Raw genomic sequence first — 53,713 nt, 5'->3', positions numbered from 1 at the left:
AGATGGTGCACCGTGGCCAGGCCGGCATCCTGATCGCCATCGCGCTGCTGGCGGTGGTGCTGGGCGGCTTATACTGGCGCCACAAGCGGCGCGAGTCGAAAGCCCGGCGCAACGCCGAAGACCTGATCGCCAAATGAATAATGCCCCGCAGCGCGGGGCATTATTCATTGCCGGGTAAGGCGGGGTCAGCCGACCTGCAGCAGCTCGACCTCGAATACCAGGGTGGCGTGCGGCGGGATCACGCCGCCGGCACCGCGGGCGCCGTAGCCCAGCTCGGCCGGGATGGTCAGCTTGCGCTTGCCGCCGACCTTCATGCCCTGTACGCCCTGATCCCAGCCCTTGATCACGTAGCCTTCGCCCAGCACGAAGCTGAACGGCTGGTAGCGATCCTTGCTGGAATCGAATTTGGTGCCATCGGTCAGCCAGCCGGTGTAGTGCACGGTCACTTCCTGAGCGGCCACGGCTTCCGCGCCGTCGCCTACCAGCAGGTCTTCGATGATCAGTTCTGCCATGAGATGTCCTTGTTTTGCTGCATTAGCGAAAGCGGCATTTTAACAGTCCGCTACCGCGCCGTCGAAATCTTGATATTGTCTTTGCCCTTCAATTGCTTATAAAGAGAAAGCGGAGAAGTTTTCGCCTGTGATTTTATCTGACATAGGGGAATGGCAATGGACATTACTCATCTACCGTCTCATGAGCATATAGTGGTCAGGCATGTGACGCCCGATCAGCCGCTGCAGTGGCTGCGCCTAGGCTGGCAGGATTTGCGGCGCGCACCGGCGGATTCGCTGTTCTACGGCGCCGTGTTTGTGGTGATGGGCTTCTTGCTGAACATGTATTTCGACTTCGCACCACAGCACGTGATTACGCTGGCAACGCTGTTCCTGCTGGGCGGTCCGTTCCTCGCCATCGGCCTGTACGATATCGCGCGCCAACTGGAGGCACCGGGTAGCGGGAAGGTGACGCTGATGCACAGCATGACCGCGTGGCGCGTCAACATGCCGGGCTTTACCCTGTTTGCCGCCTTGCTCGCGGTGCTGGTGTTCGGCTGGTTCCGCGTCTCGCTGCTGATGTTCGCGTTGTTCTTCCAGGGTAGCGTGCCGTCGCTGGAGCAGCTGGTGGTCTCCGCCTTCACCGCCGAGAACCTGCCGTTCCTGATTGCCTACTTCGGCACCGGCTTCTTCTTTGCCGTGGCAGTGTTCGCGCTCAGCGTCTGCGCCATTCCGATGATGCTGGACAAGGAAGTCGATACCGTCACCGCGATGGTGATGAGCGTGCAGGCGGTGTATCGCAATTTGCTGACGATGCTGGTATGGGCGGCTATGATCGTGGTCCTGACCGCGATCGGTTTTGCTACCCAGTTCATCGGCCTGTTGCTCATCATGCCCCTGATCGGGCTGTCCAGCTGGCATGCCTATCGCGCCCTGATCAACTTCGAGCGCTAGCACCTGTCCATTCCATGAATCCTCACATCGTGTTTGTCGACCGGGACAGCTTGCCTGTCCCGGTGCCGTCTTGTGCCTTCCCTCACCGCTTCACCGCCTATCCGTCCACCAGCCGCGAGCAACTGCTGGCCCACTGTGCCGATGCCGACATCGTGATCAGCAACAAGGTCGCGTTCGACGCGGCCACGTTGGCCGCATTGCCGCGGCTGAAACTGCTGGCCATCGCCGCCACCGGTTACAACCACATCGATGTCGCCGCCTGTCGTGAGCGCGACATCGCGGTGTGCAACATCCGCCACTACGGCGACGACACCGTGGCAGAGCATGCCTTCATGTTGATGATGGCGCTGATGCGCAACCTGCCGGCCTACCAGCGCGATGTCGCCGCCGGGGTGTGGCAGCAGGCGGCGCAGTTCTGCCACTTCGGCGCGCCGATCCGCGACCTGCAGGGCGCGACGCTGGGCATCGTCGGCAGCGGCGGCATCGGCCAGGCGATGGCGCAGCGCGCGCGGGCCTTCGGCATGCGCGTGCAGTTTGCCGAACGCAAAGGCGCGGCCACGGTGCGCGACGGCTACGTGGCGTTTGACGCGCTGCTGGCCAGCTCCGACGTGATCTCGCTGCACTGCCCGCTGAACGACGACACCCGCAACCTGATCGCGCAGCCGGAGCTGATGGCGATGAAGCCGGGTGCGGTGCTGATCAACACCGCGCGCGGCGGGCTAGTGGACGAGGAAGCGCTGGTGGCGGCGCTGAAATTCGGCCAACTCGGCGGCGCCGGCTTCGACGTGCTGTCGGTGGAGCCGCCGCGCGACGGCAATCCGCTGCTGAAGGCGCGCCTGCCGCACCTGATCGTGACACCGCACGTCGGCTGGGCCAGCGGCGAGGCGATGGCCAGGCTGGCGGCGCAGCTGGTCAGCAATATCGAGGCCTGGCAGCGCGGCGAACGGCAGCATCGGCTGGACTGAGCCGGCGCTCATGTGGTGGACAAAGCTTGACGATGTCAGGCTTTTTTGTTGAATTTTCTATTTTTGTACAGGACAAACATTTGACAATCAGTTGTGATTGACCGATAACGCACTATCGATAAAGGACTGACATCATGAAAATTGCGGTGGTGGGTGCCGGCATTGCCGGCTTGTCCTCGGCCTGGCTCTTGAGCCGGGCCGGACACCAGGTGGTGCTGTTCGAGGCTGCGGCCTATGCCGGCGGCCACAGCAACACCGTCGATGTCGAGCTGGAAGGCCTCCGTGCGCCGGTGGACACCGGCTTCCTGGTGCACAACGATCGCACCTATCCCAACCTGATCCGCCTGTTTGCGCTGCTGGGCGTGCCGGTGCGTGCCAGCGAGATGACTTTTTCGGTGGTGCTGGAGCAGGAGAACGTGGAGTGGGCCGGCAGCAGCCTGGCCACGTTGTTCGCGCAGAAACGCAACCTGTTGCGGCCAACCTTCTGGCGCATGGTCGGCGACATCCTGCGCCTGCACCGGCTGGCGCCGCAGCTGCAGCGGGAAAGCCGCGACAGCGGCGAGACGCTGGGCCAGATTCTTGATCGCTACCGTTTCAGCGCGGCGCTGCGCGACTGGTATCTGCTGCCGATGGGGGCCGCGATCTGGTCCAGCTCCACCCGCGACATGGCCGCGTTTCCGGCCTCGACCTTCTTCGATTTCTGTGCCAACCATGGCCTGATGCAGATACTGGACCGGCCGCAGTGGAAGACGGTGCAGGGCGGCTCGCGCGAGTACGTACGGCGCATGGTGGCCGGCATCGGCGAGGTGCGGCTGTCGTCGCCGGTGCGCCAGGTGCGCCGCGACGAACGCGGCGTGACGCTGTGCAGCCGCCACGGCGACGAGCACTTCGAGCAGCTGGTGCTGGCCTGCCACAGCGACCAGGCGCTGGCGCTGCTCGGCGACGCCAGCGACGGCGAACGGGCGCTCTTGTCGCAGCTGCGTTACCAGCCCAACCGCGCGGTGCTGCACACCGACGCCTCCTTCCTGCCGGCGCGGCGCCAGGCGTGGGCGGCATGGAACTACCGCATGGGCGAGGGCGGGCCGTCGTCGCAGCCGGTGATGGTCAGCTACCTGCTCAACCAGCTGCAGGGGCTGCCGTTCCTCAGTCCGGTGATCGTGACGCTGAACCCCTACCGCGAGCCGCAGGGCAAACTGGCGGAATTCGACTACGCCCACCCGCTGTTCGACCGCGCCGCCATCGCCGCACAGCAGTCGCTGGCGACGATCCAGGGCCGCCAGCGCACCTGGTTTGCCGGCGCGTGGGCCGGCTACGGCTTCCACGAGGACGGTCTCAAGGCCGGCATGGCGGTGGCGCAGGCGCTCGGCGCGCCGATCCCGTGGGATATCAGCGTGCCGCTGGCCGCGCACCCGCTGCAACCGCAGCCGGCGGTGGTCGCACCATGAACGCGTTTACCGTCTACCGCGGCCACGTCTGGCACGGCCGCAGCGCGCCGGCCCGCCACCAGTTCAGCTACCGCCACGCCTGGCTGGCGCTGACGCTGCTGCCGGGGCAGCCGGAGCCGGCCAGCCTCCGCCTGGCGCCGGGGGTGAGCTGGCAGCGCCGCCACCACGGCCCGCGCGACGGCTCGCCGCTGCTGCCGTGGCTGACGGCAAGGTTGGCCGCAAGCGGGGTGCATGACATCGCGCGCATCGAGCTGCACACCCTGCCCAGCCTGTTCGGCTACGTGTTCAACCCGGTCAGCTTCTACCTGGTGTTCGATGCCGCCGCCACGCTGCGTGCGGTGTGGGTCGAGGTCAGCAACACCTTCGGCCAGCATCACGACTACTGCCTGCACCACCCCGACCATCGCGCCATCGACAGCCGCGACCTGCTGACCACCGGCAAGGCGCTGCAGGTGTCGCCGTTCTTCCAGGTGGAGGGCAGCTACCGCTTCCGCTTCCTGCGCGCGGCGGACGGCCGCTTCGCGGTGCGTATCGAGTACCGCCGCGACGACGAGCACAACGACTTCGTCGCCACCCAGCAGGGTATGCCGGTGCCGTACTCGCCGGCGCGGCTGTGGCAGCTGCTGCTGGCCACCGGCCTGCTTGCCGTGGCGGTGTGGGCGCGCATCCACTGGCAGGCGCTGCGCTTGTGGCGCAAGAAAGTCCCGTTTTTCGGCAAAGATGGCCACGCGGCCAGCTCGGTTTCTCCCGGAGAGTTGTCATGAATTCATCCTCGCGTACCCTCGCTTCCCCGCTGCCCTTGCGCGTACCGCTGCTGGTGCGCCCGCTACTGCTGGCCCTGTCGCGCCTGCAGTACGGCGAGCTGACGCTGATCACCCCCGACGGCGGCAGCTACCTGTTTCGCGGCGCGCATCCCGGCCCGCAGGCACAGCTGCAGGTCTACGACTGGCGCGCGCTGCGCCGTATCGTGCTGGCCGGCGACATCGGCCTTGCCGAGGCCTGGCGCGACGGCTGGCTGACGTCGCCGGACTGGACGTCGCTGCTGCAGCTGGCGCTGGCCAACGAGGCCGCCTTCGAGCAGGCGATCCACGGCAGCTGGCTGGGCACCGCCGGCTACTGGCTGAAGCACCTGACGCGCGCCAATACCCGCCGTGGCAGCCGCCGCAACATCCACGCCCACTACGACATCGGCAACGACTTCTATCGGCTGTGGCTGGACCCGGGCATGACCTACTCCGCCGCCATCTTCAGCGGCGAGGCCGGGCAAACGTTGGCCGCAGCGCAGGAGGCCAAGTACGAACGCATCCTGGCGCGGCTCGATGCGCAGCCGGGGCAGCGCATCCTGGAGATCGGCTGCGGCTGGGGCGGCTTTGCCGAGTACGCGATCCGCAGTCGCGGCGTGCACGTCACCGGCGTGACCCTGTCGCCGTCGCAGCTGGAATGGGCGCAGCAAAGGTTGGCCGCAGCGGGGCTTACGCAGCAGGCCGATCTGCGGCTGCAGGATTACCGCGACATCGACGGCCAGTTCGACCACATCGTGTCGATCGAGATGCTGGAGGCGGTCGGCGCGCGCTGGTGGCCGCGCTACTTCCGCACCCTGCACGACCGCCTCAAGCCCGGCGGCCGGGCGATGGTGCAGGTGATCACCATCGGCGACGACTACTTCGCGCGCTACCAGCGCGGCACCGACTTCATCCAGCAGTTCATCTTCCCCGGCGGCATGCTGCCGTCGCCGGCGGCGCTGGACCGCGACATCGCCGGCGCCGGGCTGCAGCTGGCCGAGCGCTATACCTTTGGCCGCGACTACGCCGAGACACTGCGGCGCTGGTTGCATGATTTCAACGCCGCGTTGCCACAAGTGTATGGCCAGGGCTTCGATCAGGCTTTCGTGCGCCTGTGGCAGTTCTACCTGCACTACTGCATCGCCGGCTTCGACGCGGGACGCACCGATGTCTGCCAACTGGAAATCCGTCGCCGCTAGCGTGGCGCTGCTTGTCGCACAGATGGGAAATGCCATGGCACTGCCAGCAGAACTGAACGGTTTGCAACTGCGCGGCCAGGGCACGCTGCGCTGGTTCGGTTTCAAGCTGTACGACTCGGCGCTGTACACCCCGGCGGCGCAGCCCTTCCAGTGGGCGCGGCCGTTCGCGCTGGAGATCCGCTACGCGCGCAGCATTGCCGGCGCCAAGCTGGTGGAAACCAGCCTCGAGGAAATGCTGCGCTACGGGATGCCGGAGCGCGTCCGTGCGGCGTGGGCCGAGCACATGCGGCGCGCCTTTCCCGACGTAAAGGAGGGCGACGTGCTGCTCGGCGCCATGGACGGCGCGGTGGTGCGCTTCTGGCTCAACGGCCGCCTGACCCACCGCATCGACGACCCGCTGTTCGGGCAGCTGTTTTTCCGCATCTGGCTGGATCCGGCATCGCGGGCGCCGGCGGTGCGCGAGCAGCTGCTGGGTGGCCGCGGATGAACGCGCTGAGCACGCGCCAGCTGGCACTGAGCGGCCTCGGCGGCCTGCCGCTGGCGATGGTGGCGCTGCCGCTGTACGTGCACACCCCGGCGCTGTACGCCGCCGATTTCGGCGTGGCGCTGGCCAGCCTCGGCTGGGTGCTGCTGCTGGCGCGGCTGTTCGATACCGCCATCGATCCGCTGCTCGGGCTGTGGCAGGACCGCCTGTCGCCGGCCCGCGCCCGCGCGCTGTTGCTGCTGGCCGCCGGCGGCGGGCTGGCCGGTTTCGGCTGGCTGGTGATGCCGCAACGCGACTGGCCGTTGCTGCCGCAACTGGCCGCCGCGCTGCTGCTGGTGTACCTGGCGCACGGCTGGCTGAGCATCGCGCTGCTGCGCTACGGCGCGGCCTTGTGGCCCAGCGTGCACGGCCGCTCGCGGGTGGCGGCGTGGCGCGAGGGCTGGGCGCTGCTGGGCGTGCTGCTGGCGGCGGCCCTGCCGGCGACGCTGGCCGCCCGCCACGGTCAGCAGTACGCGATGCAGGTGCTGGTGCTGCTGTTGTTGCTGTGCAGCGTGCTCTGCCTGTGGCTGCTGCGCCGCGCGCCGCTAGCGTTGCCGCCGGCCGGGGAACATGTGGTGCCGCACTGGCGCCAGCTGTGGCGTGACGCCGCCTTCCGCCGCGTGCTGCTGGTGCTGCTGCTCAACGCCACCGCGATGGCGATTCCGGCGACGCTGCTCAATTTCTACATCGCCGACCTGCTACGCACGCCGGCGCTGGCCGGCCTGTTCCTGCTGCTGTACTTCCTCGCCGCGGTGCTGTCGTTGCCGCTGTGGGTGCGCCTCGCCGACCGCATCGGCCGCGTCGCCGCCTGGCGCGGCGGCATGCTGCTGGCGCTGCTGGTGTTCCTGCCGGTGCTGGCGCTGGGCGAGGGGCAGGGCGGGCTGTTCGCGCTGGTGTGCCTGCTGACGGGGGCGGCGCTGGGCGCCGATCTGGCTTTCGGCAGCGCGCTGGTGGCCGACGTGCTCGGCGAACGTGTCGCGGCGCAGGGCGGCGCCGCCTTCGGCGCGGTGTCGATGATGAACAAGCTGGCGCTGGCCTGTGCCGCCGGCCTCGCGCTGCCGCTGGCGGCGCAGCTGGGCTACCAGCCCGGTGGCGACGCCTCGGCGCTGCCGTGGCTGTATGCCGGCCTGCCGGCGCTATTCAAGCTGGCGGCCTGCCTGGCCTTGCCGCCGGCAGTGACCTTCTCGGGAGCAAGAACATGATCCGGATACTGAAAGCCGCCGTGCTGGCGGCGTTGTGCGGGCTGCTGGCGGCGTGTTCCAGCGCCAGCATCGACGACTACCGCGGCACGCGGCCAAGCTTTGACCTGAAAACGTATTTCAACGGCCCGGTGACGGCGCAGGGCATGTTCCAGGACCGCAGCGGCAAGGTGCTGCGCCGCTTCAGCGTGCAGATGAGCGGCAGCTGGCAGGGCGACCGCGGCGTGCTGGACGAGCACTTCACTTACGACGACGGCGAAAAACAGCGCCGGGTGTGGACGCTGCAAAAACTGCCCGATGGCCGCTACAGCGGCACCGCCAGCGACGTGGTGGGGCAGGCAAGCGGCCGCAGTGCAGGCTTTGCGCTGTTCTGGGACTACACGCTGCGCCTGCCGGTGGACGGCACGGTGTACGAGGTACGTTTTGACGACTGGATGTATCAGCTGGACGAGCACACGGTGCTGAACCGCTCGGTGATGAGCAAGTGGGGCGTGCGCCTCGGCGAAGTCACGCTGATGTTCCGCAAGGGGGCGCAGCCGTGAGCCTGAACCCCAAGTTGCAGGACTGGCACAACCGCCGGGTATGGCTGGTCGGCGCCGGCCACGGCATCGGCGCGGCGCTGGCGCGCGAGCTGCACCGCCTCGGTGCCTGGGTGGCGCTGTCCGGCCGCCACGAGGCGGCGCTGCGCGAGGTTGCCAGCGGCCATGAGCGGATGTGGCTGCTGCCGCTGGACGTGACCCGCCCCGAGGACTGGCAGCGCAGCCGCGACCAGTTGCTGCAGCAGTGGCAGGGCATCGACCTAGTGGTGATGCTGGCCGGCGACTACACCCCGCTGCGCGCCTGGCAGCTGACGCCGGAGCTGGCGCGGCGCATGGTCGACGTCAACCTGCTGGGGGTGATGTACGGCAGCGCGGCGCTGGTGCCGCAGCTGATGGCGCAGTCCGGCGGCGCCATCGCGCTGGTGGCCAGCGTCGCCGGCTGGGGCGGCATGCCCAACGGCCTGGTGTACGGCGCCACCAAGGCGGCGGTGAACCACTTCGCGCAGACGCTGTACCTCGATCTGCACCGCCACGGCATCGGCGTGCACGTGATCAACCCCGGCTTTGTCGCCACCCGCCTCACCGCGCAGAACGAGTTTGCGATGCCGGCACTGCTGACGCCTGAGGCGGCGGCGCAGCAGATCGTGCGCGGCTTCGCCCGCGGCGAGTTCGACATCCACTTCCCGAAGCGCTTCTCGTGGCCGCTGAAGTTGGCCGCACTGTTGCCCTACCGCCTGTATTTCTGGCTCGCCCACAAGGTTACCGGACTATGAATCCCCATCTTGCCCGCCATCTGGACTGGTTTGCCTCGCTGTCGCCAGTGACGCTGGAAGACATCGACGCCGTCTACGCCGAGTCGGCCACCTTCCGTGATCCGTTCCAGGCGCTGCACGGCCGCACCGCGATCAAGGCGCTGTACGCGCGCATGTTCCAGCGGCTGCAGGCGCCGCGCTTCGTGATCGGCACGGTGGTGGCGCAGGGCGAGCAGGCCTTCGTCAGCTGGGATTTCAGCTTCGTGCTGCTCGGCTGGACGCAGCAGATCCACGGCGGCACGCTGCTGACCCTCGCCGCCGACGGCCGCATCGCCGCGCACCGCGACTACTGGGATGCGGCGGAAGGGGTGTACGAAAAACTGCCGCTCATCGGTGCCTTGCTGCGTGTGATCAAACGGCGCATGGCATAATGCGGGCCTTGTCGATGTCTTGTCGGGACGCCAGGTTGTACAAATGATGAACGAAGACTCTGCCCTGAGCGATGGCGGCCTGCCCATCGCCGCCGTCGAACGCGAAACCGGCATCCCCAAGGACCTGTTGCGGATGTGGGAGCGCCGCTACGGCTTTCCGCAGCCGTCGCGCGATGCCGCCGGCGACCGCCTGTACAACGCGGCGCAGGTCGGCAAGCTGAAGCAGGTGCGGCGGCTGATGGATCTCGGCTTCCGCCCCGGCAAGCTGGTCGGGCAGAGCATGGCGCAGCTGGAGGCGCTGGCGCTGGCGCACACCCCGGCGCGGGTGGTGCCGGATGTCTGCGCCGGCCTGATCGACGCGCTGAGCGGTCACGATGCGCTGGCGGTGCGCGAGCTGCTGCGCCACCGCCTGTTCGAGCTCGGCCTGCGCCACTTCATATGCGATTTTCTGGCGGCGGCCAACCAGCTGGTCGGCGAGGCGTGGATGCGCGGCGAGCTGCGCGTGCACGAGGAACACCTGTACTCGGAAGAGATCAAGCGCGTGCTGCGCGAGACCCTGGCCGGCATCCCCTCCGGCCAGCAGTCGCCGCGGGTGATGCTGACCACCTGTCCCGGCGAGCTGCACCTGATCGGCCTGCTGATGGTGGAAGCGCTGCTGCGCCTGGCCGGCTGCGACGCCATCGCCTTCGGCGCGCAGATGCCGCTGTCCGACATCGCCAGCGCGGCGCAGAAACACCGCGTCGACGTGGTGGTGCTGTCCTTTTCCGCCTCCTACGAGGCCAGTCCGCAGGCGGATGTCGCGCTGCTGGACACGCTGCTGCCGGCCGGCGTCGAGCTGTGGCTCGGCGGTGCCGGCTGCCGCGGCCTGAAGCGGCTGCCGCCGCGCGCCACCCTGCTGACTCTGGACCAGCTCGACGCCAGCGTCGGCCGCTGGCGCGAACGGCAGCCGCCCGCAATTGCCGTTTGAAAAAGGCGGCGACCTTGGCCATAACAAAGAGGCCATCACGGCATGTTGCCGGATGGCCCTGGGGTGGTGGCAGCGCGGCCGGTCTCAGAACGTGTTCACGATCTCGCGAGCTAGGGCGAGACAAGGCAAAAACGGCTGAGGAAGCGGCGTTTAACTGGAATAAACAAGCATTCCGAAGCCGTTTTTAACGCGGTACGCCTGTGCGCAGCAGGTCGTGGACAGGTTCTCAGTCGTCCATGTCTTTCAGGTTCTTGCGCGGGGTGTCTTCCGGGTCCTGCCCCAGCTTGCCGCGGATACAGGACAGGTACACGTTGACATCCGGCCCGCCGCCGTAACGCTGCGCCTGCCAGATCATCTCGCCGAGGCAGTCCAGCACCTCGTGCTGCGCGTCGTGCTCGCTGCCGGTCTGCTGCAACAGCTGTTGGTACAGCGCGCGGATGCCGGGCGGCTGGTCGATCGACAGCTGCTCTTCCAGCGCCAGGTGCATGCCCATGTGCAGGAAGGGGTTGGTTTCGCCTTGCTCCGGCATCCACTCGCGCTCGGCGTACTGTTGCGGACGGTTGAGCAGGTCGTGGTATTCCGGATGCAGCATGATCACGCTGAACAGCAGCTTTTCCAGATCGGTCAGCGGCTGACCGGCCTGTTGCTTCTGCCAGGTATCGAAAAAGAAACGGCGGGCATCCTGTCGGCTGGGTGCGAACATCATGGTTGACTGATTTACTCGGAAAAGCAGCATTATACGGATGGAGACCCACCATGACCACGATTGCGGACTTTGCGGCCAACCTTGGCGATGGCCTGTTGCAACCCCTGGCGCAGTACCGCGGCCAGGTGCTGCTGATCGTCAACACCGCCAGCGAATGCGGCTACACCCGGCAGTATGCCGGCCTGCAGGAGCTGCACAGCACCTATCAGGGACAGGGCTTCAGCGTGCTGGGCTTTCCCTGCAACCAGTTCGGCGGCCAGGAGCCGGGTGACGCCGGCGCAATCCGTGATTTCTGCGTCAGCCGTTTCGGCGTCAGCTTCCCGCTGTTCGAGAAGGGCGACGTCAACGGCGGCAACGCCAGCCCGCTGTGGCTCTGGCTGACCGGCGCCGACGGCAAGCATCCGCATCCGGTGAAGTGGAACTTCACCAAGTTCCTGATCGACCGCAAGGGGCGGCTGGTGAAACGCTACGAGCCGGCGGCGGAGCCGCACGACATCGCCGGCGACATCGAGGCGCTGCTGCAGGCCGCCGCCTGAGTCGCGGCGCCACAAAACACTGCGGCCAACCTTGCGCGCAAGGTTGGCCGCAGTGTCATGCCGGCAAGATGCTTACTTGCGGGTAAAGATCACGTCCCATACGCCGTGGCCGAGGCGGATGCCGCGCGCCTCGAACTTGGTCAGCGGGCGGTAGTCCGGACGCGGCGCGTAGCCGTCGGCGCTGTTGGCCAGCTCGGCATTGGCACTGAACACTTCCATGATCTGGATGGCGTAGTCTTCCCAGTCGGTGGCGGCGTGGATGTAGCCGCCCGGCTTCAGCTTGCGTACCAGTTTCTCCACCAGCGGCGCCTGGATCAGGCGGCGCTTGTTGTGGCGCTTCTTGTGCCACGGATCGGGGAAGAAGATGTGCACGCCGTCCAGCGAGCCGTCCGGCAGCATGTTGTCCAGCACTTCCACCGCATCGTGGCGGATCAGGCGCAGGTTGCTGAGATTCTGCTCGTCGATCAGCTTGAACAGGTTGCCCACCCCCGGCGAGTGCACCTCGATGCCGAGGTAGTCCTTGTCCGGATTGCCGGCGGCGATTTCGGCGGTGGCACCACCCATGCCGAAGCCGATTTCCAGGATTTTCGGGGCCACGCGGCCGAAGGCCTGCTGCAGGTCGAGCGGCGCCGCCTGATACTCGATGCCCCATTTCGGCATGCCTTCGTCGATGGCGCGCTGCTGCGCAGGAGACAGGTGGCCCTGACGCAACACGAAGCTGCGAATGGCGCGGTTGAAGGCCGGATTTTCCATGGTCGTCACTCAAAAACTGCAAAAAGATCGCGATGTTACCGAATCTTGGCCGCCAGCGGTAGGGCTGCGCCACCGGCGCGGCACGCGCTGCGGCAGCGCCCGGCCTTGCCCCGCCTGGGTCGCTGCCGGCGGCCACTTGGTGCAGATCAACTCCGTCACCGATTCACCTTGGCAAAGCAGCAGCATGTGCCATGCTGTGTGAGGGGAAAGCGGACGTAGCAATGGACACGGGAGGTGTCTCATGAATGATGAACTGCATGACTTTGTAAAACTGCTGGAAGAGTACCGCGCCGAAGGGCAGGAACTGGGCACGTTGCTGTGTGTGGAGCCGGTGCGCCACCTGTCGCTGCCCTTGTGCCACGAGACCTGCGCCGAGTTGCGCGCCATGGCCGAGGTGTTCCAGTGTGACGAGGCACTGCTGGCCAGTGCCATCCTGCGCGGTGCGCTGCGCCATATGCAGCTGCACCTCAACGACGATCTTGACGCGCTGGCCGCGATGGCACGCGACCGGCTGTGCAGCCCGTGCGAGGACGCCAGCGAAGCGATCTGACGCAGCAGCAGCCGATAACGGAATCCCCCGCAGTGGCGCACGCCACTGCGGGCTTTTTTATGGCGGCGGCCAGGGTTGGCCGCAAGGCGGCGCTACAGCTGGCGCAGCAGCTCGTCCACCGTCGGGTAGCGCAGGCAGCCGGGCAGCTCGCGCAGCAGCCGCGCGTTGCAGAGGCGCCGCGATTCGGCCATGAACGACCACAGCCCCGGCGACACCTGCTGCTGTACCACCGCGCGCGGCAGCCGCGGTGCGCGCGGGTAGCCCAGCGTATCGGCCAGCTTGTCGTACCACTCGCCGACCGGCAGCGGCTGGCTGTCGCAGGCGTTGTAGACGCGGATGCCGCCGCGCGGCTGCTGCAGCGCGGCGACGCACAGCCGCGCCAGGTCGTCGGCGTGGATGTGGTTGCTGACGCTGTCCTCGGCGGCATCGATCAGCGGCGTGCCGTTGAGGAGGCGGGTGAGCGGCAGCCGCTCGGCGGCGTAGATGCCCGGTGCGCGCAGGATGGTCAGCGCGCTGCCGTGGGCGATGGCGAAGCTGCGCAGCGCGCGCTCGGCATCGACGCGGCGACACGCGCGCGGCGACGTTGGCCGCAGCGGCGCGCACTCGTCCAGCCACTTGCCATCGGCATTGCCGTACACGCCGCTGGTGCTGATATAGACCAGTTGCTGTGGTAAACTCGGCGTTTTTGCCAGTCGCGACAACACCTTGCGCATTCTGGGGTCGATGCGGCCGCTGTCCGGCGGCGGTGCGGTGTACAGCACCGCGTCGGCGATACCGGCGAGGCGCTCGAGACTGCGCGCATCATCCAGATCGCCCGGCACTGGCCGGGCTCCCAGCTGTCGCCATTGCGCGGCGGTTTCCGGGCGGCGCGTCAGCGCCAGTATCCGCCAGTGCGGCAGCAGCAGGGGCAGGGCACGCCGGGCGATGTCGCCGGTGCCGATGATCAACAGGGTTCGCATGACGGCCATTTTAGCGAAGTTTAAGGGAACAAGATGACGTGTCAGGTAAAGGTGCTTCCGAGCGGCCATTCTTTTGCGGTTGAAACGCATGAAACCATTCTTGAGGCAGCTTTGCGCCAGAACGTCGGCCTGCCTTACGGCTGCCGTGACGGTGCCTGTGGCGCCTGCAAGGGCAAGGTTGTCGCCGGCGAGGTAGAGCACGGTGGCGCGCAGGAAAAGGCGCTGTCCGCTGCCGACCGCGCCCAGGGCATGGCGCTGTTCTGCTGTGCCAGGCCGCAGGGCGACATCACCATCGAAGTGCGCGAGCTGGCCGGCATCGGCGACATCCAGATCAAGACCCTGCCGTGCCGCGTGGAGTCGATCGAGAAGATCCACGACGTGGCGGTGCTGAAACTGAAGCTGCCGGTCTCCGAGCGCCTGCAGTTCATGGCCGGCCAGTACATCGACATCCTGATGAAGGACGGCAAGAAGCGCAGCTTCTCCATCGCCAATGCGCCGCACGACGACGCCTTCATCGAGCTGCACATCCGCAACCAGCCGGGCGGCACTTTTTCCGAGTACGTGTTCAACAGCATGAAGGAAAAGGAAATCATGCGCTTCAAGGGGCCGCTGGGTTCCTTCTTCCTGCGCGAGGATTCCGACAAGCCGATCATCATGGTGGCCAGCGGTACCGGCTTTGCACCGATCAAGGGCATCATCGAGCACGCCATCCACCACGGCATCACCCGCCCGATCGTGTTCTACTGGGGCGCGCGCACCCCGCACGACCTGTACATGGCGGAGCAGGCTGGCCAGTGGCAGGCACAAAACGCCAACATCACCTTCATCCCGGTGGTGTCGGACGCGCTGCCTGAGCACAACTGGCTAGGCCGCAGCGGCTTCGTGCACCAGGCGGTGCTGGACGATTTCGACGACCTGTCCGGCTACCAGGTGTACGCCTGCGGTGCACCGATCATGGTCGAGGCTGCGCACAAGTCCTTCATCGCCGAGCGCAAGCTGCCGGAAGACGAGTTCTTCTCCGATGCCTTCTTCCTGTCCAAGGACATGAGTGGCAGCAAGCCGTAAGCCGGCCTCCGCCGATGACAAAGCCGCCTGCAAAGGCGGCTTTTTTGCGTGTGGGCGGCAGGCTCAGGGCGCCGGCCGCAGCAGCTGCTCGAAGATGCCCTGCGTCAGCTGCTGCTGGGCAAGACCCAGCTCCAGCAGTCGTGCCAGCGTCAGCGCGTAGTGGCTGTGCAGTAGCGGCGGCCGCGCAAACTCCTGCAGCAGTGCACTCAGCTCCGGCTGGCTGTCGTCGTGCTGCGCGCGGCGGTACTGCTGCGCCAGCGCCAGCAGCTGCTGTCCCAGCTGCAGCTGGCTGGTAAAGAACGCTGCCCAGTCCGGCTGTGTCTGGCCGTGCTGCATCGCCTCGCGCAACAGCGGGCCGTTGATGTAGAGAAAGGCGTCAAACACGCGCTGGCAGAAGCGGCCGGCACCGCGCGGGCCGCACCATAGCCAGGCGCCGGCGGCTGGAGCGAGGGCGTCCAGCAGTGGCCGTGCCTGCTCGCGCAAGGCCGGGGTGCAGCCGACGAACAGCATGAAACCGTACTGCCGCGCCGCCGGATGCGGGGTGACCGCCAGTTCGACGTCGATGTCCGCGCTGTCGCTGCCGCCCAGGCGCAAGCCCTGCCAGCACAGCGCCGTGCCGTGGCGACTGGCCGCCGGCTGCAGGCCGCAGTCGGCCAGCCGCTGTTGCAACGCGTCGAGGGTGGTGGCGGGAGAGGCGGGCAGTTCCATCCGGTGTTTACAGTAGTTGCCAGTCAAAGTCGCGCAAACGCTGCAGGAACCAGGCCATCGCCTGCCCCGGTTCCTTGGTTTGCCATGCGTAATATAGTGGCACGGGATCGCGCGCATCTTCCACTGCCTTGAGCAGCAAACGACCGTCGGCCAGCGGTTTTTGCACATGCTGCAGTGGCAAAAAACCAATACCGAGGCCGGCGCACTGCATATTGATCTTGTCGTCGAGGCTGGACACCGTCAGCCGCGCCTGGCCTTCCTGGATCGAGGCGCTGCGCGGCGTCAGCGTGCGCGAGCTGTCGGCCAGCACGATGATGCGGTGCTTGCGCAGCTCGTGCGCCGGGATCGGCTCCGCCGCCTGTGCCAGCGGATGCGACGGTGCGACGCAAAAGCCGAAGGCGGCGTGGCCCATCTCGCGGCAGTACAGATTGCCCTGTACCGGCATGTCCGGCGCCCCGATGGTGAGGTCGGCGCGGCCGTCGATCAGCGCATCCCACATGCCGCCGAAGTTCTCGCGCGTCAGGCGCAGTTCGGTCTGCGCGCCCAGCTCGTTGAATTCGCGCACCAGCTGGATCACGCGTGCGAACGGCAACAGCTCGGAGATGGCGATGCGCAGCTCGCCCTCCCAGCCGGTGGCGTGGGTCTTCACCCGTTGCTCCAGCATCGCCGCCGAATCCAGCAGCGCGCGCCCTTCCTGCAGCAGCAGCTGTCCGGCCGAGGTCAGCTTGGCCTTGTGGCCGCTGCGGTCGAACAGCATCACGCCCAGATCCTGTTCCAGCTTCTGCACGCTGTAGGTAATGGCGGACGGCACGCGGAACAGCGCTTCGGCGGCGGCGGCAAAACTGCCGCGGCGGTCGATGGCGTCCAGTACCAGCAGGGCGTCGAGGGAGAGTCGGGTCATGGTGGGGCAGCCTGAAAGCAGGATAAAAAAAGCCGGTGGCGCTTGCCACCGGCTGTGTCGGCCATCACGGGATCAACCCTGCTTGGCGCGCTCGATGCCTTCTTCCAGTTCGCGGGTGGCATCTTCCAGTGTACCCCAACCCTGGATTTTGACCCATTTGCCTTTTTCCAGGTCCTTGTAGTGCTCGAAGAAGTGCACCATCTGGTCGCGCAGCAGCTGCGGCAGGTCTTCCAGCTTCTGGATGTCCTTGTACATCGGGCACAGTTTTTCCACCGGCACCGCGATCAGCTTGGCGTCGACACCGCCGTCGTCTTCCATCTTGATCAGGCCCAGCATGCGCACGCGGATCAGTACGCCCGGCGGCAGCGGGAACGGGGTCACCACCAGCACGTCGACCGGGTCGCCGTCACCGGCGATGGTCTGGGGCACGAAACCGTAGTTGGCCGGGTAGAACATCGAGGTGCCCATGAAACGGTCCACGCACAGCGCGCCGCTTTCCTTGTCGAATTCGTACTTGATCGGGGCGCTGTTGGCGGTGATCTCGATGACGACGTTAACGTCGTTCGGCATGTTCTTGCCCGGGCTGATGAGGTCGATATTCATGCGTGAAAGTCCTTTTCCGGTTGAGTCGTCAGGAATAAACCCGGTGATTATACCAGCAGCCCAGCCGAGGTATAATCGCGTCTATTGATGAAGGCCATAACCGCACATGATGCTAGATAACCTGATTTCCGAATTCGACCGCGGCCTGCGCACCCTGTTTGCGCCAGCCAGCAGCGCGCGCCCGCACCCCGACCGCGATGTCGCCGAGGCGGAGCTGTCCGCCGCGGACAAACGCCACGCGCTGGGACTGATGCGTGTCAACCACTGCGGCGAGGTGTGCGCGCAGGCGCTGTACCAGGGCCAGGCGCTGACCGCGCGCGATCCGGCGGCGCGTGAGGCGCTGCGCCATGCCGCGTTCGAGGAGGTGGAGCATCTGGCGTGGACCGAGCGCCGCATCCGCGAACTGGGCGGCCGTCCCAGCCTGTTCAACCCGCTGTGGTACACCGGCTCGCTGGCGATCGGCGTCACCGCCGGCCTGCTCGGTGACAAGTGGAATCTCGGCTTCCTGCAGGAAACCGAGCACCAGGTCGGCGCCCATCTCGACAGCCATCTCAGCGAGCTGCCGGCACAGGATGACAAGAGCCGCGCCATCGTCAGCCAGATGCGCGATGACGAGCTGAAACACGCCGACATGGCGCAGCAGCTGGGGGCGGCCAGCCTGCCGCTGCCGGTGAAGGGCATGATGAAGCTGTCCGCCAAGCTGATGACGGTGAGCAGTTACCGGCTGTGAACGCCGCCGCATGAAAAAGCCGCCCCTCGGGCGGCTTTTTTGTTGGCGGCCAACCTTGCGCAAGGTTGGCCGCAGGGGCGCTATCAGAAGAACAGCACGGTGAGCAGCAGGAAGGTCGGGATCAGGAAGGCGCAGGCCCAGCCGATGTAGCCGAAGAAGCTCGGCATCACCACGCCGCGCTCTTCCGCGATCGCCTTCACCATGAAGTTGGGGGCGTTGCCGATATAGCTGTTGGCTCCCATGAACACCGCGCCCATCGAGATCGCCAGCAGGGTGTTGGCGCCGGCGCCCATCAGCTGCTGTGCGTCGCCGCCGGCGAGGTTGAAGAACACCAGATAGGTCGGCGCATTGTCGAGGAAGCTGGACAGCGCACCGGTGAGCCAGAAGTAGGCGACATTGACCGGGGTGCCGTCGGGGGCGGTCACCATGCGCACCAGGCCGGCGAAGGCGCCGTCCGGGCCGGCCTTCAGCATCGCCAGCACCGGGATCATGCTGATGAAGATGCCGGCGAACAGCTTGGCCACTTCCAGCATCGGCGCCCAGTTGAAGGCGTTGGCCTCGCGGCAGTGGCGCGGCGTCAGCTTCAGCGACAGCCCCGCCATCGCCAGCAGCAGCAGGTCACGCACCACGTTCTGCAGCTCGATGTCGAGGCCGTACACCTGCCACACCACGCCCGGCTGCCACACGCCGGACAGCAGCACCGCGACCACCACGCCGCCAAGCAGCAGGAAGTTGAGCTTGCCCTCGATGCGCAGCGGGCTGTCCGGGGTCGGGTCGCGTGCCAGCGTCTGAGCGCTTTCCTTGCGGTAGAAGTAGCTGTCCAGCATGAAGAAAACCAGCAGCAGGATCAGGCTGGCGCTGAACATCGGCGCCAGCATGTGCTCCATGGTCCAGCCGAAGCCCACGCCCTTGAGGAAGCCGAGGAACAGCGGCGGATCGCCCAGCGGCGTCAGCGAGCCGCCGATATTGGCGACCAGGAAGATGAAGAACACGAACACGTGGGTCTTGTAGCGGCGGTTGTCGTTGGCGCGCAACAGCGGGCGGATCAGCAGCATCGAGGCGCCGGTGGTGCCGGTGAAGCTGGCCAGCACGGTGCCGGTGGCCAGCACGCCGCTGTTGAGCAGCGGCGAGCCGTGCAGGTTGCCGTTGATGTAGATGCCGCCGGCGACGGTGAATAGCGCCACCAGCAGGATGATGAACGGCACGTACTCCAGCACCATGGTGTGCAGGATGTCGTGGCTGACGCCGGCCAGACCATGGTTGGCCGCAAACGGCAACACGAAGGCCAGCGCCCAGCCGGCGGCGATCTTGCCGAAATGGTGGTGCCAGATGGCGGGGGCCAGCAGCGGCATCAGGGCAATGCTTAACAGCAGGCCGGCAAAGGGCACGGCCCACAGAATGGTCAGTTCTGCGCCATTGACGTTGGCGTGGGCCAGCGACGGCAGCAGCGTCAGTGCCAGCGGCAGCACAGGACGTAGCAAGCGGGGTAGGGACATGTTCGACTCTGGGTTGGGCAGGGGGCGCTGCGCTTCCGGCGAGTGCGCGCACCCTTGATTGTTATGACTCGTTCGAGGCGACCGGAAGGCGGCAATTGTAACCGCCGCATCCGTCGCCGCGCCATCGGGAACTGTCCTGTCCCCGGGGTGCCGCGCACAAAACAAAACGACCAGCCGGATGGCTGGTCGTTTGTAGGGGGGGGGGGCGCCGCAGGATTAACCGAACAGCTTGCTGACGTCCTTCGCCTCCCAGTGCGGGAAGTGCTTGCGCACCAGCGCGTTGAACTCGATCTCGAACGCGCGCAGGCGGGCGAGGTCGCTCTGGTCCTGGCTGGCGCTGTCCACCGCCACCGCGCTGCGGATCATGCCGGCACCGGCGGTGCCGTTGGACAGGCGGTCGATGACGATGAAGCTGCCGGTGGCACGGCAGTCTTTGTAGGCGTCGAATACCACCGGTGCGGTGAACACGATGCGCACCAGTGCGATCTCGTTCAGCTGCAGCTTTTCCGCTTCGAAGGCGTCCAGCGTGTTGACGTCCACGCGGTGCACGATGCGTTCGACGCGGCCGGTAACGTTCTTGCCGGCCAGCTTGAAGCCGTAGTCCTTGCCCACCACCAGCGGGTTTTCGTCCATCCACACCAGGTGGGCATCGATCGCCTGACTGACCGTCGGTGCCGTCTCGTCGGCGCGCACGATCATGTCGCCGCGCGAGATGTCGATCTCGTCGGCCAGCGTCAGGGTAATGGCCTGGCCGCTGCGCGCCACGTCGAGCTTGCCCTCGTACACCACCACGTTTTCCACCGTGCTCTGTTTGCCGGACGGCAGCGCGACGATGCGGTCGCCGGGACGGATCTCGCCGCTGGCGACGGTGCCGCAGAAGCCGCGGAAGTCCAGGTTCGGGCGGTTGACGTACTGTACCGGCAGGCGGAAGGCGTTCTGCGCCACGTCGTGGTCGATCTCGACGCTGTCGAGAATGCCCATCAGCGTCTGGCCGTCGTACCACGGCGTGCGCTCGCTGGCGGTGACCACGTTGTCGCCGCGCAGAGCCGAGATCGGCACGAAGCGGATGTCGGCGATGTCGAGGTTGGCCGCAAAGGCGAGGTATTCGTCGCGGATGCGATTGAACACCGCCTCGTCGAAGTCCAGCAGGTCCATCTTGTTGATGGCCACCACCACGTGCTTGATGCCCAGCAGGCTGACGATGTAGCTGTGGCGGCGGGTCTGAGTCTGCACGCCGTAGCGGGCGTCGATCAGGATCACCGCCAGGTTGCAGGTCGAGGCGCCGGTGGCCATGTTGCGGGTGTACTGCTCGTGGCCCGGGCAGTCGGCGATGATGAACTTGCGGCGGTCGGTGCTGAAGTAGCGGTAGGCGACATCGATGGTGATGCCCTGTTCGCGCTCGGCCTGCAGGCCGTCGACCAGCAGCGCGAGGTCGATCTCTTCGTCGGTGGTGTTGTACTTTTTCGAGTCGCGCTGGATCGCCGCCAGCTGGTCTTCGAAGATCAGCTTGGAGTCGTGCAGCAGGCGGCCGATCAGTGTCGATTTGCCGTCGTCGACGTTGCCGCAGGTGATGAAGCGCAGCAGGTCCTTGTTTTCGTGTTGCTTCAGGTACGCCAGGATGTCGCTGGCGATCAGGTCGGATTGGTGTGCCATGAGCGTCGTGCCTTGCATCAGCAAGGTTGGCCGCATGCGGCCAACCTTTGAACATTCGGTAGGGGCGAAAAGGGGCTTAGAGCTTGTTCAACGTCTCGTGAGCTAGAGCGAGACAAGGCGAAAATGGCTGAGGAAGCGGAGTTGACATGGGGTCAATGAGCATTCCGAAGTCGTTTTCAACGCGGTATCGCCGACGCGCAGCAGGCGTTGAACGGGCGCTTTAGAAGTAGCCTTCCATCTTCTTCTTTTCCATCGAGCCGGAGGAGTCGTGATCGATCACGCGGCCCTGGCGTTCGGAGGTCTTGGTCAGCAGCATTTCCTGGATCACTTCCGCCAGCGTGGTGGCTTCCGATTCCACCGCGCCGGTCAGCGGATAACAGCCGAGGGTGCGGAAGCGGACCTTCTTGGTCTCGATCTTGGCCTTTTCCTCGTCGCTGAGGTACTGCAGGATGCGCTCGTCGTCGATCATGATCAGCGTGCCGTCACGCTCGATCACCTTGCGCTCGGCGGCAAAGTACAGCGGCACGATTTCGATGTTCTCGAGGAAGATGTACTGCCAGATGTCCAGCTCGGTCCAGTTAGACAGCGGGAACACACGGATCGACTCGCCCTTGTTGATCTTGGCGTTGTAGATGTTCCACAGTTCCGGACGCTGGCTTTTCGGGTCCCAGCGGTGGTTCTTGTCGCGGAAGGAGTACACCCGCTCCTTGGCGCGCGATTTTTCCTCGTCGCGGCGGGCGCCACCGAAGGCGGCGTCGAACTTGTACTTGTTCAGCGCCTGCTTCAGGCCTTCGGTCTTCATCACGTCGGTGTGCTTGGCACTGCCGGCGGTGAACGGGTTGATGTTGGCGTCGACACCTTCCTGGTTGACGTGGACGATCAGGTCCCAGCCGTATTCCTTCGCCTGCTTGTCGCGCAGCGCGATCATGTCCTGGAATTTCCAGGTGGTATCCACGTGCATCAGCGGGAACGGCGGGCGGCCGGGGGCAAAGGCCTTTTGTGCCAAATGCAGCATCACCGCCGAATCCTTGCCGATGGAGTACAGCATCACCGGGTTGTCAAACTCGGCGGCGACTTCACGGATGATGTGGATGGACTCGGCTTCAAGTTGCTTGAGGTGAGTCAGCCTCTCCTGACTGATATTCATCTTTGCGCTCAATTCTCTGGCTGTTGGCATCGTCGGCAGCATCTCTGCCGTGCCGGGGATTCCGACAGTTGAACTGTACCGGAGCGCGGACGCGGCCAGAAAGACTGATTTTATATATCAATATGCGATATCGAGAGCAAAAACAATGGCAAGGCGGGAATATCGAGGCAGAAACAAAAACACCACCCGAAGGTGGTGTTTTTGCTGAATCTGGCGTCCCCACGGGGAATCGAACCCCGGCCGCCGCCGTGAAAGGGCAGTGTTCTAACCGCTAAACTATAGGGACTGAATTGTGTGGTGCACCCGGAGCGATTCGAACGCCCGACCCTTTGGTTCGTAGCCAAATACTCTATCCAACTGAGCTACGGGTGCAACTTGGCGTCCCCACGGGGAATCGAACCCCGGCCGCCGCCGTGAAAGGGCAGTGTTCTAACCGCTAAACTATAGGGACGCTGTGGTGGTGCACCCGGAGCGATTCGAACGCCCGACCCTTTGGTTCGTAGCCAAATACTCTATCCAACTGAGCTACGGGTGCACTGTTCTCGTTTGCTGTTGCTTGCGAGAGACGCGAACTATACGGATGCCGCCGCCGCCTGTCAAGCCGGTGGCGGCAATTTCTTTTGCCGGCCGTGCCTTGCGCGGCGGCAATGTGTCATTGCCGTGCGGTGCGGGTGTTGTCCGGCGCCACGGCGGCCGGGTCGTTGCTGCGCCACGGGTTGATGTCCAGCCCGCCGCGGCGGGTGTAGCGCGCGTACACCGTCAGCCGGCTCGGTGCGCAGGCGCGCAGCACGTCGACGAAGATGCGCTCCACGCACTGCTCGTGGAATTCGTTGTGCTGGCGGAAGCCGATCAGGTAGCGCAGCAGCGTCTCGCGGTCGATCTGCGGGCCGGTATAGCTGATGGCGACGCTGCCCCAGTCCGGCTGGCCGGTGACCAGGCAGTTGGATTTCAGCAGCTGCGAAGTCAGCGTTTCGCTGACCACGTTGGCCGCATCGGCCCTGAGCGCTTCCGGGCACGGCGCGTAGCTGCTGACTTCGATGTCCAGTTCGTCGATACAGTCGCCGGCCAGCTCCGCGATCCGTTCGCCGCCGAAGTCGGCGGGGGAGCGCAGGCTGACCTGCACCTTGCGGCCGGCGGCGTTGGACAGGTCCAGCTCCAGCTGCGCGGCAACCTGCTGCCAGCTGGCGATGCGGGTCTGGTTGTAGCTGTTGAGGTACAGCTTGAACGACTTGGACTCGATCAGCCGCGGGCTGTCGGCCGGAATGCGGAAGGTGGCGATCGCCACCTGCGGCTTGCCGCGGGCATTGAGCCAGGATACTTCGTAGCCGGTCCACAGGTCGACGCCGGCAAACGGCAGCGCGCCTTCGGCGACGCCGACCTCGTCGCGCTTTTGCTGGCGCGCGATCGGGAACAGCAGGCTGGCGTCGTACTGGTCCTGGTAGTCGACCTTCTTGCCCAGTGGCGAGAATTCGGGGGTGTAGCTCGGGTTCATCATGGTCTTCCTTGGCTTGCGGCCAACCTTGGGGCGGCAACGGCTAGATGTTTAATGGTAGCGAGTCGTCAGCTTTCGCGGCGCATGAACTGGCGCGGGCGCATGCCCAGCGCCAGCAGGGTGGCGAAGTAGGCGATGGCGCCGGCGATGACCAGCAGCAGCAGCCACGCCGCGCGCTGCCAGGCGTGGCCGTGCCAGTCGATCGGCAAGACCTGCTGCAGTGCCAGCAGCGCGGCGGCCATCATCAGCACCGCCAGCAGCAGCTTGCCGAGGAAGCCGCCCCAGCCGGTTTGCGGCCGGTAGATGCCGTGCCGTTTCAGCTGGTGATAGAGCAGCGCGGCGTTGAGGCAGGCGCCGAGGCCGATCGACAGCGCGAGGCCTGCGTGGCGGAACGGGCCGATGAAGGCCAGGTTCATCAGCTGGGTGGCGGTCAGCGTCACCAGCGCGATCTTGACCGGGGTCTTGATGTTCTGCCGCGCGTAGAAGCCGGGCGCCAGCACCTTGACCAGGATCAGCCCCAGCAGGCCGATGGCGTAGGCGATCAGCGCCTGCTGCGTCATCAGCGCATCATGGGCGTTGAACTTGCCGTACATGAACAGGGTGGCGATCAGCGGTTGCGACAGCAGGGCGAGACCGACGGTGGACGGAATCGCCAGCAGCAGCGACAGGCGGATACCCCAGTCCAGCAGGCGGCTGAACTCCTCGCCGCTGTCGCGCGCCGCATGCTTGGACAGCGACGGCAGCAGGATAGTGCCCAGCGCCACGCCGAGGATGCCGGTCGGGAACTCCATCAGCCGGTCGGCGTAGTACATCCACGACACGCTGCCGGACACCAGGAAGGAGGCAAAGATGGTGTTGATCACCAGCGAGATCTGCGCGATCGACACGCCGAAGATCGCCGGCCCCATCTGGCGCACCACGCGCCACACCGCGGCGTCCTTCAGGTCCAGACGCGGCCACGGCAGCATGTCCAGCTTCTTCAGGTGCGGCAGCTGGTACAGCAGTTGCGCGATGCCGCCGATGAACACCGCCCACGCCAGCACCAGTACCGGCGGATCGAAGTAGGGCGTCAGCAGCAGCGAGCACAGGATGAAGGACACGTTCAGCAGCGTCGGCGTGAACGCCGGCACCGAGAAACGGTTCCAGGTATTCAGCACGCTGCTGGCCAGCGACGACAGCGAAATGAACAGGATATAAGGAAAGGTGATGCGCAGCAGCTCGCTGGTCAGCGCCATCTTGTCCGGATCATGGGCAAAGCCGGGCGCCGATATCCAGATGATGGCGGGGGCGGCCAGCATGCCCAGCGCGGTGACGACCAGCAACACCAGGCTCAGGGTGCCGCTGATGTGCGACAGGAAGCGGCGGGTGGCGTCCTCGCCCTGCTGTTCCTTGTATTCCGCCAGCACCGGCACGAAGGCCTGCGAGAAGGCGCCCTCGGCAAAAATGCGGCGCAGCAGATTGGGCAGCTTGAAGGCGACAAAGAAGGCGTCGGTGGCCATGCCGGCGCCGAAAACACGTGCGATGATGGCGTCGCGCACGAAGCCGAGCACGCGCGAAACCAGGGTCATGCTGCTGACTTTTGCCAGTGCTTTGAGTAAATTCATGCTTTACCGAACGGGTTGATAACGCTTTTATCGAGGGCCATAGTTTACGCGGGAGGTATTGTTGTTGCAAAACGTGATCTTAGGCCTTAAAATCTGCCGTTTCAGATTCAGCTCATCAGGAGAATTCCATGGCTAATAGCGCACAAGCTCGCAAGCGTGCACGCCAGGCCCTTAAGCAGCGCGCGCACAACGCAAGCCTGCGTACGGCCTTCCGTACCGCCGTTAAGAAAGTGATCAAAGCAATCGAAGCCGGCGACAAGGCAGTAGCAAACACTGTGTTCCTCGCTTCCGTTAAAGTGATTGATCGTCTGGCTGACAAAGGCGTGTACCACAAGAACAAGGCAGCTCGCCATAAGAGCCGTCTGTCTGCTCACATCAAGGCCATGGCTGCCTGATCCGAGTTTGACGCAAGAATACGCAAAGGCTCCGCAAACGCGGAGCCTTTTGTGTTTCTGCGTGGTCTACCGTGCTTTGTTCCTGAATTGCGGGTGAGTCGATGAAGTTGTTGCCGCCAGTCCTGTTGCTGCTAGCCAGTCAAGTCCATGCCGATGAGGCGCTGTCACCGTTCAAGCACTGCCGCGGCATTCTGGCCGATGCCGAGCGCCTGGCCTGCTTCGACGCGCTGCTGCCGCCGGCACCGTTGCTGCTGCCGTCGGAGCTGTCGGTCGCGCCGGCACCAGCGGCAGCAGTGACCACGTTGGCCGCAAACGAATTGCCGCAACTGGCCGCCGCGCCGCTGGCGGACGACGCCGGCACGCCGCCGCTCGCGCCGCGCTTCTCCGCCTCTGGGCTGGCCAGGCAGTGGGATCTGGACGAGGACAACAAGCTGGGCACCTTCGTGCTGCGTGCACACCAGCCGACCTACATCCTGCCGTTGTGGCACCTGTTCTCGCCCAATTCGCAGCCGTCGTCGCCGACGCAGGAATCGGTACGCCTGTTCGGCACCAAGCTCAACAATGTCGAAACCAAGTACCAGCTGTCGTTCAAGAGCAAGCTGTGGCAGAACGTGCTCGGCACGCCGGCCGACCTGTGGTTTGGCTACACCCAGCAGTCGCACTGGCAGATGTACAACAAGGGGCAGTCGTCGCCGTTCCGCGAGACCGACTACGAGCCGGAAGTGATGCTGACCACGCCGTTGCCGGCGCACTGGACGTGGCAGGGCTGGCGCCTGCGCATGGCCGGTGTCGGCGTGGTGCACCAGTCCAACGGCCAGACCGATCCGCTGTCGCGCAGCTGGAACCGGGTCTATGTGATGGCCGGCGCGGAAAAGGGCAACCTCAGCCTGACCGGGCGCTGGTGGTACCGGTTGCCGGAATCCGACGCTACTGACGACAATCCGGACATTACTCGCTACATGGGGCGCGGCGACGTGCAGGCGGTATACCGCTGGAACGATCACACCCTCGGCGGCCGCGTGCGCTACAACCCGCTGCACGGCAAGGGTGCGCTGCAGCTGGACTGGACCTTCCCGGTGGCGGGACGGCTGCGCGGTTATGTGCAGGGTTTTTCCGGTTACGGCGAAAGCCTGCTCGACTACAACCACCATTCGCGCGGGGTCGGTATCGGCCTGATGCTGACCGACTGGCTGGCCAACTGAGGCGCAGCGGCAAGACAAAGCGGCGGGCGACGGAGTGATCCGCCGCCCGCCGCTTTTATCCGGGTGCGGGATTACAGCTGCACGTCGCCGCTGAGCAGTGCGGCGGCCTCGCGCGCCATTTCGCCTTCCTCGTCGGTAGCCATGACATAGGCGTGGCGCGCGCTGTGCGGGGTGGTGATGCGTTGCGAGCGGGCAAGGTTGGCCGCAAGGTCGACCTCGAAGCCGAGCCAGGACAGCTGCTTCAGGATGCGGGCGCGGATCTCCGGCGAGCGCTCGCCGATGCCGGCAGTGAACACCACCGCGTCCAGCCCCTTCATCGCGGTGGCCAGTGACGCCACTTCGCGCGCGGCACGGTAGCAGAACAGCTCGATCGCTTCCTTCGCCGCCGGCTCCTTGCTGGCCAGCAGCTCGCGCATGTCGGCGGACAGGCCGGACACGCCGAGCAGGCCGCTGTGCTTGTACAGCTCCTGCCGCACCTGCGCGATGTCCATGCCTTCGTGTTCCAGCCAGTACAGCACCACTTCCGGATCGAGGTTGCCGGGACGGGTGCCCATCATCAGGCCGTCGACCGCGGAAAACCCCATGCTGGAGGCGATGCTGCGGCCGTCGTGGATGGCGCAGGCGCTGGCGCCGCTGCCGAGGTGGCAGACCACCACGCGCTGGCTGGCCAGCGCCATGTCGCCCAGCCGCCGCGCGATGGAGGCATAGGACAGACCGTGGAAGCCGTAGCGGCGGATGCCCTGTTCATGCCAGTGCCGGGCGATGCCGAAGCGGGTGGCGACCTCGGGTTGGCCGCAATGGAAGGCGGTGTCGAAGCAGGCGATCTGGGTCAGCTTGCTGTCCAGTCGCGCAAAGGCACTCATCACGGCCAGGCTGGCCGGCTGGTGCAGCGGTGCCAGCGGAATCAGCTCCGCCAGGTGGTCGACCACTTCCGGGGTCAGCACCACCGGGCTGGTGTAGCGGTCGCCGCCATGCACCACGCGGTGCGCCACCGCCACCGCTTCCAGTCCCTTGTCGGCGAGGACGTTGAGCACCGCCGCCACCGCTTCGTCGCGGCCGCTGCCGGCCAGCGTCACCCGCGTCTGGCGGCCGCCGTAGTCCAGCTCCAGGCTGGCGCCGGCGGCACCGAAACGGTCGACGAGGCCGCGTGCCAGCAGTTGTACGCCGTCCGGCTGGTAGGCACGGAATTTCAGCGTGGCGGAGCCGGCATTGATGGCGATGAGAGCCTTGCCCATGATTTATCCTTTTCTGTGGGCGGCAAAGACGTTGGCCACCGCCGCCGAGGCCAGCCGTCCGGCCGCATCATCGGCACGACTGGTCAGCACGATCGGCACCCGGGCGCCCATCACGATGCCGGCACTGGCGGCGGCTGCCAGATAGGTCAGCTGCTTGGCCAGCATATTGCCTGATTCCAGGTCCGGCACCAACAGGATGTCCGGCTCGCCGGCCACTGACGACTCGATACCCTTGGTGTCGGCCGCCGCGTGCGAGATGGCGTTGTCGAAGGCCAGCGGGCCGTCGAGCAGCGCGCCGCGGATCTGGCCGCGGTCGGACATCTTGCACAGTGCCGCCGCGTCCAGCGTGGCGCGCATCGCCGGATTGATGGTTTCCACCGCCGCCAGGATCGCCACCTTCGGCTGCGCCACGCCGAGGGCGTGGGTCAGGTCGATGGCGTTCTGGCAGATGTCGCGCTTGGTCATCAGGTCCGGCTCGATATTGATGGCGGCATCGGTGATGAACAGGTAGCGCGGATAGCTCTCCACCTTCATCACGAACACGTGGCTGATGCGGCGGTCGGTGCGGATGCCCTTGGTGCGGTCCAGCACCGCGCTCATGAACTCGTCGGTGTGCAGGCTGCCCTTCATCAGGCTGTCGGCACGGCCGTCGCGCACCAGCGCCACCGCGCGCTCGGCGGCGGCGTGGCTGTGCTCGGCGTCGATCACCTCGAAGCGGGCGAGGTCGATGTCCATGCCGGCGGCCAGCTTGAGCAGCTTGGCGCGCGGGGCGATCAGGATCGGGGTGGCGATGCCGTGGTCGGCGGCCTCGACCGCGCCCAGCAGCGCTTCCGGGCTGCAGGGGTGGGCCACCGCCATCGGCTGCGGGCCGTTGGCGGTGGCCTGGCTGATGATGTCGCTAAAGGCGTGTGCGTCGCGGATCATGATGTCAGTCCTCAGGCCATGATGTTGAAGCCACCATCGACATAGGTGACCTCGCCGGTCAGCGCGCGGGCGGCGTCGGAGGCGAGGAAGGCGCAGGTGTTGCCGACGTCCTCGATGTCCACCAGCCGGTTTTGCGGCGCGCGGGCGATGGCGTCGTCGATCAGCTGGTCGAAGTGGGCGATGCCGCTGGCGGCACGGGTTTTCAGCGGCCCCGGCGAGATGGTGTGCACGCGGATGCCTTTCGGGCCCAGCTCGTGCGCCATGTAGCGGGTGGTGCTTTCCAGCGCCGCCTTCACCGGCCCCATGATGTTGTAGTTCTCGACCACCTTGTCGGCGCCGTGATAGCTCATGGTGATCAGTGCGCCGCCGTTCTTCATCAGCGGCTCGGCCAGGCGCGCCATCTCGATGAAGGAGTAGCACGATACACGCATTGCCTGCAGGAAACCGTCGCGCGAGCAGTCGGTGACGCGGCCGTGCAGGTCGTCCATCGGGCAGAAGGCGATGGAGTGCACCACGAAGTCGATCTGGCCCCAGGTTTCCTCGATCGCGGCGAACACCTGTTCCAGCTGGCCGTCAGCCTGCACGTCCAGCGGCAGGATCAGCGGTGCGGCCAAGCCTTCGGCCAGCGGGCGCACGAATTTTTCCGCCTTCTCGTTGAGGTAGGTGATGGCGACTTCGGCGCCCTGTTCCCGCATGATCTTGGCGCAACCGTAGGCGATGCTGTGTTCGTTGGCGATACCGACAATCAGGCCGCGTTTGCCGGCGAGGGGCAGGTGGGATGGGCTCATGCTGATCAACTCCAGTAGGTAAGTAAGGATGACGCTGCCGGCAAAGCATCGCGCGGACGTGTTGCAATGCAATGAAGCGAGCGTTTTCTATTGTTCTATCAGTCGGATATAATCATCCGTTTACTTGGCGAGCTACTTGATCGCCAACGCTTGTGACCCCATTATCATGCAGGGTTTTATTGCAGCAAGCTTTGATGCACTGCAATATCTGATCGCATTATGTCATCGTCTTTGTTTGTGGAGTGCTAAAACATGCCGATTTACGAATACCGTTGTGATGCCTGTGGCGTGCAGAACGAACATCTGCAGAAGATGAGCGATGCAGCACTGACCGATTGCCCGTCCTGCGGCAGCCAGAGTTACAACAAGGTACTGACTGCGGCCGGCTTCCAGCTCAAGGGCAGCGGCTGGTACGTTACCGATTTCAAGAACAGTGGCAGCGGTCCGGCTTGCGGTAGCGGCGGTTGCGGAAGTGGCGGTTGTGCCTGAGATACCGATGAAACATATCAAAATGACGTTGCGCGGCTACCTGATTGCCGGTCTGCTGATCTGGCTGCCGATCGCCATCACGCTGTGGGTGCTGAACCTGATCATCGGCACCCTGGACCAGACCGTGAACGTGCTGCCGCAGGGCTGGCGTCCGGAGAGCCTGTTCGGCTTCGACATTCCCGGCCTCGGCGTGGTGCTGGCGTTCGCGGTGCTGCTGGGCACCGGCTTCATGGCGGCCAACGTGCTCGGCCAGCGCCTGCTCGACCTGTGGGAGCTGGTGCTGACGCGCACGCCGGTGGTGAAAACCATCTACAACAGCGTGAAGCAGGTCAGCGACACCCTGCTGTCCGATTCCGGCCAGGCCTTCCGCAAGGCGCTGCTGGTGCGCTTCCCGCACCAGAACGCGTGGACCATCGCCTTCCAGACCGGCGCCCCTTCCGGCGAGGTGAAGCAGCAGCTGGGCGAGGATGACTTCATCAGCGTCTACGTGCCGACCACGCCGAACCCGACCTCCGGCTACTTCATCATCGTGCCGAAGCAGGACACGCGCGAACTGGACATGTCGGTGGACGCGGCACTGAAATACGTCATTTCCATGGGCGTTGTCGCGCCCAGTGCCCCCGATAGTGAAAAACGCAAGTAAAATGCGTTATTGAATGAACTCCGCAGAGGCCGGTCGTCCCGCCTCTGCCTTTGTTTTTATTAAAAGAATCTTCGAATTTAAGGCTAAAAGGCTTCTGCATGAGAACCGACTACTGCGGCTTGATTGATAAAAAATTCCTCGGCCAGACCGTTACGGTCAAGGGCTGGGCCCATCGTCGTCGTGACCACGGCGGCGTGATCTTCATCGACCTGCGCGACCGTGAAGGTCTGGTGCAGGTGGTGATCGATCCGGACACCCCGGAAGCATTCCAGACCGCCGACAGCACCCGTAACGAATTCGTGCTGGCGATCACCGGTATCGTGCGCGAGCGCCCGGCCGGCACCGCCAACAGCAAGATGATCTCCGGCGAGATCGAGATCCTGGCCAAGCACATCGAGATCCTGAACGCCGCGGCCACGCCGCCGTTCCAGATCGACGACGAAAACCTGTCCGAGAACGTGCGCCTGACCAACCGCGTGATCGACCTGCGCCGTCCGGCGATGCAGAAGAACCTGCGCCTGCGCTACCGCGTGGCGATGGGGGTGCGCAACCATCTGGACAAGCAGGGCTTCATCGACATCGAAACGCCGATGCTGACCCGTTCCACCCCGGAAGGCGCCCGCGACTACCTGGTGCCGTCGCGCGTGCATCCGGGCGAATTCTTCGCGCTGCCGCAATCGCCGCAGCTGTTCAAGCAGCTGCTGATGGTGGCCGGCTTCGACCGCTACTACCAGATCACCAAGTGCTTCCGTGACGAAGATCTGCGTGCCGACCGCCAGCCGGAATTCACCCAGATCGATATCGAGACCTCGTTCCTGAACGAGGACGAGATCATGGACATCACCGAAACCATGGCGCAGGAAATCTTCCGCGACGTGATGGGGGTGGAGCTGGGCAAGTTCCCGCGCATGGCCTACAACGACGCGATGTTCTACTACGGCTCCGACAAGCCGGATCTGCGCGTGTCGCTCAAGTTCACCGAGCTGACCGATCTGATGAAGACCGAGGAGTTCAAGGTGTTCCGTGGCGCCGCCGACATGGCCAATGGCCGCGTGGTGGCCCTGCGCGTACCGGGCGGTGCCGCGCTGTCGCGCAAGGAAATCGACGACTACACCCAGTTCGTTGGCATCTACGGCGCCAAGGGTCTGGCCTACATCAAGGTCAACGACAAGAGCAAGATCACCAATGACGAAAGCAGCGGCCTGCAGTCGCCGATCGTCAAGTTCCTGTCGGTTAACGCGCTGAACGAAATCATGGCGCGTACCGGTGCCGATAACGGCGACATCATCTTCTTCGGCGCCGACAAGGCCAAGGTGGTGAACGAGGCCATCGGCGCGCTGCGCATCAAGATCGGCCACGAACGTGGCGAAGCCGGCGGCTATTTCGTCAAGGAATGGCGCCCGCTGTGGGTGGTGGACTTCCCGATGTTCGAACACGACGAAGACGCCGACCGCTGGACCGCCTGCCACCATCCGTTCACCAGCCCGAAACCGGGCCACGAAGACCTGATGGACACCGATCCGGGTGCGTGCATCGCGCGTGCCTATGACATGGTGCTCAACGGCTGGGAAATCGGTGGCGGTTCGGTGCGTATCCACCGCGCCGACATCCAGGAAAAGGTGTTCGCCGCGCTGAAGATCAGCCCGGAAGAACAGCAGAACAAGTTCGGCTTCCTGCTCGACAACCTGAAGTTCGGCGCGCCGCCACACGGTGGCCTGGCCTTCGGTCTGGACCGTCTGGTGACGCTGATGTGCGGCGCCGAGTCGATCCGCGACGTGATCGCGTTCCCGAAAACGCAACGTGCGCAGTGTCTGCTGACCAGCGCGCCGAATGCGGTGGACGAGAAGCAGCTGAAGGAACTGAACCTGCGCCTGCGCCAGAAGGCCGAGCCGACCGCCTAAGGTTGGCCGCAAGGCAGCAACAGCAAACGGGAGCCGCGGCTCCCGTTTTTTCATGCGCCGCGCGCTTGCTTACGCCTGCGGCGGGGGGGGCTCGCCTGCGGGGCTCTCCTCCTCGGGCAGTAGTGCCGGCTGCTGCTGGCAGCCGATCACCACCAGCGAGGCGTCGTCCAGGTGCGGCTGCTGCTGCAGGTGCTGCTGCAACGCGGCGGCGATCCGCGTCACGGTGTCGTGCCCCTGTGCCGCGCGGGCGGCCTGCAGCACGCCGTCCTCGCCAAACTGCTGCTGCGCCGCGTTGCGCGCCTCGGTGACGCCGTCGGAGCAGACGATGATCTCGCCGTCATGCTGCCAGTGGTACTGCTCTTGCTGCTGCTCGAACGCCTCCGGTGGCAGCGTGCCCAGCGGCGGATGAGCGGAGCGGAAGGTCTTTTCCAGTTCGCCGTGCCGGTTGAGGAAGCTGCAGCAGGGAATGCCGCCGTTCCACACCGTGATGCGCCGGCTGCGGTAATCGATGGCGAGCAGCGCGGCGGCGACGAAGTGGCCGGTGGGCAGGGTCTGGTACAGCTTGCGGTTGATCGACTCGGCGATCTGGCCGATGCCGAAGCCACTCCGGGTCATCGCGTGAAAGCTGTCGATCGCCGGCAGGCAGCAGATGGCCGCCACCAGCCCGTGGCCGGTGCTGTCGGCCAGCATCACGTGGTCGGCGCCGGATGGCGAGCGCGCGATGCAGATCACGTCGCCGCTGAGGTGTACCGCCGACTTCAGCCAGCTGTGGATATTGTGCTGCTGCGCATTGGCGGCGGTGTTGAAGCTTTCCAGTACGTGCTGCGCCAAGCTGTGTTCCTGCTGGGTGGTGGCGTAGTACTGCTCCAGCTGGCGGTTGCTGTCGCCCAGGCGCGCCTGCATGTCGATCACGCGCAGCAGGCTGCTGATCTTGGCCGACAGCAGCGGCAGGTTGACCGGCTTGGTCAGGTAGTCGTCGCCGCCGGCCTCCAGCCCGTGCAGGTAGTCGGCTTCTTCGTTCATCGCCGACAGGAACACGATCGGGATCCAGTGCCCGGCCAGTTGCCGGCGGATGTGGCGGGTGGCGCTGAAGCCGTCCATCACCGGCATCAGGATGTCCATCAGTATCATGTCCGGCATGCTGGTGGCGCAATATTCGACCGCCTCCTGCCCGTTGCTGGCAGTCACCGGCAGGTGTCCCAGCTGGCGGATGAAGCGGGCCAGCATGGTGCGATGCAGGCTGACATCGTCTACCGCCAGTATGGTCAGCTGTTTGCTCATGGTCATCCCGCGGCGGGTGGTTGAAAGGGAGCGGGGCGCCAACGGCCGCCCCTGTCGTATTTTAATCCAGATTGCGGCCAACGTTATCTGCTTCGCATGGCCGGCCATCCCATGGCGCGTGGTGGCCGGGGATGAGGGGTACACTGGCGGCGTGGTGATTGCCCGCCTTAATGGCGGCAATTTGGATATTCAATTGGCAGCTGGCGCCGCCGCTGATTTATAAACGTGCCAGTTTGCGGAATCAATGTCCGCAGGATTCACACATAACCGAACTCCAAGGAGAATTACATGGCCGTACTTGTAGGCAAACAGGCACCGTTCTTTGCAGGCGAAAAAACCTTCTCCGCCGTTCTGGGCGATGGTCAGATTGTTGACAACTATTCCTTCCAGCAGGCGACTGAAGGCAAGTACGCCGTGGTGTTCTTCTACCCGCTGGACTTCACCTTCGTATGCCCGTCCGAGCTGATCGCGTTTGATCACCGTCTGGCCGAGTTCAAGGCCCGCAACGTGGAAGTGATCGGCGTGTCCATCGACAGCCAGTTCTCCCACGCCGCATGGCGCAACACCCCGGTGGAAAAAGGCGGTATCGGCCAGGTGGGCTACACCCTAGTGGCCGACATCCAGCACGAGCTGTGCAAGGCCTTCGACGTGGAAGCCGACGGTGGCGTGGCCTTCCGTGGCTCCTTCCTTATCGACAAGTCCGGCGTGGTACAGCACCAGGTGGTCAACAACCTGCCGCTGGGCCGCGACGTGGACGAGATGCTGCGCATGGTTGACGCGCTGCAGTTCACCGAAGAACACGGTGAAGTATGCCCGGCCGGCTGGAACAAGGGCAAGAAAGGCATGAAGCCGTCCGCCGAAGGCGTGGCTTCCTACCTGGCCGAGAACGCCGCCGCGCTGTAATCAGCGCCAGCCCTAGGGTTGGCCGCAGTCACCACCCTGCATCCGCGATGCAGGGTTTTTTTATGGCGTCGGCGCCAGCATCTGGCGCAACGCGCCGGCCTGCAGCAGCACGGTCAGCAGCGCCACCCCGGCGCACAGCCACCACAGCAGCGCGCCGCCGAACTGGCCGTAGGCCCAGGTGCCGATCGCCGGCGCGTACAGCGTGCGCCCGCTCCACGCCGCGGCGTAGACGCCGAGGTAGCGGCCGCGCTGACGTCCCTCCGAGCGCTGCATCACGATCACCGACCAGGTCGGCGACAGCAGCAGTTCGCCGATGGTCAGCACCAGCATCGCCAGCAGCGCCCAGCCGGCGGCGACGCCGGCATTGAGCAGCAGGAAGCTCATGCCGATGCACAGCACGCCGAGGTGTGAGCAGCGCTGCAGCCCCCAGCGGCCGACGCGGTGGGCAATGCTGACCTGCAGCGCCACCACCATCAGCCCGTTGAGGGTAAACAAGTAGCCGATCCACTCCGGCCCCAGCCGGTAGTGTTCGCGCAGGAACATGCCCAGCGTGCCGTACATCTGGTCGAATACCGCCAGGATCAGCAGCTGCCCGGCGATGAAGCGCAAAAAGGCACGGTCCTGCCACGGCGAGCCGTCCGGTGTCTCAAGGTTGGCCGCAGGGGCTTGCGCCCGGCCCGACTGCGGCGGCTGGCGGCGATAGGCGGCCACCAGCCACAGGCAGGCCAGCAGGCTGGCACAGCCCTGCGCCACGAACACCCACTGGTAGCCGTACACCGCCAGCAGGCCGCCGGTGATACCGGCCAGCGAGGTGCCGAGGTTGAACGCCACCCGGTACAGCCCTTGCGCGGTGGCGCGCTGCGCCGGCGCGCACGGCTCCAGCACCAGCCGCATATTGCCGGGGCGGAAGCCGCCGTCGGCGATGCCGGTCAGCAGCAGCAGCGGCACGAAGCCCCACACCGGCAGCGGCAGCGCCAGCGACATGGTCAGCAGCCCGCTGGCCAGCAGCAGCGCCGCGCACAGCTTGCGGGTATCGAGGCGGTCGCTGAGGGCGCCGCCGCCGTAGGCGCCCAGCACGCAGCCCAGACCGTAGCAGCCCATCAGCAGGCCGATGCTGCCGTAGGGCAGCCGGTAGCGCTCCAGAAAATAGAGCGGCAGGAACAGCTTGGCGATGCCGCCCATGGTGTTGATCATGGTGGCGACGATCTGGATGTAGACGCCGGCCGGCAGGCCGCGGAACGGGGTGACCAGGCGCTGGGCGAGCGCGGCGGCAAGAGCGGGCATGGGGAATCCTTGTGGGAAAGCGGCAGCGGGCGGACAGCCGGATGGGCCGCCGCAGTCACAAGGTTAACCTTTATGTCATGAAGTGTGGCAAAAGCCTGAGAAACGTTGCGTTCACCACAAAAAACAGTGATTCCTGCTATTTTCTGGCGATTAGCGGCGTCAGCGCCGGCAGCACGTTGCGCACCATGCGCGGCTGCGCCTGCGCGACCGGATGGATGCCGTCGCCCTGGAACAGCGCCAGATCCTGCTCGAAACCGGCCACCAGCAGCGGCACCAGCGGCACTTTGTGCTGGCGTGCCACTTTGTCATACACCTGCCGGAACTTGGCGCCGTAATCGGGGCCATAATTGGGGGGCAGCGCCATGCCGACCAGCAGCACCCGCGCGCCGGCGCGCTGGGCCAGGCGGACCATGGCGGACAGGTTGTCCTGCATCGCCGGCAGCGGCAGGCCGCGCAGGCCGTCGTTGCCGCCCAGCTCCAGAATCAGCACCTCCGGGCGCTGTTGCCGCAGCACCGCCGGCAGCCGCGCCAAACCGCCGGCGGTGGTTTCGCCGGACAGGCTGCTGTTGATGACCTGATGCGTGCTGCCCAGTTGTTGTTGCAGCAGCCTGACCCAGCCCTGTTCCGGGCGCAGGCCATAGGCGGCGGACAGGCTGTCGCCGAACACCACGATACGCGCGGCGTGTGCCATGTGCGGCGCCAGCAGCAAGACAACCAGCAGAAAGCAGCGATAAAGCATGAATCCCTCTCCAGAAAATAACGTGATCCTGCGCGCCGAAGCGCTGGCACGCCAAGTCGACTACCACGGCCAGACGCTGACCATCTTGCACCAAGCCAGCTTCAGTGTCGCCGCCGGCGAGAGCGTCGCCATCGTCGGCGCCTCCGGCAGCGGCAAATCCACGCTGCTTGCCATTCTGGCAGGGCTGGACCCGGCAAGTTCCGGCGAGGTGTGGCTGGACGGCCAGGCGCTGTCGGCGCTGGACGAGGACCAGCGCGCGCTGCTGCGCCGCGACAAGGTCGGCTTCGTGTTCCAGAACTTCCAGCTGATGCCGCAATTCACCGCGCTGGAAAACGTGATGCTGCCGCTGGAGCTGGCCGGACGCGGCGATGCCCGCGCCGCCGCCAGCGCCATGCTGCAGCGTGTCGGCCTCGGCCACCGTCTCGATCACTACCCGCGCCACCTGTCCGGCGGCGAGCAGCAGCGGGTGGCGCTGGCGCGCGCCTTCGTGGTGCGGCCAACCTTGCTGTTTGCCGACGAGCCGACCGGCAACCTCGATCCGGCCACCGGGCGGCAGGTGATTGAGCTGCTGTTCCAGCTCAACGCCGAGGCCGGCACCGCGCTGGTGCTGGTCACCCACGACACCGCGCTGGCGTCGCGCTGTGCCGCGGTCTACCGCCTCAACGACGGCCGCCTGCAGCGGGAGGCGACATGAGCCGGCTGTCGCTGCAGATGGGCTGGCGCCTGTTGCGGCGCGAGCTGCGTGCCGGCGAGCTGACGGTGCTGCTGCTGGCGCTGCTGGTGGCGGTGACGGCGATGAGCAGCGTCGCCTTCTTTTCCGACCGCATCGAGCAGGCGCTGACGCGGCAGGCCAGCCAGCTGCTGGCCGCCGACCTGGTGTCCAACGGTAACCGGCCGCCGCCGGCCTCGTGGCAACAGCAGGCGGCGCAGCGCGGCCTGCAGCAGGCGCAGTCGGCCACCTTCCCGTCCATGGTGTTCGCCCGCGAACAGGCGGTGCTGGCGACGCTGAAGGCGGTTACCGCCGGCTATCCGCTGCGCGGCGAGGTGCAGCTGCGCACGCTACAGGGGCCGAAAGAGGGACGGCTGGCGCCGGCGCCGGGCGAGCTGTGGGCCGATACGCGGCTGCTGCAGAAGCTGGGCCTGCGCCTGGGCGACAGCGTGCGCCTGGGCAACGTCAGCCTGCGCCTGAGCGCGGAAGTGCTGCGCGAACCGGACGGCGCGATGGACCTGTACAACTTCATCCCGCGCGTGCTGTTCAACCACGCCGACCTGGCCGCCACCGGCCTGGTCCAGGACGGCAGCCGCGTGCGCTACCGGCTGATGGTGGCCGGCGATGCCGCCAGCGTGGCCGGCTACCGTCAGTGGCTGGCGCCGCAACTGGACCGCCGCACGCGGCTGGAGGATGTCGAGGAGGCGCGGCCGGAGGTGAAATCGGCGCTGGAGCGGGCGCGGCGCTTCCTCGGCCTGACCGCGCTGCTGTCGGTGCTGCTGTCGGCGGCGGCGGTGGCGCTGGCGGTGCGCCGCTACCTGGCGCGGCACTGGCAGAGCGTGGCGGTGATGCGCGCGCTGGGGCAGACCGGTAGCGAGGTGGCGCTGGTGTGGGGCAGCCTGTTCCTGTGGCTGGCGCTGGTGGCCGGTGTGCTCGGCACCGTCGCCGGTTACGGCGTGCAGGCCGGCTTGCTGCTGCTGGCGCAGCAGTGGCTGGGCGCGGGGCTGCCGGCGCCGGCGCTAACCGCCTGGCTGAGCGGGCCGCTGTCGGCGCTGATCCTGCTCGCCGGGTTTGCGCTGCCGCCGCTGTTGGCGCTGCGCCGCATTCCGGCGGTGGCGGTGTTGCGTGCCGACATGCCGACCTCCAGCCGTTCGCTGCTGGCGCCGCTGCTGGCCATTGTCGCGCTGCTCGGCCTGGCGGCGTGGCAGGTCGGCGACAGCACGCTGGCGCTGTGGCTGCTGGGCGGGCTGGTCGGCTTCCTGCTGGCGGTCGGCCTGCTGGCCTGGGGCGTGGTGCGCCTGCTGCGCCGCGTGCCGCTGTCCGGTGCCGTCGGCTGGCGCCACGGTGCGGCCAACCTGGCGCGGCGGCCGTGGCTGGCGGTGATCCAGATCGCGGCGCTGTCGGTGAGCCTGATGGCGCTGCTGACGCTGACCGTGGTGCGCGACGACCTGATCGGCGCCTGGCAGAAGTCGCTGCCGGCCGATGCGCCGGATTCGTTCCTGATCAATCTGCAGGCGCCGCAGCAGGCGACGCTGGACGCGCTGTTCGCCAAGGTTGGCCGCAGCGCGCCGCAGGCGGCGCCGATGACGCGGGCGCGGCTGTTGATGATCAACGAGCGCGCGGTGAAGGGCAGCGACTACGAGGACGAACGTGCGCAGCGGCTGGCCGAGCGCGAGTTCAACCTGTCGTGGCGCGCCGCGCCGCCGCCGGGCAACGGCTTTGCCGCCGGCAAGTGGTGGCCGGCGGACAGCACGCAGCCGGCGTTCTCGGTGGAACAGGGGCTGGCCGAGACGCTGGGCATCCGCATGGGCGACGTACTGGTGTTCGACATCGCCGGCACCCGCTGGCAGGCGCCGGTGACCAGCCTGCGCAAGGTGGCGTGGGACAGCTTCCAGCCCAATTTCTTCGTCATCGCGCCGCAGGGCTGGATGGGTGGCGAGAGCGCCAGCTACATCACCAGCTACCGCGCGCCGGACAAGGACTTCAACAACCGGCTGGTGGCGGCGCTGCCCAATGTCACCGTGATCGACATCAGCGTCATCGTGCGTGAGGTGAAGGCGGTGATCGGGCGCCTGGCGCTGGCGGTGGAAACCATGTTCAGCCTGGCGCTGGCGGCGGGGGTGCTGGTGCTGTGGGCGGCGCTGGCCGCTACCCGCGACGAGCGGCAGTTCGATGTCGCGCTGTTGCGCGCGCTGGGCGCCTCGCGGCAGCAGGTGCGTGCGGTGATCCTCGCCGAGCTGGCGTGGCTGGGCGGACTGACCGGGCTCTTGGCCGGCATCGGCGCGATGGCGATCGGCAGCCTGGTGGCGGTGCAGCTGTTCAACCTGCCGCTGGCGCCGAACCTGTGGCTGCCGTTGCTGGGCGCGCTGTGCGGTGGCGCGGTGGTCGGCCTTGCCGGCTGGCCGCTGCTGCGTAAAATCACGCGCACCCCACCCACCGACATACTGCGCAACAGCTGAGACAGGAGCGAACGACATGGATGCAATGGTATTGGCGTCACTCGCCAAGTGGCCGAACGTGCCGGCCGTGTTCGGCTGGCTGCGGCTGGATGCGCGTGGCCAGTGGTGGCTGCGCGAGGAGCGGCTGAACCAGGCCGCGATCGTGGATTTTTTCCGCCGCAACTACGCGCGCGACGGCGACGGCCGCTACTACGTGCAGAACGGCCCGCAAAAGGTCTACGTCGCGCTCGATGCCGCGCCCTATGTGGTGCGGCGCGGTGAGGCTGGCTGGCAGTGGCTGCCGGACATCGACCCCGGCACGCCGCGGCTGGCGCTGCTGGACGAGGGCGGGCGGCTGTTTGTCGAGGCCGGCGGCGAGCTGGCGGTGGTGGACGACCGCGAGCTGCTGGCGCTGAGCGACGTGATGTTGCGCAGCGCCGACGGCCTGCCGCCGACGGCGGCGGACTGGACGGCGTGGCAGCAGGGCACGCTGGCGCTGCAGTTGTGCCTGGCCGAAGGCAGCCTGCCGCTGCGGCCGCTGGCCGCCGCCGACGTGTCGCAGCGCTACGGTGTGGTGCTGTCGCCGCAGCCCTGAACGGCGCGCCGCTTTGGCGCGGAAGGCGGCCGGCGTGCGTGGTATCATCGCGCGTCCGGCGCCAGCGCGCCTTTTAACCCGGCGCCAGCGCCTCTTTTTAGCTAAGTTGATGAAGTCCGTATGCACCGATTGATAGGCCGTATCCTTGCCGCGTTCGCGCTGCTGTTTGCCCTGTGGCTGGCCTGGGTGGTTGCCGTGCCGGTGACCCCGCCCGGCTCGCCCTACACCGTCAGCGTCGCCCCCAACCGTACCATGGGCCAGCTGGCGCGCACGCTGGAAGAGGATGGCGCCATCCGCAACCGCTGGGTGATGGTGGCGATCTCGCGCATGATGGGCAGTGACCGCAAGCTGAAGGCCGGGCTGTACCAGTTCTCCGGCGCCACCGCGCTGTGGCAGTACCTGTCGCGCTTCAACGACGGCCACCCGGACCAGGCCAGCGTCACCATCATCGAGGGCTGGACCTTCCGCCAGTTCCGCGCGGCGCTGCGTGACGAGGAAGACCTGCGCCAGGACAGCGCCGCCTGGAGCGAGCAGCGCCTGCTGGCCGAGCTGGGCATGAGCGAGGGCAGTGTCGAAGGCCTGTTCTTCCCCAGCACCTATTACTACCTGCCCGGCAGCAGCGACGTGGAACTGCTGCGCCGCGCCAACCAGACGCTGATGCAGCAGCTGCAGACGGTGTGGGAATCGCGCGCCGCCGACCTGCCGTACCAGACGCCGTACCAGCTGCTGATCATGGCCAGCCTGATCGAGAAGGAAACCGCGCGAGAGGAAGACCGCAGCATGGTGGCCAGCGTGTTTGTCAACCGCCTGCGCATCGGCATGCGGCTGCAGACCGATCCGGCGGTGATCTACGGCATGGGCGAGCGCTACCGTGGCCGCATCGGCAAGGACGCACTGCGCCGCGACACGCCGTACAACACCTATACCCGTGCCGGGCTGACGCCGACGCCGATCGCGCTGGTCAGCCGCGCGGCACTGGATGCTGCCGCGCACCCGGCGCCCAGCCGCGCGCTGTACTTCGTGTCACGCGGTGACGGCACCACCCAATTCTCCGAAACACTGGACGAGCACAACGAAGCCGTCCGCCAATACATCCTGAAGAAAGGTTGATGATGTCCAGAGCGCGCTTCATTACGCTGGAGGGACTCGACGGTGCCGGCAAGACCACGCATTTGACCTTCATCCGCAACTGGCTGGCTGCGGCCAACGTTGACACCGTGTTTACCCGCGAGCCGGGCGGCACGCCGCTGGGCGAGAAGCTGCGCGAGCTGCTGCTTGACGTCGATACCGAAGCCACGCTGGATACCGAGACGCTGCTGATGTTCGCCAGCCGCCAGGAGTTGCTGTCGTCGGTGATCCGCCCGGCGCTGGCCATGGGGCGCTGGGTGGTCAGCGACCGCTTTACCGACGCCACCTTCGCCTATCAGGGCGGTGGTCGCGGCGTGCCGGCCAAGCGCATTGCGCAGCTGGAAGAGTGGGTGCAGCAGGGCCTGCAGCCGGACCTGACCATCCTGCTCGACGTGCCGCTGCAGGTGTCGCAGCAGCGCCTGAGCCAGACGCGGCTGCCGGACCGTTTCGAGCGCGAGCGCGAGGACTTCCACCAGCGTGTGCGCGACAGCTACCTCGCCCGCGCCGCCGCCTATCCGCAACGCTTCTTCGTGGTCGACGCCACCGGCGACATCGCCGACATCCAGCAGCAGCTGGCCGGCCGTCTCGCCATGCTGAAAGCACAAGCCTGATGCGCTACCCGTGGCAAGCCAGCGACTGGCAAAGGTTGGCCGCCAACTTCGAGCGCCTGCCCAATGCCTGGCTGCTCAGCGGCCCGGCCGGCATCGGCAAGCGCGAATTCGCGCAGGAAGTGGCGCGCTCGCTGCTGTGCGAGGCGCCGCAGGCCGATCACCACGCCTGCGGCCAGTGCCAGGCCTGCCACTGGTTTGCCGCCGGCAACCATCCCGACCTGCGTGTGCTGACACCGCACGGCGACGACGAGGAAGCGGAAGACGGCAAGGAGGCCAAGGCGCCGAAACGCAAGCTGCCGGTGATCAAGATCGACGGCGTGCGCAACGTGATCGAATTCGCCCACCTCAGCGCCCACCGTGGCGGACGGCGGGTGGTGATCGTGGAGCCGGCGGAAGCGCTGAACCCGGCCGCCGCCAACGCACTGCTGAAAGTGCTGGAAGAACCGCCGGCCGAGGTGGTGTTCCTGCTGGTGTCCGATGCGCCGCAGCGGCTGTTGCCGACCATCAAGAGCCGTTGCCGCCAGTTTCCGCTCAGCCTGCCGTCGGCGGCACAGGCGCTGGCGTGGGTGAACGAACAGGGCGTCGAGGACGCCGAGGCCGAGCTGGCGTTTCACGGCGGCATGCCGCTGTTCGAGCACGACGCGGCGGAGGCGGCGCTGCGCAAGCAGTTCGTGTCCGGTCTGACCGAGTGCAGCATGGGCAGCGTGCTGAGCCTCGCCGACGCGGTCGACAAGCAGAAGGTGGCGCTGGAGCTGCCGCTGCGCTGGCTGGGCAAATGGCTGCACGACCTGGCCGCGTTGCGGCTGGGCGGCGCGGTGCGCTACTTCCCGGCACAGCAGGCGGCGATGCAGCGCCTGCTGCCACGGCTGAATATCCATGCTTTAATGGATTGCCAGCGCGAACTGACCGCACTGGCGCCGTACGGCCAGCACACCCTGGTGACAAGGCTGCAACTGGAAGCCCTGTTGATGAACTACCTGAAAGCCTTTGCCGGCAAGCCCACATGACACAGGACCAGCATGGATAACGCAGTCGAGATCAAGCCCGACGCCAGCCGCCCCGGCGTGCTGTCGCTGTCGATCAAGGAGCGCAGCGCGCTGTACGCGGCCTACATGCCCTTCCTGCGCAACGGCGGCATCTTCGTGCCGACCAACCGCGACTACAGCCTCGGTGACGAGGTGTTCCTGCTGCTGACGCTGCTGGACGACACCCAGAAGCTGGCAATCCCCGGCAAGGTTGCGTGGCTCACCCCCGCCGGCGCCAACAACAACCGCAACCAGGGCATCGGCATCGAATTCGCCGCCGACGAAACCTGCAAGCAGGCACGACTGAAGATCGAGAGCCTGCTCGGCGGCGCGCTGAACTCGACGCGGCCGACCCATACCATGTAATTTTCCCTTGCGATTTATGCTTTTGGTTTAAATTGTTTTGTTTTTCCCCTTTTTGAAATAATATTCATTTTGGTTTTTTCTGCGGCAGGCAATGGCAACAGAAAAACAGGCTGAATATTGATCATGTGGGATGAACCGGTGGACAACACTGGGAGGGGGAAAAATGAAACGCTTTATTGGCGCGCTGGCGCTGTTGGCATTGATGGGGAGCGCGCAGGCAACGGAAGTCCGTGTCGACTTTGGTTTTTTTGACTCGGCCAAAGTACGTGGCGAGAAGTTTAAGAAGGCGCTGCCGTTCGGGACCGCGATCAGCGCACTGGTATTGCAGGACAAGCGTATTGAGATCGGCGAGGATTGGCTGATTTTAGGTTCTGGTTCATCTTTGGGTGAGGTTCGTGAGGAAGGCGGGCCGCTCAGTACTCGCGACACGGCCTCAGGTTATCTGTACTTGGGCAAGCGTGGTGAACATGGCTACCATGAACTAATGTACTTGCGGGTGAGTCTGCAGGGGCGGATCAATACCGAATACCTCGCCTCGACTCCCTCCGTATGCAAGAAAGGCGAGCCGTTCGAGTATCAGGATATTGTGTCTGCCGAAGAGAAAAAGATGTCCTGCATCGGAATTGCCTTGACTGACATTCAGGCCGAGATCCAGCGTTCTGAACCATTCCAGGGTGCGCACGAAGTTTTGGGCGAGCGTCTTTTTCCTGCTGATGCGGGAGCGACGAGCAAGCTGTATGCCGCTGATTACTTCGAGTCCCGTAATGCCAACCACTTTTACCTCTACCATATTGTGCGGGCGGAGCATGGGGCATCATCTCGGTTGAATCAGGAGACCACCGCCTTGCGTCAGCAAGTGCAGCAGCAGTTTTTCTGAACGGCAGTCGCGGACCGAAGATGGCGACGCTACCATTCACAAATGGCGAGTGACCTTCTACAATTTCTGCTGTCAATCTGTTGCGGCCAACGTTGGCCGCAATTTTTTTTGGAAGCCCATCATGCTGGTCGATTCGCACTGCCATATCAATTTCCCCGACCTTGCCGCGCGCATGCCGGAAGTGCTGGCCAATATGGCCGCCAACGGCGTGAGCCACGCGATGGTGATCGGCGTCAGCCGGCCGAAGTACCCTGAGGTGCTGGCGCTGGCCGAGGCACATGCCAACCTGTTTGCCACCGTCGGTATCCACCCGGATGACCCGGAGGCGGAGGAATTCAGCGAGGACGAGCTGGTGGCGCACGCGGCGCACCCGAAGGTGGTCGGCATCGGCGAGACCGGCCTCGATTACCACTGGTGCCAAGGCGATCTGGCGTGGCAGCACGAGCGCTTCGCGGTGCACATCCGTGCCGCGCGCCGCACCGGCCTGCCGCTGGTGATCCATACCCGCGCTTCTGCCGCCGATACCGTGCGCATGATGCGCGAGCACGGCGCCGATCAGGCCGGTGGCGTGATGCACTGCTTCACCGAAGACTGGGATACCGCCCGCGCCGCGCTGGATCTGGGCTTCTACATCTCGCTGTCCGGCATCGTCACTTTCAAGAACGCGGCGGTGGTAAAGGAAGTGGCGCAGAAGGTGCCGCTGGAGCGCCTGCTGGTGGAAACCGACTCGCCGTACCTGGCGCCGGTGCCGTTCCGCGGCAAGACCAACGAGCCGGCCTTCGTCAAGCACGTGGCAGAGCATATCGCCGAGCTGCGCGGCCTGTCGTTCGAGACGGTGGCGGCAGCCACCACCGACAATTTCTTCCGCCTGTTCACCAAGGCGCAGCGCGTCGCGGGGCAGGGTTGAGGCGATGACGATGAACAAGCTGCAGTGGACAGTCCTCGGTTGCGGCTCCAGCAGCGGCACGCCGGCCATCGGTTGCGGCTGCCCTACCTGCAGCTCGACGGATACGCGCAACCGGCGCACCCGTTGCTCCGCCTACGTGCGCATCGGCGACGCCGGCGTGCTGATCGACACCGGGCCCGACCTGCGCCAGCAGGCGCTGCGCGAGGGCATCAGCCGTGTCGACGCGGTGCTGTACACCCACCCGCATGCCGATCACCTCAACGGCATCGACGACCTGCGCGCCTTTTGCTACGTGAAAAAGGGGCCGATCACGCTGTACGGCAATGCCTTCACCCTCGACAACATCCGCCGCCGCTTCGATTACGCGCTGGCGCCGCCGTCGCCAGTGTGGGACAAGCCGGTGCTGCACACCGAACTGGTGACGGCGCCGTTGACCATCAACGGCGTGACGGTGATGCCGATCCCGCTGCAGCACGGCTCCTGGCCGTGCCTGGGCTGGCGCATCGGCGATGTGGCGTGGCTGACCGACCTGTCCGATATCCCGGCCAGCAGTCTGCCGCTGCTGCAGGGGCTGGACACGCTATTCCTCGACTGTCTGCGACCGGAGCCGTACCCTTCGCACCTGCATCTGGCGGCGTCGCTGGAGTGGGCGCAAAGGTTGGCCGCAAGGCAGACCTTCCTGATCCACATGACGCACCAGCTGGAATATCACGCGCTGTCGGCGCAGTGTCCGCCGGGGGTGGCGGTGGCGTACGATGGCCTGCAACTGACTTTTTAAGAGCTGACAAACAATGAGCATGCTGATTCTGGGGCTGGTCGCGCTGATCGGTCTGGTATTTTCCGTGGCCGTGGTGGTGTTCTACCTCGGCTGCCTGGGCGCGACGATGGCGGCCTTCAACCACGGCCGCATCGTGTGGGGCTCGCTGACCTTCTTCATTCCGCCGCTGTCCTTCCTGTTCGCGCTGCGGCACCGCGCCGAGGCGGACTGGTCGTTTGGCTTCATCTGGAAGGGCGGGCTGGTGGTGCTGCTGATCGTCGGCGGCGTCTGGCTCGGCATGCAGCTGCTGCCGGAGCACGCGGCGCAGGGCGCCAGCGCGATGGGCAAGCTGCTGCCGCTACCGGCCGGCCCGGTCGCGCAGTAAGTCCGCGCCGCTGGCGGGCCGGCGCTCAGCCACTCGCTGGCTGCTGCGCCTGCCATGCCGCCAGTTCCTCGGCGATGAAGTAGTTCACCAGCTCGCGGTACAGCCGCTCGATGACGTCGGCGGACAGCTGCTGTTGCTCGGCCCACACGCGGCGTTGCGCCAGTATGCTGTCGAAGCGCGCCTTGGCGCGCACGGCGTCGGCGCTATGCTTGAACGCGGTGGCGGCCTTGACGTAGCGAAAGCGCTCGCCCAGCAGCGCGATCACCTGCTGGTCGATACGGTCGATCTCGCCGCGGATTTCCGCCATGTCGCGGCACTGCGCCGGCAAGCGTGGCGCGCTCATGCGGCGTTACCGTCCGGCAGCGCCGCCAGCAGTGCCGCGCGCTCGCGTTCGCTGAAGTGGCCGATCATCTCGCGGTAGATCTTCGCGGTCAGCGCGGCATCGGCGCCCAGCTCGCCGGCGAGGCGGGTGACGCGGCGCATCACCTGGTCGCGGCGCTTGCTGTCTTCCGCTCCGTCGCCGGGCTGTTTGAAATCGGCCGCCTGCTGCACGTACAGGCCGCGTTCGGCGATCAGGCTGACGATGGCGCGATCCAGGGTGTCGATCTGGTCGCGGACTTCCTGCAAGTTACGGCACTGGTAAACCCATTCCATGATGTCTCTCCCGCGCTGGTGATGGCCGGTCGCCTGCTGGCTGCAGGCGCCGCTTAGGGGTGTGCTGGTCGCTGCCAACGCTGGCAAGCTTGGCCGCAGGCTGTGTTCAGTAGTAGTTGAGTCCCATGGCCGCCTTCACTTCCGCCAGTGTCTGTGCCGCCACCGCGCGTGCCTTGTAGGTGCCTTCCTTCAGCAGCGCCATCACCTGTGCCGGGTCCTGCGCGTAGTGTTCGCGGCGGGTGCGGATCGGGGCCAGTAGCGCCTGCAGCCGTTCCTCCAACTGTTTCTTGATCACGCTGTCGCCGAGGCCGCCGCGCTGGTAGCGCGCCTTGAGATCGGCCACCAGCGCTCTGTCCGGCTCGAAGGCGTCCAGATAGGCGAACACCACATTGCCCTCGACCTGACCGGGATCATCGACGCGCAGATGATTGGCGTCGGTGTACATCATCTTCACCGCGTGGCTGATCTCGTCCGGGCTGGCTGACAGCGGCAGCGCATTGCCCAGCGATTTCGACATCTTGGCCTTGCCGTCGATGCCGGGCAGGCGTGCGCCGGCGGTCGGCACCACCGCCCGCGCCTCGACCAGCACCTCGCGGCCAACGCTGCTGTTGAAGCGGCGGGCAATCTCGTTGGTCTGCTCGATCATCGGGATCTGGTCGGCGCCGACCGGCACGATGGTGGCCTTGAACGCGGTGATGTCGGCGGCCTGGGCGGCAGGGTAGGTGAGGAAGCCGGCCGGGATGTCGCGCTCGTAGCCACGCAGCTTGATCTCGTCCTTGATGGTCGGGTTGCGTTCCAGCCGCGACACGGTGACCAGGTTCAGGTAGTAGGAGGCCAGCTCCATCAGCTCCGGCACCAGGCTCTGGATGAAGATGGTACTCTTGGCCGGATCGATGCCGACGGCGAGGTAGTCCAGCGCCACCTGCAGCACGTTGTCGCGCACCTTCAGGTAGTTGCCCATGTTGTCGGTCAGCGCCTGGGCGTCGGCCAGCAGCAGGAATTGCTGGCAGCGCTCCTGCAGGATGACACGGTTGCGCAGCGAGCCGACGTAGTGGCCGAGGTGCAGCGGGCCGGTGGTGCGGTCACCGGTGAGGATGATGTCGTTACTGGATACGGTGCTGAGGATGTCCATGCTGATCTCCGTTATTTTGCGGGAGACCGACTTGGCGCAGGGGAGGGGAGTGCAACAAAAAACCCGGGCGCCTTGTCGGCTGCTCCCGGGTTTGCTTTACGTACGCAACCGAGGTGCCGCCGTCAGAGGCGCCACCAGGAAAAAAAGAAAGCTGCGGTTGCGGGTTTGGTAGTCATGTTTTTCATCAGATCACGGCATTGCTGCGGGCGTCAAGCCGTTTTTAGAAGCGGCGGTTGAGGTGTGCCTTGTGCATGATGGTGGAGGCGATTTCCTCGATCGACTTGTGCGTGGTGCTGATGAACGGCACCGAATGGTGGCGGAACATCGACTCGGCCTCGTTCACCTCGCGGCGGCAGTTGTCCATGCTGGCGTAGCGCGAATCCGGACGGCGCTCGGAGCGGATGTGATGCAGTCGCGCCGGATCGATGGTCAGGCCGAACATCTTGCTGCGGTACGGCAGCAGCATTTTCGGCAGCGTCGGGCTGTCGAGGTCTTCCGGGGTCAGCGGATAGTTGGCCGCCTTGATGCCGTATTGCAGTGCCAGATACAGGCAGGTCGGCGTCTTGCCGGAGCGCGACACGCCGATCAGGATCACGTCGGCCTCGGCCAGATCCTTCAGCTTCACGCCATCGTCATGGTTGAGCGAGAAGTTCACCGCCTCGATGCGGTGATCGTATTCTGCTTCGTTGCTCATGCCATGCGCCTTGCCCAGCTGTAGTGTCGCTTTTTCACCCAGCTCCCGTTCCAGCTCGCCGATGAAGGTCTCGAAGAAATCGATCACCAGCGCGTGGCTGATCTGCAGTGCGGCGCGGACATCGGCCTTGATGATGCTGGTAAAGACCAGCGGCTTGAGGTGGTCGGTGGCGCCGACCTCGTCAATCTGGCGTGTCAGCTCCTGCGCTTTCTCCACGGTATCGATAAACGGCACCGTTTCACGCTTGAACTCTTGGGCATCAAATTGCGTCAGCAGGGTGTTTCCGAGTGATTCGGCAGTGATCCCGGTGCGGTCGGAAACAAAAAAAACGGAACGGCGATGCGGCATGGTGATTTCCTGCAAATGTCCAGTGGCGGTCTACAGCGGCAAGTCTGCGGGCAGGCGGCGGCGGATGCAAGCCGCAAGCGCGGCACCTGCCGGTGGAGCGCTGTAGTTTGCCGACTACAGTGGCAGTCGGCAAAACTGCGACATTGTGGTGCAGGGCGGAACACCAGAAAGCGGCATTGTGCCTTGAGTGAGGGCAAACCCCGTGTTGTGCAGTGCAGAAGTAGCTACGCAAACAGCGACTTGTTCGGCTAGAATGCGCTATCCCTATCGTCCAATCCACATACAGGAAGTGAAGTGATGGCAGAGAACTACGTCATCTGGTTCGAGAAGCTGCGCATGACCGACGTTGAAGAAGTAGGCGGCAAGAATGCCTCTCTCGGCGAAATGATCAGTCAGCTGGCAAACTCCGGCGTGCGAGTACCGGGAGGCTTTGCAACTACTGCAGACGCCTATCGTGACTTTTTGCAGCACAATGGCCTCGCCGACCGAATCAACCAAGCCCTTGGCAAACTCGATATCGATGATGTCACCGAACTGGCCCGCGTCGGCAAGGAAATTCGGCAATGGATTATCGACACCCCATTCCCGGCCAAGCTTGATGAAGACATCAAGACTGCCTGGGACAAAATGGTCGCCGATGCCGGTGGTGCCGATATTTCCGTCGCAGTCCGTTCCTCTGCAACCGCAGAAGACCTCCCCGATGCCTCGTTCGCAGGCCAGCAAGAAACCTTCCTGAACATTCGTGGCCTTGACAACGTCAAGGACGCCATGAAGCACGTTTTCGCTTCCCTCTATAACGACCGCGCCATCTCCTATCGCGTACACAAAGGCTTTGCCCACGATGTGGTGGCACTGTCGGCTGGTGTGCAGCGCATGGTGCGTTCCGATAGCGGCGCTGCCGGCGTGATGTTCACCATCGATACCGAATCCGGCTTCGAAGACGTGGTGTTCATCACCTCTTCCTACGGTCTGGGCGAGACAGTGGTGCAAGGCGCGGTGAACCCGGACGAGTTCTATGTCCACAAGCCGACCCTGCGTGCCGGCCGTCCGGCCGTACTGCGCAAGAACATGGGCTCCAAGCTGATCAAGATGGAGTTCACCGACGCGTCGCAAGCCGGCCGCTCGGTAAAAACCGTCGACGTGGCAGCGGAACTGCAAAAACAGTTCTCGATCTCCGACGCGGAAGTGGAAGAACTGGCCCACTACGCGCTGATCATCGAAAAGCACTACGGCCGCCCGATGGACATCGAGTGGGGGCGTGACGGTACCGACGGCAAGCTGTACATCCTGCAAGCGCGTCCGGAAACCGTGAAGTCGCAGGAAGACCGCAAGGACACCCTGCGCCGTTATCGCCTGAAGAACAAGTCCACCGTGCTGGTCGAAGGCCGCGCCATTGGTCAGAAGATCGGCCAGGGCACCGTGCGCATGATCAAGGACGCGTCCGAGATGGATCAGGTGAAGGCCGGTGACGTGCTGGTGACCGACATGACCGACCCGGACTGGGAACCGGTGATGAAGCGTGCCGCCGCCATCGTGACCAACCGTGGTGGCCGTACCTGCCACGCCGCGATCATCGCGCGTGAACTGGGTATTCCTGCCGTAGTCGGCTGTGGCGATGCCACCGACCTGCTGCGCGACGGCATGCAGGTGACCGTATCCTGCTCCGAAGGCGACACCGGCAACATCTACGACGGCCTGCTGGACGTGGAAATCATCGAGCTGGAGCTCGACAAGATGCCGAAGTCCCCGGTCAAGATCATGATGAACGTCGGCAACCCGGAACTGGCCTTCGACTTCGCGCAGCTGCCGAACGAAGGTGTGGGTCTGGCGCGCATGGAGTTCGTGATCAACCGCCAGATCGGTATCCACCCGAAAGCGCTGCTGGAGTTTGATACCCTGCCGGCCGACCTGAAGGCGACCATTACCGATCGCATCGCCGGTTACGCCAGCCCGGTCGACTTCTACGTCGACAAGATCGCCGAAGGTGTATCGACGTTGGCCGCAGCCTTCTCTCCGAAAAAGGTCATCGTGCGCATGTCCGACTTCAAGTCGAACGAGTACGCCAACCTGATCGGTGGCCAGCTGTACGAGCCGCACGAAGAAAACCCGATGCTGGGCTTCCGTGGTGCCGCGCGTTACGTGGCCGACAGCTTCCGCGACTGCTTCGAGCTGGAATGCCGCGCCATCAAGAAAGTGCGCGACGTGATGGGCCTCACCAACGTGGAAGTGATGATCCCGTTCGTGCGTACCCTGGCCGAAGCCGAGAAAGTGATCGAGATCCTGGCCGCCAACGGCCTGAAGCGCGGCGAAAACGGCCTGCGCCTGATCATGATGTGCGAACTGCCGACCAACGCCATTCTGGCCGAGAAGTTCCTGCAGTTCTTCGACGGCTTCTCCATCGGCTCCAACGACATGACCCAGCTCACCCTGGGCGTGGACCGCGACTCCGGCGGCCCGATTGCCACCACTTTCGACGAGCGCAACGAAGCAGTGAAAGCCATGCTGCACCTAGCGATCCAGGCTTGCCGCAAGCTCGACAAGTATGTCGGTATCTGCGGCCAGGGCCCGTCCGATCACCCGGATTTCGCCAAGTGGCTGGTGGAAGAGGGCATCGAGACCATCTCGCTGAACCCGGACACCGTGGTGGAAACCTGGCTGTATCTGGCCAAGGAACTCAACACCTGAGTCTGACTGCCTGATCCTGTCAACGCCCGACTGGTGCGTGCATCGAGTGCACGCACCGCCCAAGTCGGGCGTTTTTCTTTGTCAATACATGTAGTTCGCAGGTAACACCCCCGATGGCAGAAGGGCGATGGTAAACTTTGCCCATTGCCGTTTTTCACCTACCTTGCGATACGAGGACAACGATGAGCCGTATCTCCCTTTCCCGCTTCCTGATCGAAGAGCAGCGCCAGCACGGCGCATTGCCGCCGGACCTGCGTCTGCTGATTGAAACCGTGGCTCGTGCCTGCAAGGCCATTGCCCACTCCGTCAACAAGGGCGCGCTGGCTGGTGTGCTCGGCGATGCCGGCACCGGCAACGTGCAGGGCGAAGCACAGAAAAAACTGGACGTGATCGCCAACGACATCCTGCTGGAAGCCAACGAGTGGGGTGGCAACCTCGGCGCCATGGCCTCCGAAGAGATGGAACTGCCGCACTCGATCCCGGATCACATGCCGCGTGGCCGCTACCTGCTGCTGTTCGATCCGCTGGATGGTTCTTCCAATATCGACGTCAACATCTCGGTCGGTACCATCTTCTCGGTGCTGGAAGCGCCGGAGGGCAACGAGCAGCCAACCGAGCAGGACTTCCTGCAGCCGGGTAGCCGCCAGGTAGCCGCCGGTTATGCGCTGTACGGTCCGCAGAACATGCTGGTGCTGACCTTCGGTCAGGGCGTGTACGGCTTCACGCTGGATCGTGAGCTGGGTTCGTGGGTGCTGACCAATTCGCGCATGCAGGTGCCGGAAAGCACCAAGGAATTCTCCATCAACATGTCCAACCAGCGGCACTGGGAAGCACCGGTGCAGCGCTACATCGGCGAGTTGCTGGCCGGTCAGGAAGGCCCTTTGGCCAAGGACTACAATATGCGCTGGGTCGCCTCCATGGTGGCCGAAGTGCATCGCATCCTGGTGCGTGGCGGTGTGTTCATGTATCCGAAGGATGCCCGCGATCCGGGCAAGCCGGGCAAGCTGCGGCTGATGTATGAAGGCAATCCGATGGCCTTTATCATCGAGCAGGCCGGCGGCGCTGCAACCAACGGCCACCAGCGCATTCTCGATATCCAGCCTAATGGTCTGCACGAGCGGGTGGCGGTATTCCTTGGCTCCAGGGAAGAAGTGGAACGCGTCACCGCTTATCACGCGTAATTTACGCGCTGGATCCGCTACCAAAGGTTGGCCGCAAACATTGCGGCCAACCTTTTTCATTTTTCTTGGCGGCGGGGTGGCTGTGGAATCAAGGACTTGCCGCTTTGGTGTCAAAAAGTCCGTTTGCGGGTGTTGACGCGGCTGGCGGGCTTCGCTATAGTTTGCCTCCTCAGCTGACGCCGCAAACGAAACGCGACGCAGCACTGCTCTTTAACAGAACGAATAACCGATAGGTGTAAGTGTCTGGCTTAGCCAAATACTTGCACTGTCAAGATTCTGAGAAACGA

58 protein-coding genes and 4 tRNA genes (1 of these 62 cut by a window edge) are annotated in these 53,713 nt (G+C 65.3%); 36 read left to right on the top strand and 26 right to left on the bottom strand.

All coding sequences use genetic code 11. From position 1 onward, the window contains the following. On the top strand, nucleotides 1-137 hold the end of the coding sequence (locus C8E02_RS00305) for a DedA family protein (RefSeq protein ID WP_120809214.1). The gene continues 508 nt to the left of window position 1, outside the view; 137 of the gene's 645 nt are visible here — the last part of the coding sequence; its start codon lies off the left edge, out of view; it ends in the stop codon at nucleotides 135-137. A 48-nt stretch (nucleotides 138-185) separates the two neighbouring features. Here the strand turns inward: C8E02_RS00305 and C8E02_RS00300 are convergent, their stop codons facing one another. Next, the gene (locus C8E02_RS00300; RefSeq protein ID WP_047966982.1) at nucleotides 186-512 is read right to left on the bottom strand and encodes an FKBP-type peptidyl-prolyl cis-trans isomerase; all 327 of its coding nucleotides are present in this window, start codon (nucleotides 510-512) and stop codon (nucleotides 186-188) included. Between the two features lie 204 nt (nucleotides 513-716). Between C8E02_RS00300 and C8E02_RS00295 the strand changes: the two genes are divergently transcribed. The 11 genes from C8E02_RS00295 (at nucleotide 717) to C8E02_RS00245 (ending at nucleotide 10,247) form a co-directional block, all read left to right on the top strand. Continuing rightward, complete coding sequence (locus tag C8E02_RS00295) at nucleotides 717-1,445, top strand: DUF2189 domain-containing protein (RefSeq protein ID WP_238377302.1); 729 nt, start codon at nucleotides 717-719, stop codon at nucleotides 1,443-1,445. A gap of 14 nt (nucleotides 1,446-1,459) precedes the next feature. Continuing rightward, nucleotides 1,460-2,410 (top strand): D-2-hydroxyacid dehydrogenase, encoded by a 951-nt coding sequence (locus C8E02_RS00290; RefSeq protein ID WP_120809213.1) that lies wholly within the window; start codon nucleotides 1,460-1,462, stop codon nucleotides 2,408-2,410. A 134-nt stretch (nucleotides 2,411-2,544) separates the two neighbouring features. Then, nucleotides 2,545-3,855, top strand: a complete 1,311-nt coding sequence (locus C8E02_RS00285) for an NAD(P)/FAD-dependent oxidoreductase (RefSeq protein WP_120809212.1) — start codon at nucleotides 2,545-2,547, stop codon at nucleotides 3,853-3,855. Next, nucleotides 3,852-4,619 (top strand): DUF1365 domain-containing protein, encoded by a 768-nt coding sequence (locus tag C8E02_RS00280; protein ID WP_120809211.1) that lies wholly within the window; start codon nucleotides 3,852-3,854, stop codon nucleotides 4,617-4,619. The genes C8E02_RS00285 and C8E02_RS00280 overlap by 4 nt, the downstream gene beginning before the upstream one ends. Next, nucleotides 4,616-5,836 (top strand): SAM-dependent methyltransferase, encoded by a 1,221-nt coding sequence (locus tag C8E02_RS00275; protein ID WP_120809210.1) that lies wholly within the window; start codon nucleotides 4,616-4,618, stop codon nucleotides 5,834-5,836. Before C8E02_RS00280 ends, C8E02_RS00275 begins: the two co-directional genes overlap by 4 nt. 34 nt (nucleotides 5,837-5,870) lie before the next feature. Further along, entirely contained in the window at nucleotides 5,871-6,323 is a 453-nt protein-coding gene (locus C8E02_RS00270; protein WP_170152065.1) for a chalcone isomerase family protein, read from the top strand. After that, nucleotides 6,320-7,561 (top strand): MFS transporter, encoded by a 1,242-nt coding sequence (locus C8E02_RS00265; RefSeq protein ID WP_120809208.1) that lies wholly within the window; start codon nucleotides 6,320-6,322, stop codon nucleotides 7,559-7,561. The genes C8E02_RS00270 and C8E02_RS00265 overlap by 4 nt, the downstream gene beginning before the upstream one ends. After that, a complete protein-coding gene (locus tag C8E02_RS00260; RefSeq protein WP_120809207.1) occupies nucleotides 7,558-8,100 on the top strand; it encodes a DUF3833 domain-containing protein in 543 nt (180 codons plus the stop codon). The genes C8E02_RS00265 and C8E02_RS00260 overlap by 4 nt, the downstream gene beginning before the upstream one ends. Further along, entirely contained in the window at nucleotides 8,097-8,870 is a 774-nt protein-coding gene (locus C8E02_RS00255; protein ID WP_120809206.1) for an SDR family NAD(P)-dependent oxidoreductase, read from the top strand. Before C8E02_RS00260 ends, C8E02_RS00255 begins: the two co-directional genes overlap by 4 nt. Next, the gene (locus C8E02_RS00250; protein WP_120809205.1) at nucleotides 8,867-9,280 is read left to right on the top strand and encodes a nuclear transport factor 2 family protein; all 414 of its coding nucleotides are present in this window, start codon (nucleotides 8,867-8,869) and stop codon (nucleotides 9,278-9,280) included. The genes C8E02_RS00255 and C8E02_RS00250 overlap by 4 nt, the downstream gene beginning before the upstream one ends. A gap of 43 nt (nucleotides 9,281-9,323) precedes the next feature. Continuing rightward, nucleotides 9,324-10,247, top strand: a complete 924-nt coding sequence (locus C8E02_RS00245; RefSeq protein WP_120809204.1) for a MerR family transcriptional regulator — start codon at nucleotides 9,324-9,326, stop codon at nucleotides 10,245-10,247. 226 nt (nucleotides 10,248-10,473) lie between these two features. Here the strand turns inward: C8E02_RS00245 and C8E02_RS00240 are convergent, their stop codons facing one another. Beyond that, nucleotides 10,474-10,953 carry a DUF1841 family protein gene (locus C8E02_RS00240; protein ID WP_245961022.1) on the bottom strand — a complete coding sequence of 160 codons (480 nt, stop codon included), beginning with the start codon at nucleotides 10,951-10,953 and terminating at the stop codon, nucleotides 10,474-10,476. A gap of 50 nt (nucleotides 10,954-11,003) precedes the next feature. Here C8E02_RS00240 and C8E02_RS00235 point away from each other — a divergent pair, with 50 nt between their 5' ends. Continuing rightward, nucleotides 11,004-11,489 carry a glutathione peroxidase gene (locus C8E02_RS00235; protein WP_120809203.1) on the top strand — a complete coding sequence of 162 codons (486 nt, stop codon included), beginning with the start codon at nucleotides 11,004-11,006 and terminating at the stop codon, nucleotides 11,487-11,489. Nucleotides 11,490-11,561: 72 nt separating this feature from the next. Here the strand turns inward: C8E02_RS00235 and trmB are convergent, their stop codons facing one another. Next, nucleotides 11,562-12,242, bottom strand: a complete 681-nt coding sequence (trmB, locus tag C8E02_RS00230; protein WP_120809202.1) for a tRNA (guanosine(46)-N7)-methyltransferase TrmB — start codon at nucleotides 12,240-12,242, stop codon at nucleotides 11,562-11,564. Nucleotides 12,243-12,483: 241 nt separating this feature from the next. Between trmB and C8E02_RS00225 the strand changes: the two genes are divergently transcribed. Next, a complete protein-coding gene (locus C8E02_RS00225) occupies nucleotides 12,484-12,792 on the top strand; it encodes a hypothetical protein (protein WP_047967816.1) in 309 nt (102 codons plus the stop codon). A 92-nt stretch (nucleotides 12,793-12,884) separates the two neighbouring features. Here C8E02_RS00225 and C8E02_RS00220 read toward each other — a convergent pair whose 3' ends face one another. Then, a complete protein-coding gene (locus C8E02_RS00220; RefSeq protein ID WP_120809275.1) occupies nucleotides 12,885-13,751 on the bottom strand; it encodes an SDR family oxidoreductase in 867 nt (288 codons plus the stop codon). Nucleotides 13,752-13,784: 33 nt separating this feature from the next. Between C8E02_RS00220 and C8E02_RS00215 the strand changes: the two genes are divergently transcribed. Further along, nucleotides 13,785-14,816: a CDP-6-deoxy-delta-3,4-glucoseen reductase gene (locus C8E02_RS00215; protein ID WP_120809201.1), complete on the top strand. Its 1,032-nt coding sequence runs from the start codon at nucleotides 13,785-13,787 to the stop codon at nucleotides 14,814-14,816. A gap of 63 nt (nucleotides 14,817-14,879) precedes the next feature. Here C8E02_RS00215 and C8E02_RS00210 read toward each other — a convergent pair whose 3' ends face one another. From C8E02_RS00210 to ppa, 3 genes are all read right to left on the bottom strand, one after another. After that, nucleotides 14,880-15,524, bottom strand: coding sequence for a hypothetical protein (locus C8E02_RS00210; protein WP_120809200.1), 645 nt, complete (start codon nucleotides 15,522-15,524; stop codon nucleotides 14,880-14,882). A gap of 7 nt (nucleotides 15,525-15,531) precedes the next feature. Further along, nucleotides 15,532-16,425, bottom strand: coding sequence for a LysR family transcriptional regulator (locus tag C8E02_RS00205; RefSeq protein ID WP_047967818.1), 894 nt, complete (start codon nucleotides 16,423-16,425; stop codon nucleotides 15,532-15,534). 72 nt (nucleotides 16,426-16,497) lie between these two features. Beyond that, nucleotides 16,498-17,028, bottom strand: coding sequence for an inorganic diphosphatase (gene ppa / locus C8E02_RS00200; protein WP_047967819.1), 531 nt, complete (start codon nucleotides 17,026-17,028; stop codon nucleotides 16,498-16,500). A 109-nt stretch (nucleotides 17,029-17,137) separates the two neighbouring features. On the opposite strand from ppa, the gene coq7 reads away from it, so the two are divergent. Next, complete coding sequence (coq7, locus tag C8E02_RS00195) at nucleotides 17,138-17,758, top strand: 2-polyprenyl-3-methyl-6-methoxy-1,4-benzoquinone monooxygenase (RefSeq protein WP_047967857.1); 621 nt, start codon at nucleotides 17,138-17,140, stop codon at nucleotides 17,756-17,758. 83 nt (nucleotides 17,759-17,841) lie between these two features. On the opposite strand, the gene C8E02_RS00190 is transcribed toward coq7, so the two are convergent. The 9 genes from C8E02_RS00190 to murJ form a co-directional block, all read right to left on the bottom strand. After that, nucleotides 17,842-19,254 carry a sodium:proton antiporter gene (locus C8E02_RS00190; RefSeq protein WP_120809199.1) on the bottom strand — a complete coding sequence of 471 codons (1,413 nt, stop codon included), beginning with the start codon at nucleotides 19,252-19,254 and terminating at the stop codon, nucleotides 17,842-17,844. A 216-nt stretch (nucleotides 19,255-19,470) separates the two neighbouring features. Continuing rightward, nucleotides 19,471-20,907: a sulfate adenylyltransferase subunit CysN gene (gene cysN, locus C8E02_RS00185; protein ID WP_120809274.1), complete on the bottom strand. Its 1,437-nt coding sequence runs from the start codon at nucleotides 20,905-20,907 to the stop codon at nucleotides 19,471-19,473. A gap of 220 nt (nucleotides 20,908-21,127) precedes the next feature. Then, nucleotides 21,128-22,054: a sulfate adenylyltransferase subunit CysD gene (gene cysD, locus C8E02_RS00180; protein ID WP_047967822.1), complete on the bottom strand. Its 927-nt coding sequence runs from the start codon at nucleotides 22,052-22,054 to the stop codon at nucleotides 21,128-21,130. Nucleotides 22,055-22,265: 211 nt separating this feature from the next. After that, nucleotides 22,266-22,340, bottom strand: a tRNA-Glu gene (locus C8E02_RS00175). Between the two features lie 9 nt (nucleotides 22,341-22,349). Next, nucleotides 22,350-22,426, bottom strand: a tRNA-Arg gene (locus C8E02_RS00170). Between the two features lie 4 nt (nucleotides 22,427-22,430). Next, nucleotides 22,431-22,505: transfer RNA gene (locus C8E02_RS00165), tRNA-Glu, on the bottom strand. Between the two features lie 7 nt (nucleotides 22,506-22,512). After that, a tRNA-Arg gene (locus C8E02_RS00160) sits at nucleotides 22,513-22,589 on the bottom strand. Nucleotides 22,590-22,706: 117 nt separating this feature from the next. Next, complete coding sequence (gene queF, locus C8E02_RS00155) at nucleotides 22,707-23,546, bottom strand: NADPH-dependent 7-cyano-7-deazaguanine reductase QueF (protein ID WP_484444092.1); 840 nt, start codon at nucleotides 23,544-23,546, stop codon at nucleotides 22,707-22,709. A 68-nt stretch (nucleotides 23,547-23,614) separates the two neighbouring features. Then, the gene (gene murJ / locus C8E02_RS00150) at nucleotides 23,615-25,150 is read right to left on the bottom strand and encodes a murein biosynthesis integral membrane protein MurJ (RefSeq protein ID WP_120809197.1); all 1,536 of its coding nucleotides are present in this window, start codon (nucleotides 25,148-25,150) and stop codon (nucleotides 23,615-23,617) included. A 128-nt stretch (nucleotides 25,151-25,278) separates the two neighbouring features. On the opposite strand from murJ, the gene rpsT reads away from it, so the two are divergent. Next, on the top strand, nucleotides 25,279-25,545 hold the full coding sequence (rpsT, locus tag C8E02_RS00145) for a 30S ribosomal protein S20 (protein WP_047967825.1): 267 nt from the start codon (nucleotides 25,279-25,281) through the stop codon (nucleotides 25,543-25,545). Between the two features lie 101 nt (nucleotides 25,546-25,646). Next, entirely contained in the window at nucleotides 25,647-26,747 is a 1,101-nt protein-coding gene (locus C8E02_RS00140; RefSeq protein ID WP_120809196.1) for a phospholipase A, read from the top strand. Between the two features lie 71 nt (nucleotides 26,748-26,818). On the opposite strand, the gene C8E02_RS00135 is transcribed toward C8E02_RS00140, so the two are convergent. Genes C8E02_RS00135 through fabI form a run of 3 tightly spaced genes read right to left on the bottom strand, consistent with a single transcriptional unit; the run spans nucleotide 26,819 to nucleotide 29,694 of the window. Further along, nucleotides 26,819-27,982, bottom strand: coding sequence for an acetate/propionate family kinase (locus C8E02_RS00135; protein ID WP_120809195.1), 1,164 nt, complete (start codon nucleotides 27,980-27,982; stop codon nucleotides 26,819-26,821). A 3-nt stretch (nucleotides 27,983-27,985) separates the two neighbouring features. After that, nucleotides 27,986-28,906: a bifunctional enoyl-CoA hydratase/phosphate acetyltransferase gene (locus C8E02_RS00130; RefSeq protein ID WP_120809194.1), complete on the bottom strand. Its 921-nt coding sequence runs from the start codon at nucleotides 28,904-28,906 to the stop codon at nucleotides 27,986-27,988. 11 nt (nucleotides 28,907-28,917) lie between these two features. Continuing rightward, entirely contained in the window at nucleotides 28,918-29,694 is a 777-nt protein-coding gene (gene fabI / locus C8E02_RS00125; RefSeq protein ID WP_047967858.1) for an enoyl-ACP reductase FabI, read from the bottom strand. Nucleotides 29,695-29,946: 252 nt separating this feature from the next. On the opposite strand from fabI, the gene C8E02_RS00120 reads away from it, so the two are divergent. From C8E02_RS00120 to aspS, 3 genes are all read left to right on the top strand, one after another. Further along, nucleotides 29,947-30,183 (top strand): FmdB family zinc ribbon protein, encoded by a 237-nt coding sequence (locus C8E02_RS00120; RefSeq protein ID WP_047967829.1) that lies wholly within the window; start codon nucleotides 29,947-29,949, stop codon nucleotides 30,181-30,183. A gap of 7 nt (nucleotides 30,184-30,190) precedes the next feature. Next, nucleotides 30,191-30,826: a DUF502 domain-containing protein gene (locus C8E02_RS00115; RefSeq protein ID WP_047967830.1), complete on the top strand. Its 636-nt coding sequence runs from the start codon at nucleotides 30,191-30,193 to the stop codon at nucleotides 30,824-30,826. 98 nt (nucleotides 30,827-30,924) lie between these two features. Beyond that, nucleotides 30,925-32,727 (top strand): aspartate--tRNA ligase, encoded by a 1,803-nt coding sequence (gene aspS / locus C8E02_RS00110; RefSeq protein ID WP_120809193.1) that lies wholly within the window; start codon nucleotides 30,925-30,927, stop codon nucleotides 32,725-32,727. Between the two features lie 69 nt (nucleotides 32,728-32,796). On the opposite strand, the gene C8E02_RS00105 is transcribed toward aspS, so the two are convergent. Further along, entirely contained in the window at nucleotides 32,797-34,008 is a 1,212-nt protein-coding gene (locus C8E02_RS00105) for a SpoIIE family protein phosphatase (RefSeq protein WP_170152064.1), read from the bottom strand. Between C8E02_RS00105 and C8E02_RS17320 the strand changes: the two genes are divergently transcribed. After that, a complete protein-coding gene (locus C8E02_RS17320; protein ID WP_170152063.1) occupies nucleotides 34,007-34,231 on the top strand; it encodes a hypothetical protein in 225 nt (74 codons plus the stop codon). The genes C8E02_RS00105 and C8E02_RS17320 overlap by 2 nt on opposite strands. 65 nt (nucleotides 34,232-34,296) lie before the next feature. After that, nucleotides 34,297-34,911, top strand: coding sequence for a peroxiredoxin (locus C8E02_RS00100; protein ID WP_120809191.1), 615 nt, complete (start codon nucleotides 34,297-34,299; stop codon nucleotides 34,909-34,911). A gap of 60 nt (nucleotides 34,912-34,971) precedes the next feature. Here C8E02_RS00100 and C8E02_RS00095 read toward each other — a convergent pair whose 3' ends face one another. After that, nucleotides 34,972-36,195 carry an MFS transporter gene (locus C8E02_RS00095; protein WP_120809190.1) on the bottom strand — a complete coding sequence of 408 codons (1,224 nt, stop codon included), beginning with the start codon at nucleotides 36,193-36,195 and terminating at the stop codon, nucleotides 34,972-34,974. Between the two features lie 136 nt (nucleotides 36,196-36,331). Continuing rightward, complete coding sequence (locus tag C8E02_RS00090; RefSeq protein ID WP_047967835.1) at nucleotides 36,332-36,934, bottom strand: arylesterase; 603 nt, start codon at nucleotides 36,932-36,934, stop codon at nucleotides 36,332-36,334. Here C8E02_RS00090 and C8E02_RS00085 point away from each other — a divergent pair. From C8E02_RS00085 to C8E02_RS00035, 11 genes are all read left to right on the top strand, one after another. Next, nucleotides 36,933-37,628, top strand: coding sequence for an ABC transporter ATP-binding protein (locus C8E02_RS00085; RefSeq protein WP_120809189.1), 696 nt, complete (start codon nucleotides 36,933-36,935; stop codon nucleotides 37,626-37,628). The two genes, C8E02_RS00090 and C8E02_RS00085, sit on opposite strands and share 2 nt — an antisense overlap. Beyond that, nucleotides 37,625-40,102, top strand: coding sequence for an ABC transporter permease (locus C8E02_RS00080; protein ID WP_170152062.1), 2,478 nt, complete (start codon nucleotides 37,625-37,627; stop codon nucleotides 40,100-40,102). Before C8E02_RS00085 ends, C8E02_RS00080 begins: the two co-directional genes overlap by 4 nt. A gap of 16 nt (nucleotides 40,103-40,118) precedes the next feature. Continuing rightward, the gene (locus tag C8E02_RS00075; protein ID WP_120809188.1) at nucleotides 40,119-40,676 is read left to right on the top strand and encodes a DUF2946 family protein; all 558 of its coding nucleotides are present in this window, start codon (nucleotides 40,119-40,121) and stop codon (nucleotides 40,674-40,676) included. Between the two features lie 120 nt (nucleotides 40,677-40,796). Beyond that, nucleotides 40,797-41,786 (top strand): endolytic transglycosylase MltG, encoded by a 990-nt coding sequence (mltG, locus tag C8E02_RS00070; protein WP_120809187.1) that lies wholly within the window; start codon nucleotides 40,797-40,799, stop codon nucleotides 41,784-41,786. A gap of 2 nt (nucleotides 41,787-41,788) precedes the next feature. Beyond that, nucleotides 41,789-42,415, top strand: a complete 627-nt coding sequence (gene tmk, locus C8E02_RS00065; RefSeq protein ID WP_047967840.1) for a dTMP kinase — start codon at nucleotides 41,789-41,791, stop codon at nucleotides 42,413-42,415. Then, nucleotides 42,415-43,422, top strand: coding sequence for a DNA polymerase III subunit delta' (gene holB / locus C8E02_RS00060; RefSeq protein ID WP_120809186.1), 1,008 nt, complete (start codon nucleotides 42,415-42,417; stop codon nucleotides 43,420-43,422). Before tmk ends, holB begins: the two co-directional genes overlap by 1 nt. A gap of 12 nt (nucleotides 43,423-43,434) precedes the next feature. Beyond that, on the top strand, nucleotides 43,435-43,806 hold the full coding sequence (locus tag C8E02_RS00055; RefSeq protein ID WP_120809185.1) for a PilZ domain-containing protein: 372 nt from the start codon (nucleotides 43,435-43,437) through the stop codon (nucleotides 43,804-43,806). A gap of 163 nt (nucleotides 43,807-43,969) precedes the next feature. Then, the gene (locus C8E02_RS00050; protein WP_147424397.1) at nucleotides 43,970-44,683 is read left to right on the top strand and encodes a hypothetical protein; all 714 of its coding nucleotides are present in this window, start codon (nucleotides 43,970-43,972) and stop codon (nucleotides 44,681-44,683) included. Nucleotides 44,684-44,804: 121 nt separating this feature from the next. Further along, a complete protein-coding gene (locus tag C8E02_RS00045; RefSeq protein ID WP_120809183.1) occupies nucleotides 44,805-45,590 on the top strand; it encodes a TatD family hydrolase in 786 nt (261 codons plus the stop codon). A gap of 10 nt (nucleotides 45,591-45,600) precedes the next feature. Next, entirely contained in the window at nucleotides 45,601-46,368 is a 768-nt protein-coding gene (locus C8E02_RS00040; RefSeq protein ID WP_120809182.1) for an MBL fold metallo-hydrolase, read from the top strand. Between the two features lie 13 nt (nucleotides 46,369-46,381). Next, nucleotides 46,382-46,732 (top strand): hypothetical protein, encoded by a 351-nt coding sequence (locus C8E02_RS00035; RefSeq protein ID WP_047967846.1) that lies wholly within the window; start codon nucleotides 46,382-46,384, stop codon nucleotides 46,730-46,732. 25 nt (nucleotides 46,733-46,757) lie between these two features. On the opposite strand, the gene C8E02_RS00030 is transcribed toward C8E02_RS00035, so the two are convergent. The 4 genes from C8E02_RS00030 to ppsR form a co-directional block, all read right to left on the bottom strand. Next, on the bottom strand, nucleotides 46,758-47,075 hold the full coding sequence (locus C8E02_RS00030) for a chorismate mutase (RefSeq protein WP_120809181.1): 318 nt from the start codon (nucleotides 47,073-47,075) through the stop codon (nucleotides 46,758-46,760). Further along, a complete protein-coding gene (locus C8E02_RS00025) occupies nucleotides 47,072-47,386 on the bottom strand; it encodes a chorismate mutase (protein ID WP_120809180.1) in 315 nt (104 codons plus the stop codon). Before C8E02_RS00025 ends, C8E02_RS00030 begins: the two co-directional genes overlap by 4 nt. A gap of 106 nt (nucleotides 47,387-47,492) precedes the next feature. After that, a complete protein-coding gene (trpS, locus tag C8E02_RS00020) occupies nucleotides 47,493-48,518 on the bottom strand; it encodes a tryptophan--tRNA ligase (protein WP_120809179.1) in 1,026 nt (341 codons plus the stop codon). A gap of 220 nt (nucleotides 48,519-48,738) precedes the next feature. Then, entirely contained in the window at nucleotides 48,739-49,560 is an 822-nt protein-coding gene (ppsR, locus tag C8E02_RS00015) for a posphoenolpyruvate synthetase regulatory kinase/phosphorylase PpsR (protein ID WP_120809271.1), read from the bottom strand. A gap of 297 nt (nucleotides 49,561-49,857) precedes the next feature. Here ppsR and ppsA point away from each other — a divergent pair, with 297 nt between their 5' ends. After that, nucleotides 49,858-52,245, top strand: coding sequence for a phosphoenolpyruvate synthase (gene ppsA, locus C8E02_RS00010; protein WP_120809178.1), 2,388 nt, complete (start codon nucleotides 49,858-49,860; stop codon nucleotides 52,243-52,245). A gap of 182 nt (nucleotides 52,246-52,427) precedes the next feature. Further along, on the top strand, nucleotides 52,428-53,426 hold the full coding sequence (locus tag C8E02_RS00005; RefSeq protein ID WP_120809177.1) for a class 1 fructose-bisphosphatase: 999 nt from the start codon (nucleotides 52,428-52,430) through the stop codon (nucleotides 53,424-53,426). Nucleotides 53,427-53,713 lie beyond the last annotated feature (287 nt).

This window comes from Vogesella indigofera (genome assembly GCF_003633895.1).
GTDB lineage: Bacteria > Pseudomonadota > Gammaproteobacteria > Burkholderiales > Chromobacteriaceae > Vogesella > Vogesella indigofera.
The sequence above is the reverse complement of the archived record's forward strand: the minus strand, read 5'-3'. Positions and strand labels throughout refer to the sequence as shown.

Coding starts and splice junctions, on each gene's coding strand:
- C8E02_RS00105 (WP_170152064.1), bottom strand. CDS start 34,008: ATGAGCAAACAGCTGACCATACTGGCGGTAGACGATGTCAGCCTGCAT.
- C8E02_RS00190 (WP_120809199.1), bottom strand. CDS start 19,254: ATGTCCCTACCCCGCTTGCTACGTCCTGTGCTGCCGCTGGCACTGACG.
- murJ (WP_120809197.1), bottom strand. CDS start 25,150: ATGAATTTACTCAAAGCACTGGCAAAAGTCAGCAGCATGACCCTGGTT.
- C8E02_RS00260 (WP_120809207.1), top strand. CDS start 7,558: ATGATCCGGATACTGAAAGCCGCCGTGCTGGCGGCGTTGTGCGGGCTG.
- C8E02_RS00235 (WP_120809203.1), top strand. CDS start 11,004: ATGACCACGATTGCGGACTTTGCGGCCAACCTTGGCGATGGCCTGTTG.
- C8E02_RS00080 (WP_170152062.1), top strand. CDS start 37,625: ATGAGCCGGCTGTCGCTGCAGATGGGCTGGCGCCTGTTGCGGCGCGAG.
- rpsT (WP_047967825.1), top strand. CDS start 25,279: ATGGCTAATAGCGCACAAGCTCGCAAGCGTGCACGCCAGGCCCTTAAG.
- C8E02_RS00120 (WP_047967829.1), top strand. CDS start 29,947: ATGCCGATTTACGAATACCGTTGTGATGCCTGTGGCGTGCAGAACGAA.
- ppa (WP_047967819.1), bottom strand. CDS start 17,028: ATGAATATCGACCTCATCAGCCCGGGCAAGAACATGCCGAACGACGTT.
- C8E02_RS00300 (WP_047966982.1), bottom strand. CDS start 512: ATGGCAGAACTGATCATCGAAGACCTGCTGGTAGGCGACGGCGCGGAA.
- C8E02_RS00130 (WP_120809194.1), bottom strand. CDS start 28,906: ATGATCCGCGACGCACACGCCTTTAGCGACATCATCAGCCAGGCCACC.
- C8E02_RS00280 (WP_120809211.1), top strand. CDS start 3,852: ATGAACGCGTTTACCGTCTACCGCGGCCACGTCTGGCACGGCCGCAGC.
- aspS (WP_120809193.1), top strand. CDS start 30,925: ATGAGAACCGACTACTGCGGCTTGATTGATAAAAAATTCCTCGGCCAG.
- tmk (WP_047967840.1), top strand. CDS start 41,789: ATGTCCAGAGCGCGCTTCATTACGCTGGAGGGACTCGACGGTGCCGGC.
- C8E02_RS00075 (WP_120809188.1), top strand. CDS start 40,119: ATGGATGCAATGGTATTGGCGTCACTCGCCAAGTGGCCGAACGTGCCG.
- C8E02_RS00215 (WP_120809201.1), top strand. CDS start 13,785: ATGACGTGTCAGGTAAAGGTGCTTCCGAGCGGCCATTCTTTTGCGGTT.
- C8E02_RS00005 (WP_120809177.1), top strand. CDS start 52,428: ATGAGCCGTATCTCCCTTTCCCGCTTCCTGATCGAAGAGCAGCGCCAG.
- C8E02_RS00090 (WP_047967835.1), bottom strand. CDS start 36,934: ATGCTTTATCGCTGCTTTCTGCTGGTTGTCTTGCTGCTGGCGCCGCAC.
- C8E02_RS00205 (WP_047967818.1), bottom strand. CDS start 16,425: ATGACCCGACTCTCCCTCGACGCCCTGCTGGTACTGGACGCCATCGAC.
- fabI (WP_047967858.1), bottom strand. CDS start 29,694: ATGAGCCCATCCCACCTGCCCCTCGCCGGCAAACGCGGCCTGATTGTC.
- C8E02_RS00270 (WP_170152065.1), top strand. CDS start 5,871: ATGGCACTGCCAGCAGAACTGAACGGTTTGCAACTGCGCGGCCAGGGC.
- C8E02_RS00040 (WP_120809182.1), top strand. CDS start 45,601: ATGAACAAGCTGCAGTGGACAGTCCTCGGTTGCGGCTCCAGCAGCGGC.
- C8E02_RS00135 (WP_120809195.1), bottom strand. CDS start 27,982: ATGGGCAAGGCTCTCATCGCCATCAATGCCGGCTCCGCCACGCTGAAA.
- C8E02_RS00050 (WP_147424397.1), top strand. CDS start 43,970: ATGAAACGCTTTATTGGCGCGCTGGCGCTGTTGGCATTGATGGGGAGC.
- C8E02_RS00055 (WP_120809185.1), top strand. CDS start 43,435: ATGGATAACGCAGTCGAGATCAAGCCCGACGCCAGCCGCCCCGGCGTG.
- ppsR (WP_120809271.1), bottom strand. CDS start 49,560: ATGCCGCATCGCCGTTCCGTTTTTTTTGTTTCCGACCGCACCGGGATC.
- ppsA (WP_120809178.1), top strand. CDS start 49,858: ATGGCAGAGAACTACGTCATCTGGTTCGAGAAGCTGCGCATGACCGAC.
- C8E02_RS00265 (WP_120809208.1), top strand. CDS start 6,320: ATGAACGCGCTGAGCACGCGCCAGCTGGCACTGAGCGGCCTCGGCGGC.
- trpS (WP_120809179.1), bottom strand. CDS start 48,518: ATGGACATCCTCAGCACCGTATCCAGTAACGACATCATCCTCACCGGT.
- C8E02_RS00245 (WP_120809204.1), top strand. CDS start 9,324: ATGATGAACGAAGACTCTGCCCTGAGCGATGGCGGCCTGCCCATCGCC.
- C8E02_RS00240 (WP_245961022.1), bottom strand. CDS start 10,953: ATGATGTTCGCACCCAGCCGACAGGATGCCCGCCGTTTCTTTTTCGAT.
- queF (WP_484444092.1), bottom strand. CDS start 23,546: ATGAACCCGAGCTACACCCCCGAATTCTCGCCACTGGGCAAGAAGGTC.
- cysD (WP_047967822.1), bottom strand. CDS start 22,054: ATGAATATCAGTCAGGAGAGGCTGACTCACCTCAAGCAACTTGAAGCC.
- C8E02_RS00025 (WP_120809180.1), bottom strand. CDS start 47,386: ATGGAATGGGTTTACCAGTGCCGTAACTTGCAGGAAGTCCGCGACCAG.
- C8E02_RS00115 (WP_047967830.1), top strand. CDS start 30,191: ATGAAACATATCAAAATGACGTTGCGCGGCTACCTGATTGCCGGTCTG.
- C8E02_RS00285 (WP_120809212.1), top strand. CDS start 2,545: ATGAAAATTGCGGTGGTGGGTGCCGGCATTGCCGGCTTGTCCTCGGCC.
- cysN (WP_120809274.1), bottom strand. CDS start 20,907: ATGGCACACCAATCCGACCTGATCGCCAGCGACATCCTGGCGTACCTG.
- C8E02_RS00085 (WP_120809189.1), top strand. CDS start 36,933: ATGAATCCCTCTCCAGAAAATAACGTGATCCTGCGCGCCGAAGCGCTG.
- coq7 (WP_047967857.1), top strand. CDS start 17,138: ATGCTAGATAACCTGATTTCCGAATTCGACCGCGGCCTGCGCACCCTG.
- C8E02_RS00095 (WP_120809190.1), bottom strand. CDS start 36,195: ATGCCCGCTCTTGCCGCCGCGCTCGCCCAGCGCCTGGTCACCCCGTTC.
- holB (WP_120809186.1), top strand. CDS start 42,415: ATGCGCTACCCGTGGCAAGCCAGCGACTGGCAAAGGTTGGCCGCCAAC.
- C8E02_RS00290 (WP_120809213.1), top strand. CDS start 1,460: ATGAATCCTCACATCGTGTTTGTCGACCGGGACAGCTTGCCTGTCCCG.
- mltG (WP_120809187.1), top strand. CDS start 40,797: ATGCACCGATTGATAGGCCGTATCCTTGCCGCGTTCGCGCTGCTGTTT.
- C8E02_RS00140 (WP_120809196.1), top strand. CDS start 25,647: ATGAAGTTGTTGCCGCCAGTCCTGTTGCTGCTAGCCAGTCAAGTCCAT.
- C8E02_RS00250 (WP_120809205.1), top strand. CDS start 8,867: ATGAATCCCCATCTTGCCCGCCATCTGGACTGGTTTGCCTCGCTGTCG.
- C8E02_RS00045 (WP_120809183.1), top strand. CDS start 44,805: ATGCTGGTCGATTCGCACTGCCATATCAATTTCCCCGACCTTGCCGCG.
- C8E02_RS00225 (WP_047967816.1), top strand. CDS start 12,484: ATGAATGATGAACTGCATGACTTTGTAAAACTGCTGGAAGAGTACCGC.
- trmB (WP_120809202.1), bottom strand. CDS start 12,242: ATGGAAAATCCGGCCTTCAACCGCGCCATTCGCAGCTTCGTGTTGCGT.
- C8E02_RS00100 (WP_120809191.1), top strand. CDS start 34,297: ATGGCCGTACTTGTAGGCAAACAGGCACCGTTCTTTGCAGGCGAAAAA.
- C8E02_RS00220 (WP_120809275.1), bottom strand. CDS start 13,751: ATGCGAACCCTGTTGATCATCGGCACCGGCGACATCGCCCGGCGTGCC.
- C8E02_RS00210 (WP_120809200.1), bottom strand. CDS start 15,524: ATGGAACTGCCCGCCTCTCCCGCCACCACCCTCGACGCGTTGCAACAG.
- C8E02_RS17320 (WP_170152063.1), top strand. CDS start 34,007: ATGGTCATCCCGCGGCGGGTGGTTGAAAGGGAGCGGGGCGCCAACGGC.
- C8E02_RS00275 (WP_120809210.1), top strand. CDS start 4,616: ATGAATTCATCCTCGCGTACCCTCGCTTCCCCGCTGCCCTTGCGCGTA.
- C8E02_RS00030 (WP_120809181.1), bottom strand. CDS start 47,075: ATGAGCGCGCCACGCTTGCCGGCGCAGTGCCGCGACATGGCGGAAATC.
- C8E02_RS00035 (WP_047967846.1), top strand. CDS start 46,382: ATGAGCATGCTGATTCTGGGGCTGGTCGCGCTGATCGGTCTGGTATTT.